The following is a 55,475-nucleotide window of genomic DNA, read 5'->3' as shown; positions in this document are numbered from 1 at the left end:
GGCTGCTGTGTGCGCCGAGCCCGGGTGACGTCCTCATCACCATCCGCTCCCGTTGCCGCTCGGTGGGCCTGCGGCTGCCGCCCGTGCAGGACGTCGCCGATCTGCTGGTGACCCGTGACGGCATCGATCCCGTCACGGCTGAAGCGGCCGCGCGGGCCGCCCAGAGCCACATCGGTGTCGCGAAGCGCCTGGCCACGGACGAGGGCGCCCGGGAGCGGCGCAACCAGATCGTCCGGCTCCCGCTGACGCTGCGCTCCGTGGCCGGCGCCATGCGCGCCGCGGCCGATTTGGTGAAGCTGGCCGAGGCCGAGGCGCAGAGCTCCTTCGAGCAGCGCGACGCCGAGGAGCGGGCCGCCCTGCTCGCCACGCTCGGTGCCCCCGAGACGGGCACCATGCCGCCGTCCATGCGGGCGCAGATCAGGCGCCTCGAGGAGGACCAGACGCGCCGCGCGAAGCGCTCGAAGAACGACTACTTCGACCGCGCCCTGACCGACCTCATCTCCTTCTACCGCGACGTCCTCATGCTGCAGGCCGACGCGGACCAGCCGCTCGTGAACGAACCGCTGCGCCCGGAGCTCGAGGAGTTCGCCCAGCGCGAGAGCGCCGAGGACACCCTGCTGCGCCTCGAGGCGATCAACGAGGTCCGCACGCGGCTCGTCAGCACCAATGTGTCACCCCTGCTCGCGATCGAAGCGATGACCGTCAGCCTGCTGTCCCGGAAGGACCTCGACCGATGACCCCTGGAACGCCCCCCGCACGGGCGCCCCGCCGTCGTGCCCTGACCGTGCTCGCGGCGTCCGCCGCCGCGATGCTGGGCCTGTCCGGCTGCACGCTCTTCTCCCCCGGCCAGGCGGACCGTCCCGTGTCGGGGGTGGAGACCGCCGATCCGGCAGCCATCGGTGAAGTGCCCGGGGACCTCACCGGCTTCTACACCCAGGAGGTGCGGTGGGAGGAGTGCGAGGGTTCGTTCTCCTGCGCCACGATTGAGGTGCCGCTGGACTACAGCGACCCGGGCCGCGGCAGCATCGACATCGCGGCCATCCGTTCCGACGCCACGGGCGAGGAGCAGGGGACCATCCTCGTGAACCCCGGCGGCCCCGGGGGCTCCGGCGTCAACATCGTCAAGGAGTCCCTCGACTACGTGACGAGCGAGCGATTGCGCGAGGACTACGACATCCTCGGGTTCGACCCGCGCGGGGTCAACCGGTCCAGTGCTGTGAAGTGCTACACCGACGCCGAGCAGGACGAGGCGCGGCAGGAGGCCTACCCCGTCGACGCCTCCGAGGACGAGCTGCTGGCGCTCATGACCGCGGACGCGCAGGAGTACGCGGACGTGTGCGCCGAGCGCACGGGCGAGCTGCTCGGCTTCGTGGACACCGAGTCGGCGGCACGCGACATGGACATCCTGCGCGCGGTGGTCAGCGACGAGAAGCTCAACTACCTCGGCTTCTCCTACGGGACCCAGCTCGGCGCGGCCTACGCGGACCTCTTCCCCGGACGGGTGGGCCGCCTGGTGCTCGACGGCGCGATCGACCCGTCGCTGAGCAGCGAGGACATCACACTCGGGCAGGCGGGCGGCTTCGAGCGGGCGGTTCGCGCGTACGTGGCCGCCTGCCAGCAGGGCTCCGAGTGCCCGTACACGGGAACCGTGGACGACGGCGTCCGCCAGATCCAGGACCTGTTCGCTGCCGTCGAGCGGGAACCCACGACGGCGGCGGACGGCCGGCTCGTCCCGGTCTCGACGTTCGTGCAGGGTTTCATCCTCCCGCTCTACGACAACGGCAACTGGCCCACGCTCACGGACGCGGTCCGGGCGGCCCTGGCCGGGGACCCGACCAGCATGCTCTTCCTCGCGGACCTGTCCGCCGAACGCCAGCCGGACGGCCGATACGTCGGCAACGCGACCGCCGCCTTTCTGGCCGTGAACTGCCTCGACTACCCCATGACGAGCGATCCCGCGCAGATGCGCGCCGACGAGGAGGAACTCGTCGGGGCGTCGCCCACCTTCGGGCGGTTCCTCGCCTACGGCGGCATCACCTGCGCGCCGTGGAAGTATCCGTCGACCGGCGAGCCGGCGCCGCGGCAGGCGGCGGGGGCGGCCCCGATCGTCGTCATCGGCACCACGGGGGACCCCGCCACGCCCTACGAGTGGTCCACGGCCCTGGCAGGGCAGCTCGAGTCCGGCGTGCACGTGACCTGGGAGGGCGAGGGGCACACCGCCTACGGCCGGTCCGACGACTGCATCCTGGACCTCGTCGACTCCTACTTCATCGACGGGACGGTCCCGGCGGACGGGACGCGCTGCTGATCCCCGACCGGCGTGGGGCCGAGCCACTGCGGCAGGTGGCACATGGACGGCAGGACGGCGTCGGCTCCCGCGAGCCGCAGCTCGGCCTCCGAGTGCGCTCCCGTCAGGACCCCGATCACGGCGCCCGCTCCGGCGCGCTGCCCGGCGACGACGTCCGACGTGGTGTCCCCCGCCACCAGGACGGAGCGCACGTCCTCGATGTCGAGGGCGAGGACCGCGGTCAGGATGATGTCGGGATACGGGCGGCCGCGTCCCGCGTCGGAGGGGCAGAGGCTGAGGTCCGCGAGCCCCATCCAGCCGAGGGACTCCAGGATCATGTTCTGCGTGTGGCGGCCGAAGCCGGTGGCCAGGCAGATCTTCAGACCCCTTTCCCGTAGCGCGAGGATCGCGTCCTCCGCGCCCGGGATCGGTTCGACACCGTGGCGGGCCAGCAGGGTGTCGTACGCAGCCTCGAACGTCCGGTTCACGTCCACGGCCGTCGCGACGTCGTCGAAGAGGCTGCGGAAGACGAGCTCCTTGGACGTGCCCATGGTGCGTCGCGCATACGCCGTCATGGCGCCGAAGCTGCCGGAGCCCTCATGGACCCCGTGCGAGGCCAGTGCTCGCGCGAAGGCCTCTTCCTGCAGGGCGCCCTCGTCCACGGTGGTCCCGGCCATGTCGATCACGGCGAGCGAGAATGAGCGGTCCTGCGTCATGGCGTCCCCTTTGCCGGCCAGACCCGTTCCCATGCCGGACGCGGGTGGACCTCAGGATCCGGCGCCCTGCTGACCGAAGGACGTACTGGAGGCGGCAACGGGGTGAACCGCGGGCGAATTCTCGTCCCGCTTCCCCATTTTGACCGCGGGCCGGACCCTCCTATAAAGTTGGAGCTTGTGGATCGGCCCCGGGTGCAACCCGGATCCGGGAAGCATTGCCTCCTTAGCTCAGTCGGTAGAGCGTCTCACTCGTAATGAGAAGGTCGCCAGTTCGACTCTGGCAGGAGGCTCCACCAAGACCCCGGACGGTTCGCCGCCGGGGTCTCTCCATGTCCAGGAGGCATGCGGTTGTGGCGGGTCCGTTCGGAGTCCTGGGCCATGACCTGCTCGAAGAAGTCCGCGATGTCGTGACGGCCCGTACGTGCGGGCGTCCCGCGCGTACCGGCCGTCGTCGTGCCCGGCCTTCGGCGAGTGGCACGGCAGCGGGATGAGGTCGAACGGGACGTCGTCGAATCCGGCTCCTCCAGTAGCCACGAGGCACCTCCGTGTGGGTCTGAACAGGTGGCGCCAGGCTGGAACCCATGGATGTCCGGCGGCAACGGCCGATCGTCCTCCCGGGAAGTCCTCGCCCCTGCGCGAGGACTCTGTTACCTGTCCGGGTGCCCGTCCGCAGCGGCCTCGGTGGACACCACCGCACCCGACTGCAGCAGTGCCTTCAGTGCGTCGGCGCCCGCCGCATCGGCGGCGGCGGCGGCGAGATTGGCTTCCGTGACGGCGCGGAGGACCTCCTCGCGCTGGATCTTCACGCCCCGTGGCGCATCGATACCGATGCGGATGCCGTCACCGCGGGAATCGAGCACCGTGATGACGATGTCGTCGCCGATCAGGATCTGCTCGCCGACCTTTCGCGTGAGTACCAGCATCGTGTCACTCTATCCCGGTCGGCTCGGCTCGACGGCGACCGGCGGCTCTCGTGCGTCCGGCGGGGCCGTCCTGCCAGCCGACCGGCAGACCCAGGTCGTGCACGGTGTCCGGGGTGGACGTGGCCGCCCGCCCGACGACGGCGAGCCCTGCCGGTTCGAGTCCGGCGCGCTCCATGCTCCTGCGAAGTGCGCCCACCCACGCCGCGGTGTCGGCCTCCTTCCGTCCGGCATCGACGGCGAGCCACACCTGGTCCGGGCGCAGGGCGAGCAGCAGCCGGCTGTCCGTGACCGGATCCCCGGACGCCACCGCGAGGAACACCGGGTGCCCGCCGTCCACCCCGGCGGCACGGGCGGCGTTCGCGTCGAGGTGGTCCTCGATCCTGCGGGCATCCGGCCGGAGCCAGCCGCTGACGCCCCCGGCGACGGCGACCGCGGACGGGACGCCCCCGCGGAACCCGGCCGCCATCGCCTGCACCACCTCCCAGGCAGCAGCGGGCGAACCCACGACGGTCACGAGGTCGCCGGGCGCGCCGAGGACTGCTGGTGCGCCCGCCGGTGCCGCAGGCTCCCGGACGACGTGTCCTGCGAGGTCCGGCAGCTCCGCCGGGTCGTGGGCGGCCACGGCGAGGGGCGGGACGACGGCGTCGGGGGCGGAGGGCTGGACGTGAGGTCCGGGCACGACGGCGGCGGGGGTGACGACAGTGCCGGGGACCACGACGGGCTGCACGGGTGCGCTCGGAACGACGACCGGCGGGGCCGGCGCCGTCGGACCCGGGGCAGGCCTGACCGGGGCAGGCGCGACCGGGGCAGGCGCGACCGGGGCCTGGTCCGTCGCGAACGTGAGGTTGTCCATGAGGGCCGCGAAGAGGCCCGAGTCGGTGGAGACGGCGGCCGGCACCGGTTCCTCCCGGCGTCCGGCGCCGGTCGGACGCGGCGCCGTGGCGCGGGCCGGACCCTGCCCTGGCCCGGCGCCGCCCGGACCCGCGGGAGTGCTTCCGGCGAGGCGCACCTCGTCGAGCTCGGCCTGCTGCAGCAGGGCGTCGATGCCCGACGCCTGGGGAACAGCGCTGCGCCGCCCGCGCGGGCGTACGCCGGCGGGACGTGCGTCGTCCGGGACCTCGACCACGATCTCGTAGTGCCTGCGCGCGAAGACGCCGCGGATGCCGCCGACCGTGACGATCTCCGCGGACACGATGAGCGCCCGCGGACCGTGGAGGGCGGCCGCCTGTGCCTTCAGCTCCTCGAGGGAGGCACCCTCAAGATGAAACAGCTGCGGTGCCACGGACCACCCCTACGGTCTCGATGGCGACATTGGCGCTGGTGACCTCCTGGTACGAGAGCACCGGGAGTCCTGCCACCTGGGGTCCGACGAGCCTCTTGAGCGCGGGCCGCAGCGCCGGCGCGCACACCAGCACCGCGTTGTGCCCCGAGGCCTCGATGTCGGCGGTCGTGGACCGGACCGACGCGAGGACGGCCTCGGTCCGGGAGGGGTCGAGCAGGATCTGCGTGCCCTGGTCGGAGGGGCGCAGTCCCTCGAGCATCGACTGCTCGAGCAGCGGATCGATCATGATCACCCGCAGCAGTGTGCCGTCGAGATACTGCTGCGTCACCGCCGGTCCGAGGGCGAGCCGTGCCGCCTCGACGAGGCCTTCAGGGTCCGACGACGACTTCGCCTTCAGCGTCAGGGCCTCGTAGATGCGGGCGAGGTCGTTGATGGGCACCTGCTCGGACAGCAGCCCCTGAAGGACGCGCTGCACCTCGGCGAGGGACAGCAGCCCGGGCACCAGTTCCTCGACGGCGGACGGGTTGACCTGCCGGACGCCGTCGGTCAGGACCCGGACGTCCTCGCGGGTCAGCAGGCGTGCGGCGTTGGTCGTGATCACCGAGGACAGGTGCGTCACGAGGACCGACACGCGGTCGATCACCGTGGCGCCGGAGAGCTCCGCGTTGTGGCGCAGTTCCGAGGGCACCCACTTGCCCGCGAGCCCGAACACGGGTTCGACGACGGCGGTGCCGGGAAGGTGCGCGAGGTGGTCGCCCAGTGCCAGGACCTTGCCGCGCGGGGCCTCTCCGCGGCCGGCCTCGACGCCGGCGATCCTGATGACGTAGGTGGCCGGCGGCAGGTCGATGCTGTCGCGCGTGCGGACCGGCGGCACCACGACGCCGAGCTCCAGGGCGATCTTGCGGCGCAGGGCACGGACCCGCCCGAGGAGGTCGTCCGGGGCCCCGGTGACCACGTCCACGAGGTCCGGGGCCAGCAGCACCTCGAGGGCGTGGACGCGCATCTGCTCGAGGAGGTCGTCCGTGCTGTCGGCCGTCGGCACGGACGCCTCCGCCTCGAGGGCCGCGGCCGCGGTGCGGGCCTCCGCCTCGGACCTCCTGAGCCGCTGCGCGATGACGATGAGCCCGGCGCCCACCACGATGAACGGCAGCTTCGGCATGCCGGGGATGAGCGCCATGACGATCGCCGCGGCCCCTGCGATGCGCAGGGCGTTCTGCGACTGACCGAGCTGCTGCGCCGCCGTCGAGCCCATGTCAGCGTCGGCGTTGGAGCGCGTGACGATCATGCCGGTGGACACGGCCATGAGCAGCGCCGGGATCTGCGTCACGAGGCCGTCGCCGATGGTGAGGAGCCCGTAGGTGCTGAGCGCCTCGGCGACGGGCAGGCCGTCCTGCAGCATGCCGATCGCGACACCGCCGACGAGGTTGATGACTATGATGATGATCCCGGCGATGGCATCGCCCTTCACGAACTTCGACGCACCGTCCATGGCGCCGTAGAAATCGGCCTCCGCCGAGACCTCGGCGCGCCGCTCGCGGGCCTGCGTGTCCGTGATCAGCCCGGCGTTGAGGTCTGCGTCGATGGCCATCTGCTTGCCCGGCATGGCGTCCAGCGTGAAGCGTGCACCCACCTCCGCCACCCGCTCGGCGCCCTTGGTGACCACGACGAACTGGATGACCACGAGGATCAGGAAGACGACGGCGCCGATGATGATCGACCCGCCGATGGCGACGTGCCCGAAGGCCTCGATGACCTCCCCCGCGTACCCGTCCCCTAGGACGAGGCGGGTGGATGCGACGTTCAGGCCCAGGCGGAACAGCGTCGCGACGAGCAGCAGGGACGGGAACACCGAGAAGTCCAGCGGCTTGCGCACGAACATGGTGTTCAGCAGGATCACCAGCGCCAGCAGGATGTTGATGATGATCAGCACGTCCAGCAGCGGTGACGGCACCGGCACCACGAGGAGCAGGACGATCCCCACGACACCGACGGGCACCAGGAACTTGGGCAGGGAAGAGCGCATTATCGGGGGCCTCCGGCGGCTGCGGGTCGGACGGGCAGGGTGTGGACGCCGCGGGCGGCACCCCGGGTCCTCAGGGACATGACGAACGCCAGGATGCGGGCCACCTGGTCGTAGTTCTCGAACGGGATCTCCTCGCCGAGCTCGCACGCCGCGTGCAGGGCGCGCGCGAGCGGGACGTCGGAGACCATCGGGACGTGCTTCTTCTCCGCCTCCTCGCGGATCCTCGCCGCGATCACGCCCGCGCCCTTCGCGACGACGCGCGGAGCCGACCGTCCCGGCTCGTACGTGAGCGCGACGGCGACGTGCGTGGGGTTCACGAGGACGACGTCGGCGCCACCCACGGCTGCGATCATACGGTTGCGGCTCATGGCGAGCTGGCGGGAGCGTCGCTGGGACCTGATGAGGGGGTCGCCCTCGGAGTTCTTGTTCTCGTCCTTGACCTCCTTCTTGGTCATGCGGGTCTTCTTGCGGTTGCGGCGCGTCACCACGAGGACGTCCAGCGCGGCGAGGGCGAGCCCTGCGACGACGGCGGCCTGCAGGAGCGCAGCGGTCCCGTCCCCGGCGGTGTTCAGGAGCGAGGCGACGGAGAGTCCCCCGGCCGCCATCAGTACGGGCATGAGGCCCTGGATGACGACGACGAGCACCAGCGCGACGACGGCGGTCTTCAGGAGCGCCTTCGCGCCCTGCCACAGGGCCTGGCCGCCGAGGATCCGCTTGAGTCCGGTGACCACGTTGAACTGCTCGAACCTGCCCGAGAACTTCTTCACGTGGATGCCGCCCTGCAGGGCGGCCGTGCCGAGCACGGCGACGAGCAGCACGCCGAGGAACGGCCCCAGGATCGCCGTCAGGGACGCACCGCCGTCGGCGAGGGCCTCGAGGGCGACGGCGGGGTCGGGATCCGCGATGCTGTCGGCGACGCGGACGAGCTGCTCCGTGGCGGCGTCACCCGCGCGGGCGATGAGGGAGGGCAGCAGGAGCGCCGCGGCGCCCACACCGATCCACGCCGTGAAGTCCTCGGACTTGGCGAGCTGGCCCTTGGAGCGGACGTCCTTCATCCGCTTGTCGGTGGCCTGCTCGGTCCGTTCGCCGGAATCCTCCGCCATGTCAGCCCACCCCCATCAGGAGGGCCGCGGCGTCGTCGGCGAGGGTGGAGACGACCCGGGGGAGGGCCACGAACACCACCCCGCCGAGGCTGAGGGTGATGAAGATCTTGAGTGGGAAGCCGAGCGCGAAGGCGTTCAGCGCGGGTGCCACGCGCGTCAGCAGCCCGAGTCCGACGTCGGCCAGGAACAGGACCACGATGAGCGGTCCGGCGATCTGGACGGAGGCGAGGAACAATCCCGTGACGGCGCCGGTGAGCGCCTCGACGGGTTCCGCCAGGTCCAGTCCGCCGCCGAGGGGCAGGGCGCTGAACGTCCGGACGAGGCCGCCGATGATGAGCTGGTAGCCGTCGGAGGTGAAGAGCAGCGTCAGCGCGGTCAGCTGGAACAGGCGGGCGAACTGGGCGCCGTTGACCATCGACTGCGGGTCGAAACCCTGCGCGAGGGAGAAGCCGCCGAAGAGGTCGATGAGGCTGCCGGCGGACTGGATGGCGGAGAAGACCACGAGCACGAGGAAGCCCAGGGCTGCGCCGACCACGAGCTCGAGGACCAGGGCGCCGATGTAGGCCCCGGTGCCGCCGGTCTCGTAGCCGTCCGCTACCTGCGGGGACACCGCGAGCGCGAGGCCGATGGCGAGCATCGCCTTGATGCGTGCAGGGATGCCGCGGTACGAGAAGGGCGGGGCGATCACGAGGAACGCGACGATCCGCACGCCCGCGAGCATCATGGCCTCGATCCGGCCCTGGTCGAGCGCGATCTCCATGTCAGCCGCCCCCGAGGAGGCCCGGGATGCGCTCGAACATCTCGTTGGTGAACGAGACCATCTCCGCGATCATCCAGTGGCCGCAGATCAGCAGGGCGAGGCACACGGCGGCAGCCTTCGGCACGAAGGAGAGCGTGACCTCCTGGATCTGGGTGATGGACTGCAGCAGCGAGATGGCGAAGCCCACCACGAGGGCGGTCAGCAGCACGGGCGCGGACAGTTTCGCGGCGACCCAGATTCCCGCGAGGCCGATGTCCAGGACGGCGTTGGCATCCATGTCAGCCGCCCTGGTAGCTGTTGACGAGCGACGTGATGATCAGTCCCCACCCGTCCACGAGGACGAACAGCAGGATCTTGAACGGCAGCGAGATCATGACGGGCGGGAGCATCATCATGCCCATCGACATGAGTGCGGCGGACACCACGAGGTCGATCACGAGGAACGGCACGAAGATCACGAACCCGATGATGAACGCGGCGCGCAGCTCCGAGATCATGAACGCCGGGATGAGGGTGGTCAGCGGGACGCTCGCGGCGTCCTCGGGGTTCGGCTGCCCGGCCGCGCGCGTCATGAGCGCGAGATCCTCCTCGCGGGTGTGCGCCATCATGAACGTCTGCAGGGGGCCGGCGCCCTGCTCGAGGGCCTCGGTGAACGTCGTGGCGCCGGTGAGGTAGGGCTGGACGGCGAGCTCGTTGATCTCGGTGAGGACCGGAGCCATGATGAACAGCGACAGGAACAGGGCCAGCCCCGCCAGCACCTGGTTGGGCGGGATGGACGGCAGCGAGAGCGCGTTCCGGGTCATGGCGAGCACCACGAAGATCTTGGTGAAGGACGTCATCATCAGCAGCAGGGCGGGTGCCACCGAGAGCAGCGTGATGCCGATCAGGGTCAGGACGGCGGAGCTCGGTTCTCCGTTCACGCCGTTGATCTCCACGGACAGGCCGTCCCCGGTGCCCGGCGCGGTGGGGGCCGCGGGGTCGGCGGGAGCGGACGGTGCCGTGGGTGCCGGGACGGCCGGGTCGAGCCCGCCGGCGTGACCTGCTGCGGCCCCCAGGAGGAGGGCGACGACGGCGAGCAGGAGCGCGGCGACGATGGCCGGTGCACGGAAGCGAAGGGCAGGGCCTGTGGGACGTGCCGGTGGGACGGCAGGGGAAATCGCCGTCGTCACCCCGCCCGTCCCTGGCGCAGGAAGGCCGCGGTCTGCTTCCACGTGGCGGGCGAGAGGATCGACCCCTGCAGCGGCGCTGCGGGAGGTGCGGCTTCCGCGGTTCGGGCCGCACGTGCTGCACGGCGGCTGACCGGACCGGCGCCCGGAGTCGGCGTCGAGCCGGTATCCGACCCGGCGAGCCGCAGGGAGGCAGCGAAACGGGCGTCGGCGGGTTCCGCCATCGTGTCTGCTGCGGGGCCCACGGAAGGGCCCGCACCATAGCCCGGGACCGGACCCGTGACCGGGCCGTGGGCAGGGCGTGCCGGGACGGACCCCGCATCGGGGGCGACGCCGTCGGACCCGGGAACGGCCTGCAGCGCACGCGGCGCGGCCGAGGAGTGAAGGACCGACACCGACTGCTCGGTGACGCCGAGATAGAAGCGGGTGCCCTCGGCGTCGAGCACGACCACCGAGGCCTTCGCGCCGATGCCCTGCCGCGCCACGACGGACACGAGGCCCGCTCCGGCGCGGTTGCCGTTGATCTTCGAGACCTTCCGGTGCAGCACGAAGAGCAGCGCGAGGACCACGCCGAGGGACAGGAGTACCCGCAGCGCCAGCACCACCACGTCCACTAGAGGGTGCCGTCCGCGACGTCGAGGATCTGCGTGATGCGCACGGCGTAGTCCTGGTCCACGACCACCACCTCGCCGTGTGCGACGAGGCGACCGTTGAGCAGGACGTCGGCGGGCGCGCCGGCGGACCGGTCGAGTTCGATGACGGCGCCGGGCTCGAGGTCCAGCACGTCGCGGACGGACATGCGCGTGCGTCCGATCTCGACGGTCATGGCCATCTCGACGTTGCTGATGCGGCCGAGGTTCGCGGCGCCCGCGGGGGCCGCGGAGCGGCGGGGAGCCGCACCCGGGCGTGCTCCGCGCAGGCGCACGGCGAACCAGCCGACGGGACCAGAGGCGCCCGCGAGGCGGAACACCGAGGTCTCGGCGTCGCGGAAGAGCGGCAGCGCGTCCTGCACGGCGGGGGCGCCGAGCACGCCGTCGCCCAGTGCACGGGACGCCGCCTCGAGGGCCGGTACGAGCACGTCGGCCGGTGAGACGAGGGGTGACGGCGTCCCTGCGGCGACGGCGAGGGGCTGGGCATCGATCAGGACGACGGCGAGGTCCGCGGAGGAGGCCCCCACGAAGGACGCGACGACGGCGGTCGAGGCGCTGGCGGAGGGGACCTCGGAGGCGCTGCAGGGCTCGGCGGTGAGCGGACCGGGAAGCGGCAGTCGTGCTGCGAGGGACGCGGCGGCCTCGTGCTCGGCGGTGGTGGTGTTCATGGTGCGGTGTTCTCCTCGGTGGTCACTACTACGCAGGCCAGGCGTGAGCCGTTCTGGCCCAGGGCTGCCTCGCCGAGCCGCTGTCCGCTGACGGCGAGCTCGAAGGGGCGGTGCTGCGGATGGGGCAGCTTCAGGACGTCCCCCAGGGCGAGGTCGAGGATGCGTGACGGCAGGACCGGCAGCGCGGCGAGCTGTACCGCGACGTCGACGGGCACGTGCGCGACCTGCTGCTCGATCAGCTCCCGGGCGTCCTCGCCGGTCGCGGTGGGGTTCGTGTCCCCGAGCTGTGCCAGCAGGAGCTGCGCAGGGATGGCGACCGTCGCCGGGCAGGACCGCTCCCCGACGCGGATCTCGAAGGTGCCCACGATCATGAGTTCCGTGGTCGAGGCGGCCTGCGCGAACTGCGAGTTGTACTGGAGGGAGTCGATGCCGAGCTGGTGCGTCAGGACCGAGCCGAGCGAGTAGTGGAGCCCCTCGAGGGCATCGTCCATCAGCCGCCGGATCAGGGCCTGCTCGATCTGGGTGAACTTGCGCTCACCCGGAGGCACGGTCCCGTGGCCGCCGAGCATCGAATCCACCCAGAACAGGCCCGCGGAGGCGGGGAACTGGATCACGGCCTTGCTCGAATGGTCAGGGATGGAGCACAGGACCATCGCCGTCGTCGCGGGCAGCGACGCCGCGTACTCGTTGTAGGTCTGCATGAGGACCTGCTCGCTGGTCACCTGCGAGATCACGCGGACCTTCGCGGTGAGCTGGGTACCCCACTGGCGTGCGAAGGTCTCGAAGGCGAGTTCGAGCACGCGGGAGTGCTCGCGGGCGAGCGTCGTGGGCCGGCGGAAGTCATAGACATCCACCGCCCTGGGCGTCGCCGAGGGCACGCCAAAGGAGAGTTGTTCCTGGACCGTCACACCACCGACTATCGGACGGCGACGGCGGGGTGTTAGCGATTCAGTCGCCCGCGGTGATCCCCGGGATGAGGGCGCGCACGCTCTCGGGCTCGTCGGAGTGCACCACGATGTCCACGCGGCGGTTCAGTTCGAGCTCCGCCTCCGTGGTGCCCGGTGCCAGCGGCCGCGACTCGCCGTAGCCGATGGCCGCCAGTCGGGGTGCGGGGACCCCGCCGGTGTCGACGAGGTTCCGCACCACGTTGACGGACCGCTGGGTGGACAGCTCCCAGTCGAGGGGCCTCGGCACCGAGTCGGGCAGGCGCGCGGTGTGCCCCTCGACCCCCACCTCGTTGGGGATGGTCGCCAGGATCGGTCCCACGCTCTCGAGTACGCGCTGCGTCTGCTCCGTGAGCTGTGCGCTGTCGGGGAGGAAGAAGGTCTCGGACCCGACGAGCCGGATGGTGAGGCCCCGCTCGTCGATCACGTAGCGGACGGACGCGGCGAGGTTGCGCTCGCGGAGTCCGGCGTCGATCCGCTCCTGCAGCGCCCGGAGACTCTCGACCTCTGCGGCGGCACGCTCACGGTCCGTCGTCGGCTCCGCCGCGTCCCCACCGGCGGACGGCGAGGGCGACGGCGACGGCGACGCGACCTCCGCGGCTCCGCCGTCCGAGGGCAGCGGCGACGGCGTGGGCGCGGAGACGTCCGCGGCACCTGCTTGGTCCTTCTGCGCCTCCGGATTCACGTCCGCGAGCGCCGCTCCCCCGGTGAAGGATTCGCCGTCGGCGTTCGCGTACTCGGCGGGCACCACGGTGCCTTCGGCGGTGTCCACCGTCGCCGTCTCCACGGTGCCGAAGCCCGTGGCGAGTGAGGCGCGCAACTGCTCGAACTTCTGCTGGTCCACCGAGGACATCGCGTACAGCACGATGAACATGCACATCAGCACGGTGACCATGTCCATGTAGGACGCCATCCAGCGCTCGTCGGGGTGCTCCTCGCCGTGGTCCTCGCCGCGCCGCTTCCGGTGGGGGCGCCTGCTCACGCGGCGGCCTTGCCCTGGGCGGTGATCTTCCCGCCCGGGCCCTTGACGTCCTTCTCCGCGTCCTTGCCGCCCTTGCCGCCCCTGCCCTGCGCGTGCGGTGGCACCATGGCCTTCAGCCGTTCACCGAGCAGGCGGGGCTGGCTGCCGGCCTGCACCGCGAGGACACCCTCCATGAGCAGCGTCATCCGGGCGGTCTCCATCTCACCGAGGCGCTTGATGCGCGTGCCGATGGGCAGCCACAGGAAGTTCGCGGACAGCAGGCCCCAGAGCGTCGCGACGAAGGCGGCGGCGATCATGGGGCCGAGCTTGTCGGGGCTCGAGAGGTTCTCCAGCACGTGGGTGAGGGACACCACGGTCCCGATGATGCCGACCGTCGGTGCGTACCCGCCGAGGCTGGCGAAGAACTTCGAGGCGGTGCGGTGTGTCTGGGAGGCGGAGTCGATCTCGTCCTCGAGCATCTCGCGCAGTTCCTCGCCGTCGGTGCCGTCGGCGATGTTCTGGAGAGCGCCTCGGAGGAACGGGTCCGTGGCGGCGTTGGCCTCCTCCTCGAGGGCCAGCAACCCCTCGCTGCGGGCCTTCTCGGCGAGGACCACGACGCTGTCGATCGTGTCCTGGGGCTGGGTGGTCTTGCCCATGAGCGCTGCGGGGACGGCCTTCACCGCGACCAGGAAGTCCTTGAGGGTGCCTCCGGCGATGCCGATGGCGAGGGTGGCGCCGAACACGAGGATCATCGGTGCAGGCAGGAGGAGCGCCTCGACGCTTGCGTGCTCCAGGGTGATCATCGCGTACAGCGCACCGAAGGCGAGGAGAATGCCGACGAGTGTTGCGGGATCCATTAGGTGTTCCTTGGTCGGAGCGGGACGGGAGCGGCTGCGCCGTCCTGTGGCGTGGCGGGGTGAGGGGTCGCGGGGTGTGGGGTCGCGGCCGGAGCGCGGTGCGCCCCGGGGTCGCGGACGAGCCCGAGCGGCCGCTGGCCTGGGTGGTCCTCGGGCACTCCCTCGGCCGGGGCGAAGCGTGCGAGGGAGATGATGCGGGCCCGGTAGGCCGCGATCAGGTCGATGACCTCGGCCAGGGACTCGGTGACGATGTACTTGGCGCCGTCGACCATCACGAGCGTGGTGTCCGGGTTCTCGTGGATACGCTCGATGAGGTCAGGGTTCACCGCGAACTGGCTCTCGTTGAGCCGGGTCACCACGATCATCGGACATCCTGGAGTCGGGACGCCCCGGCGGGGCCTCTCTCCCCCACTGTCGGCACGCGCGCACGCTTCGTAAGCGCCGGAGGCACCGGCGGACCTCGTTCAGGTCCCCTGTCCTCGGGCCGCGGAGACCATCCGCCGGGTTCCAGGCCCTCATGGGCGCGCGCCGAGCTCCCTCCGCCCTCATCCTGTGCTTCGATGGATCATGATCTCGATCGAGGTGGTGCAGGCGGAGGACCTCGCCCTCGACGACGTCCTCGCGCTCTACGGCGCGGTGCAATGGACGGCCTACACGCGCGATCCCGGGAACCTCACTCGCGCCCTGAAGGGCTCGTCCACGATTGTCGCCGCCCGCGACGGACTGGTACTCGCCGGCCTCGCCCGGGTCATCTCCGACGATGCGTCGATCTGCTACCTCCAGGACGTCCTCGTCCTGCCGTCGCACCAGGGACGGGGGATCGGCAGGGCCCTCGTGGAACGCGCGCTCGAACCCTACCCGCACGTGCGCCAGAAGGTCCTCATCACCGACGACGAGCCGCGGCAGACGGCGTTCTACGAAGCCCTCGGCTATGCCCGGGCGGACGAGTTCCGCGGTGGTGCCGTGCGGGCGTTCGTCAGATTCGACTGAAGACCTCCGCGTCGCACCCGCGCCGCCGTGGCGGGGACCGCCGGCTCCGACGCCGCTGTCCGGACGGGGACGGTTCCGGGAAGCCGGGCACGCCGGCATCGAAGGCTCCTACCGACCGAGCAGGGTCCGCGTGCTCATCACGGTCGCGAACTCCTCGTGCAGATTCGTCGCCGTGATGGTGGAGAGCGTCGCCGCGGCGACGGGCACGCCGTCGGGCGTGGTCCGGTCGAAGGTGTGCGTGGCGTCGAGCGCGAAGTACGTGTCGTAACCGAGGTTCCCGGCCATCCGGGCCGTGGTCTCGCAGCAGTGATTGGTGGTGATGCCGCAGATGACCACCTCGGTGATGCCCTCCCCCTGCAGCCAGTCATGCAGGTCAGGAGTTCCGTAGAAGCTCGAGTTCACCGCCTTGCGCACGAGCAGGTCGGGCGTCCCCGTGATGACGTCCTTGAACGCATGTCCGGGGCCGGTCGGCGCCAGGGGCGAAGCAGGGTGGACGGAGTCGTGCTGGACGAAGACGACCGGCCACGTCCTGCTCCGCCAGTACCGGAGCAGAGCGGCGATGTTGTCCTCGCACGCCGGGTTGTCCCGCTCGCCCCAGAACCCGGCATCATCGAAGCCCTTCTGCACGTCGACCACGATCAATGCAGGTCGATCAAGGGAGGATGCGGTGGCTGTCATGGACGATTCTCCACTCTCCTGGGCAGGGCGCCTACGAGGCCAGCTGCCGGCGTGCACCGGATGCGGGATCCACGGCTTCGGCGCCGTCGTCGGTCCGGTTCATCTCGGCCCACACGTCATCGAGGGAGAGGCCGACGACGTCGGCGATCGCAGCGATGGTGGGGAAGGCCGGCGTCGCGACCCGGCCCGACTCGATCTTGCGGAGGGTCTCGGGTGAGACTCCTGCATCCAGGGCGGTCTCCAGCATCGATCGCTCTCCCCTGGCCCGACGCAGGAGGATCCCGAGGCGCTGTCCGCGCTCGACGTCGGCCGGGGTGAGTGGCAGTCTGACCATGACCCCGAGTCTAGTCCTGGGATAGTATTACCGGGATAGTTATTGGTACTCATGGAAGCAGGCACCGCATGATCGAGATCCTCAGTCCCGCCGAGGTGGGCCGCGCGAGAGCCACAGGCGCCCTGGTAGCCGACATCCTGCAGGATCTCAGGAGCCGCGCCACCGTGGGCACGAACCTGCTGGACATCGACCGCTGGGCCCGGACAATGATCACCGAGGCGGGCGCACAGTCCTGCTACGTCGACTACGCGCCGTCCTTCGGCCGCGGTCCGTTCGGGCACTACATCTGCACCTCCGTCAACGACGCCGTGCTGCACGGACTGCCGTTCGACTACGCCCTCGCCGACGCCGACCTGCTGTCCCTCGACCTCGCCGTGTCCCTGGACGGGGTGGTCGCCGACTCCGCGATCAGCTTCGTGGTGGGCGGCTCCGCGGACGAGGGAACTGCCGCGATGATCAGCGCGACGGAACGCGCGCTCGCGGCAGGGATCGCCGCCGCGCGCCCAGGCGCTCGCATCGGCGACCTCTCGCATGCCATCGGCTCGGTCCTCCACGAGGCGGGGTATCCGATCAACACCGACTTCGGCGGACACGGCGTCGGGTCCACCATGCACCAGGACCCACACATCCCGAACACCGGACGTCCCGGGCGCGGCTACGAGCTGCGTCCCGGGCTGCTGCTGGCGCTGGAACCGTGGGTGATGGCGGACACCGCGTCGCTCATCACGGACGCCGACGGGTGGACACTCCGCAGCGCCACGGGCTGCCGGACGGCGCACACGGAGCACACCATCGCGATCACCGACGACGGCGCCGAGATCCTCACCCTGCCCACCCGGTGATGCGCGACGCGTCCTGGCCGGGCCCGCGCATGCCCGCCTGCAGGTGCGAGTTCCCGCTGACGGGCCAGGGCCGGCCGGTGCCCGGGCCGGTCTAGCGCTTCAGGTTCGCGAGTTCCTGCAGCACCTCGTCGGAGGTGGTGATGATGCGGGCGTTCGCCTGGAATCCGCGCTGCGCCACGATGAGGTTGGTGAACTCCTGTGAGAGGTCCACGTTGGACATCTCGAGCGTCCCGGCGTCGAGCGACCCGAGACCATTGGCGCCGGCGGCGCCGATCTCGGCGGCGCCCGAGTTCGCCGTCGCACGGTAGGAGGAGCCGCCCGCCTTCTCCAGGCCTGTCGGGTTCACGAAACCGGCGAGCGCCACGCGTCCGAGGGGCTGCCGGCTGCCGTTGCTGAAGGCGCCCACGAGCGTGCCGTCGGCCGCGACGGTGAAGGACTCGAGGGTACCGGCCGCGCGTCCGTCGCCCTCCGAGATGGAGACGGTCTTGAGCTGGGCGAAGCCCGTGACGCCCGAGAGGTCGACGGCGATGCCACCCACCGCCACCGAGGAGCCCGCAGCGGCCTGGCCGTTGGGTAGCAGGAGCTCGGTGGCACCTGCCGCACCGTTGGCGTCCTGGCCCGCGACGGTCCAGCCCGTGGCCGAGCGCGTGAAGGTCAGGGTGAGGTCGCGGGCCGTGCCGTCCGCGCCGTACACCACCCTCTCCTGCAGGATCTGCGTGCCGACTGCGGCGTCCGCGGGGAGGTTGCCGGTGACGCGGGCCGTCGTCGTCGCCTGTCCCGGCGAGACGGCACCCTTCGGCATCCGCAGGTCTCCCACCGCGCCGCCCTCCTGGACGACGCCGTTGACGGCGGGCCAGCCCTGCACGAGGGAGCCGTCGGGCGTGACGAGCCGACCGTCGGCGTCGGGCGTGAACGCGCCCGCTCGGGTGTAGAGGGTCTCGCCACCGAGGCGCGTGATGAAGAAGCCGTCACCGGAGATCATCATGTCCGTGGCGCGGCCGGTGGCCTGGGCCGACCCCTGCGAGAAGTTGGTGACGATGCCTGCGACCTGCACGCCGAGACCCACCTGGGCAGGGTTGGTGCCGCCGAGGACCTCCTGCGGTGCGCCCGCGCCCTGGGTCAGCTGGGACAGCGTGTCCTGGAACTGGGTGGCGGAGGCCTTGAAGCCCGTGGTGTTGACGTTGGCGATGTTGTTGCCGGTGACATCGAGCATGGTCTGGTGGGAGCGGAGCCCCGAGATGCCGGAGTAGAGCGAGCGAAGCATGATGGTGCCTTTCGGTGCGGAGTGCGGAGCGGGAGGGTCTGGTGAGGTTCGGAGGTCAGGGTGCGGCCGGGGCGGGCAGGGCGCCGACACCGGACACGAGGTCGAGGGCGATGCTCTTGCCACCGATGGTGACCGTGGGGACAGGGCCGCTGTAGGAGACCGCGGTCGCAAGACCGCGGGCCTCGACGCCGTCCAGCCCCGTATAGGAGACCTCGTTGCCGATGAGTGCGGCGGCCGAGGACCGCATCTGGAGGTGGAAGTTCTCCTCGCTCAGACCGGTCATCCGGGTGATCTTCTCCATCATGGCCAGCTGAGTGGTTTGGGAGATCATCTGGTTGGTGTCCATCGGCGCGCTGGGGTCCTGGTTGCGCAGCTGGCTCACGAGCAGGGACATGAACACCTCGGAGTCCATGGCCTGCTGACGGGTGCCGGCGGCGGGAGTCACGGTGGGGGCGAAGGTCGCGGACGCGACCGGATCTATGGGCATGGGTGTCCTTCCGGGTCAGGCGAAGAGGTCGAGGGTCGAGGTGCCCGGGATCGGGCGGCCCGTCCAGGGGGTGGCGGTCGGGGTCCGGTTCTCCGCGGCCGGAGAGCGCCGTCCGGTGTCCTCCCGCGCCCGGTCCCTGCCGTCATCCGGCGTGCCGGTGCCGAGGTCCAGCGATGCGGACAGGCCCGACGACGACGCCTCCCGCCGCAGGTCCGGCAGCGCCTGCTTGAGCGCCTCGCGGCCGCCGTCCGTCGCGGAGAAGAACTCGATCCGCGCTCCGTCCGGGGAGAGGCTGGCGCGGATGGTGATGGGGCCGAGGTCCTCCGGCGCCACGGTGACGGTGATGGTGCTCGTCCCGCCCGGCGTGTCCGCCGCCGCCTGGGCGAGCGCGAAAGCGGGACCGCCGAGTTGCTGCGGCAAGGGAGCGGCGGATTGCCGTCCGGGCGCGTGAGCGTCGGCGGCACCGACGACGGCGGACGGGACCTGCTGCACGGGCAGGTCGGCCCGGGCCGCCGGAGGCAGCTGGACGGGGTCCGTGTGCCCGACGGTTTCGGCAAGTGGAGCGGCGGAGGTCGACGAGCTGGCAGCCGGCGTCCCTCCGGGTGCGGATTGGTGCGGCTCGCCCTGCCCTGTCGCCGCGTCGCCGGCGACCACCTCACCCGCTGCCGATGGGGCGTGCGCGCCGGACGTGCCGGGCGCTCCGCCCGTCGGTAGGGCCACGGCAGCGGCACCCGCTCCGGCCACCTCGAGCGGGGCCGCCGTCATCCCCGCCTGCTCACCTGCCCCGGGGATCCCCCGAGTGTCGGGAATCTGCGTCGTTGCGGAGGCAAGGGCCTGCCGGCCCGCCGGGGCTGCCGCAGGTCCCGGGGACGTCGGGACCGCCGTGGCCTCCGTGCCCGCCGTCTCGGCCACGGAGCTCACCGTGCCTGGCGCTCCCACCGATACCACCGGGCCGGCCGACGGCGGACCGTCCCGGCGTGCGGGTCCCTGCCCGGGCGTCGACGGGACGACGCCGGAGGCTTCCGACGACGCCGCGGTCGGGGCGCCGGAAGCCTCCGACGAGCCCGTTAGGGCCGGTGCTGACCCCTGCGGTGCGGCCGGTGCGGCCTGCGCGGTCTGCGCGGTCTGCGCGTCGATGGACGGCGTGAACGCACCGGTGGATCCGAGAGCGCTGCCCGGGGGGCCTGATTTCGTAGGGATCCCGGGCTGTGCCGTCGCCACTGCGCCGGACGCGGAGGCAGCCGACGACGCGGCGGCAGCGGCAGGATCACCCTGCGCTCCACCGGCTGCCTCAGCGGCATCGGACGAACGGTCCGGACGCTCCGCGTGCCTGCGGAAGGCATCACCGAACGACGCCGCTGGGGACCCGCCGTCGCGGCCTCCAGCTGCCGGACGGATGGAACGGATCGCGTCGCGGGGAGCGGCCGCGATCGGCTGACCCTGAACCGGGCTCATCGTGCCATGCTCGCGAGGAAGGCGGCCTGCGCGGCGTACGCCTCATCGGCGGGACCCGTGGCGGCCGGGGGCGTGACGGCTGCCGGCACCATGGACGCCGAACCTGCGGGAGCCTCCGGCAGGATGCGGCGGATGGTGGTGATGTTCGCGTCCGTCTCCCACATGTCGCGCACGGCGACGGTCTGGCCCGGCTGCGGGGCGTCGATGGCCTTGCCGCCCCCGAGGTACATGGACACGTGCCCGCCGTCGTGGCTGAACAGCAGGTCTCCGGGCTGTGCCTGGGCGAGGGACGGGACGTGCACGCCGGCGTTCATCTGGTCCCACGTCACGCGGGGCAGCTGGATGCCGATGTCCGCGTAGGCACGCTGCACGAAGCCGGAGCAGTCGAGGCCCGATGCCGGGTCGGTACCGCCCCAGACATACGGGATGCCCTCGTACGACCGGGCTGCCTCGATGAGACGCGCTGCGTCGCCCGAGGCCGGCAGGGGCAGGGGCACGGGCGTCGGGCTCGGGGCTGCGACGGGAGCGGCGACCGGGGTGCTCGGTGCGAGGCCGGCATCGGCGACGCCGGCGAGCGCCTCGGCGAAGAGGTCCGCCGTCGCCCCCGGCGCGGCGGTGGGGCTGCCTGCAGAGGTGCCTGTCGTGGCGGTACCCGCCGGGGTCGTGGAGGCGCTGCCGGCCGCGGCACGTGCCGCCGGTGCGGCGAGCAGGGTGAGGGTGGACTGGATCTGCTGGATGCGGCCTACCGCGTCGGTGATGGTCATGCCCTGTCTTTCCCTGTGTGCTGGAGTCTGCCGGCGGAGGCGATCTCGTCGAGGACCAGTTGCTCGGCGCCGAGCAGCGCGGTCGCCTCGACCTCGCTGTGCCGCGCCTCCAGCTTCTCGAGGCCCATCGTCGCGGCCCGGGCTCCCCGGTAGGTGGTCTGCGCGTGTTCCTGCTCCGTGAGCAGCCGGGCCTCGAGCGCCTGCAGATCGGCGAGCATGCTGCGGGCCGATGCGCGGGCTGCCGCCACCGCGTGCAGCGATGCCGCTCCGGCCGGATCGAGGTCCGTGCCGCCGAGGGCGCCGCTGACGCCCTCGGTGCGGGTCCGCGAGGCACGCAGTCGCTCGTTCGCCGCGGCGAGCGAGCCGGCGGCCTCGTCCTCGCGCAGCTGCCGGAGCCGGAGCAGGCCGGCCAGGGGGAACTGTCGTGCCATCAGATGACTCCCATCGACGCGGTCAGGTGGGCGAGGCGGTTCCACGCCTCACCGAACGGGGTCTGCTCGTCCATGCGCTGCTGCAGGAAGGCGTTCACGGCGGCCTCGTGGTCCACCGCGGCGTCCACGAGCGGGTTGGAACCGCGATGGTAGGCGCCGACGTCGATGAGGTCCTGGGCGGCCTTGCGTGCGGCCAGGGCCCGGCGCAGCACCGAGGCGGTCCCCGCCTGCTCCCGGGTCGTGACGCGGGAGGCCACCCGGGAGATCGAGGCGAGCGGGTCGATGGACGGGAAATGCCCGGCGACCGCCAGCTTGCGGTCGAGCACCACGTGGCCGTCGAGGATGGAGCGTGCGGCGTCGGCCACCGGCTCGTTGTGGTCGTCGCCATCCACGAGCACCGTGTACATGCCGGTCACGGAACCCGTGGCCCCCGTCCCTGCCCGTTCGAGGAGCTGGGCGAGCAGCGAGAAGGTCGACGGCGGGTAGCCGCGTGTCGCGGGAGGCTCGCCGACGCTGAGGCCGATCTCGCGCTGGGCCATGGCCACGCGTGTCAGCGAGTCCATCATCAGCATGACGTCGGAGCCCTCGTCGCGGAACGCCTCGGCGATCCGGGTGGCCACGAAGGCCGCGCGCAGGCGCAGGAGCGCGGGCTCGTCCGACGTCGAGACCACCACGATGGATCGGGCCAGGCCTTCCGGGCCGAGATCGTCCTCGAGGAACTCGCGGACCTCGCGGCCCCGCTCCCCCACGAGCGCGATCACGGAGACGGCGGCGTCGGTCCCGCGCGCGATCATCGACAGCAGCGAGGACTTGCCGACGCCGGACCCCGCGAACAGGCCCATGCGCTGCCCGCGCCCCACGGTGGTGAGCGTGTCCATCACGCGGACGCCGAGCTGCAGGGGCTCGGTGATGCGGGTGCGTTGCAGCGCGGGGGGCGGGGTGTTGCCGAGGGACACCCACGTCACGTCGGTGAGGGGCCCCCGCCCGTCGATGGGGCGGCCGACGCCGTCGAGCACGCGGCCGAGCAGTCCCCGACCCACCGGCACCCGCAGGGGCCTCCCCTGGGCGCGCACGGGAGCGCCGGCCTGGATGCCTGCGAGGTGGGCGTAGGGCATGCAGCGCAGCCCCGTCAGCGAGGCGGCCACCACCTCGGCGTCCACGGGGGTGTCGTCGCCGATGGTCACGAGGTCGCCGATGGCGCAGTCGAGGCCCACGACGTCCACCCCGAGGCCGACGACGGACGCCACGCGGCCCACACGCTGGGGCACTGCGGCGGTCCGGGCGAGCCGGAGCACTTCGTCGAGCGCGAGCGTCACGCCGTGGCCCCGGACAGGGCGGAGCGGACCCGTGCGAGGGCCGTCCCGAGGCGCGCGTCGATCGAGCCGTCGGGGCACTCCGCGACGGCGTCCCCCCGCTGCAGCGCGGCATCGGGGACGAGGTCGACACCCGTGGGCACGATGCCGGGTCCGAGCAGGTCGATATCGGCGGGGTGCAGCCGGACGGCGCGCACCTCCTCCCCGTCCGCGGCCGCGAGGGCACGCTCGACGGCGGCGCGGGCGGAGGACGGACCGTCCTGCAGCGCATGCCCGAGCAGTGCCTCGGTGATGCCGAGGGCGGCGTCGAGGATGCGCGTCCGGGCGTGGTCCAGCACCGGCGCGGTCCGCGCGTCGAGCGCCCGTGCGGCGGCGTCGAGGACGCGGAGCCGCTGCGCGAGGAGCGCGTCCGCGTGCGCGCGGGCGGCGGCATGCTCGGCGTCGAGCCGTGCCCGGTGCTCCGCGAGTTCGGCGCGGGCGAGGACCAGCCCGTCGGCGTAGCCCGCGGCGTGCCCCTGCGTGACGGCGGCGTGGTGCGCCGCCTGGCCCGAGCCGGGCCCGAGCCGCGGGAAGGCGACGGGGGTCAGTGCGTCAGTCGACATACTCGTCCTCGTCCCCGCGCTGGATCGTGATGGTCCCCTGCGCCTCGAGATCGCGGATGGCACGCACCACCTCGGCGCGGGCCTCCTCGACCTGCGACATGCGGACCGGCCCGACGGCGCGGATCTCGTCGTCGAGGACCTCCCGGTTGCGCTCGGAGACATTGGTACGGATCACGGTCACCACGGCCTCGGCGGCACCCTTCATCGCCAGGGCGAGCACCGCGGAGTCGATGCCGCGCAGTACCTGCTGCACGTCGCGGCGCTCCAGGTTGACGATGTCGGCGAAGGTCAGCATGCGGGCGCGGACCTCCTCGGCGAGCGCCGGGTCGCGGTGCTCGAGGCCGTCGAGCAGTGCGCGTTCGGTGCCGATGTCGGCGCGGTTGATGATGTCCACGAGGGGCTGGATGCCGCCGATCGCCGACACGCCCTGGCGCGGCGCGGCGACGGCGCCTGCCCTGATCTTGATGCTGTCGGCCACGATGGACACGGCTTCGGGTGTCGCGGAACCCATGGTGGCGATGCACTGGGCGACGTCGGTGCCGGTGTCCTGGTTCAGCCCGGCGAGGACGGTCGATGCGCGTTCGGGTCGGAGGTGCGCGAGGACCAGGGCGATGGTCTGCGGCAGTTCGCCCTCGAGGACGGTCTGGATCTGGCCGGGTTCCACGCTGTCGAGGAACTCGAAGGACTTGCCGGCCGCGGTCGAGGCCAGGCGCCCCACCACGCCTGCCGCGCGCTCCGCGCCGAACGAGGTCTCGAGGAGACCGATCGCCACGTCCATGCCGCCGCGGGTCCGGCGTCGGCCGCTGGTGCTGAGTTCGTGGAACTCGGCGAGCGCTTCCTCGGCAGCAGCGGGTTCCACCCGGCGCAGGCGCACGATCTCCGCGACGATCTCCTCGGCCTCGGCCTCGGACATCTGCTTGAGGACCTCCGCGGCGCGAGCCTGGTCCAGCTGCATGAGCACCATGGCGGCCTTCTGCGTCCCGGTCGCGGCGGTCCGCGCGAGGGTGCTCATACGCTCTGCCTGTCATCCATCATGCTGCGCAGGAACTCGGCCGTCTTCGCCGGATCCTGTGTTGCGAGGGCGTCGACCTCTGCACGCATGCGCTCGAGGTCGGACTCCGCCGATCCGGCCAGCAGGGCGTTCTGCACCGCGGCGACGTCGATCGTGGTGGTGTTCGGGGCGGGCTCCAGGGGGGTGAGGAGCGCGACGGCCGGATCGAGGGCGGGCGTGCCGGGACCGGGCAGGGCCGGGTACACGCCCTGCAGCTCGCCGAGGTCCAGCGGTTCGCGCCGCTGCCTGCGTGACCGGCGGGCGTAGACGATGAGCGCCACGATGGCGACGAGGAGGATGGCCGCCACGATGGACAGGGTGCGGATGAGCTCCGCGCGCTGCTGTTCCGCCCGCGCCGCCTCGGCCTCGGCGAGGGCATCCGCCGCGGCGTCGGCACCCGCCTCGTTGAAGGGCAGTTCCTCGACCGTCACCACGTCCCCGCGAGCGGCGTCGATCCCCGCGGCACCGGAGACGAGGGCCGTCAGCGCGGCCACGTCCATGTTGGCCGTGGCGCCCTGGTTGACGGCCACGGAGACGGTCTGCCGGTTGATGCCTCCGGCGGGCACGGTGGTGGACTCGGTGGTCTTGTTCACGGCGTTGTTACGCGTGCTGGTCTCGGAATTGAAGGTGCCGTCACCGTTCGCGCCGCCTTCGGGCACCGCGATGTTGTCCGGTCCGAGGATGCCGGCATTGCCTCCGCCGGCGCCCTCGTACGCCTCGGTGGTGGTGGACTCGTTGAGGGCGGGCGCGTTGTCCGGCGTCGTGAAGCTCTCCTCGACGCGCTCGGCGCTCTCGAGCTTCATGTCTGCTGCCACGGCCACCGTCGCGTTGCCGACGCCGACCACGCGGTCCAGCATCGCCTGCACCGACGCACTGATGCGCTGCTCGTAGTCGGAGGCCTGCTGGTCGCTGCCGCCGGTCGCGCCGACGCCCACGGCGGAGAGCACGCGGCCCTCGGCGTCGATCACGGCGACGTCGGCGGCGTCCATGCGGTCGATCGAGGCGGAGGTGAGGTGGGTGATGGCCTGCACCTGGTCGCTCGAGAGCGTGGCGCCGGGGCTGGTCTCGACGAAGACCGACGCCGTCGGCTTGCCCTGCTCCGCGACGAAGACGGTGTCCTCGGGGATGGCGAGGCGCACGGTGGCGGTCTTGACGCCGTCGATCGCGGAGACGGTGGCGGCGAGTTCTCCCTCGAGGGCGCGCTTGTACGTGGTGGACTGCTGGAACTCGGAGGACGTGACGCCCATGTCGTCGAGCAGGGAGTAGCCGCCGGTGGACAACGACGGGAGGCCTGCCGAGGCCGCCTTGATCCGCTGGTCGTACACCGACTCCTCGGGCACGAGGATGGTGCCGCCGCCCTCGGTCAGCTCGTACGGCACGCCGTCGGTCTGCAGCTGGTCGACGATGGTGCTGGCGTCCTCCCCGCCGAGCCCTGAGAACAGCGGCGTGTAGGAGGGCTTGGACAGCCAGGACGTGAGTGCGATCCCGCCGAGCACGAGCACCGCGACGCCGATGATGGCGATGGTGCGCTGGGCGATGGTGAAGCTCTTCGCGGCATCCCCGAGACGGGTGGCGGCGGTGGACAGCGGCGTGGGCATCAGGCCTGCATCCTCATGATCTCGTTGAAGGCGTCAACGCCCTTGTTCCGGACGGCGGCGACGAGCTCGAGCGTCACCTGGGCACGCGTGGAGGCGAGCGTGGCGTTGTGGATGTCGGTCAGGTCGCCGGTGACGGCCTGCACGGCGAGTCCGTTCGACACCGACTGCAGGCCCTGCAGGTTGTCCACGGCGGAGGTGAGCGAGGTGGCGAACCCCTCGCCACCGGCATCGGACACGGCACCGACGGACGGCAGGTAGGAGGTGGCGGCGGGCTGGACCGCGCCGATCGCGGGAACGGGCATCAGGAACGTCCAATCTGAAGGGCGGCCTCGTAGGTGGCCTTGGCGCGGTCGACGACGGCGGCGTTCGCCTGGTAGCCGCGCTGCGCCATGATGAGCTGGCCCATCTGGGCGCTCATGTCGATGTCGGGGTAGCGGACGTAGCCGTCCTCGTCCGCGAGGGGGTGGTCGGGCTGGTGGACCAGTCGGCCCTCGGCGCTGCCGAACTCGGCCCCGGCCACGTAGGCGCCCTGGCCGTTCTCGTCCGCGCGTGCCGTGATGTAACGCTGCTGGAAGGCCGTGCCGTCGGTGGAGGTGACGGTGTTGGCGTTGGCCATGTTGTCCGAGACGGCGTCGAGCCATTTGCGGTGCAGGGTGAGGCCGGTGCCGGAGATCCCGATCGCGTCGAAGGTCATCAGGAGGTCCTCAGGGCCGTGCGGATGCTGGTGAAGGGGCCCTCGACGGCGCGCGCCGCGAACTGGAAGCGCAGAACGGTGTCGATGTTGGAGAGGGTCTCGGTGTCCAGGTTGACGTTGCTGCCGTTCAGCCGGGTCGGTTCGAGGGAGACGTCCGTGGTGGCCTGCACGCTGCCGCCGCCCATCGCGACCGAGCGCGCGAGGGAGTCCTCGAAGCTGACGCGCTGGGCCTGGAAGCCGGGGGTGTTGACGTTCGCGATGTTGTTCGCTGTGACGCGCTGGCGCAGGGCGAGCCCATCGAGGGCGCTCCGCAGGGCGAGCGAGGACACGGAATCGAGCACGACGGCAGAACCTCTTCTGAACAAGGTCGAGCGGCCGATCCATGGCCTGGGGGTGAGCGATCCGTGCTCACCGGCAACTATCGGATGGCGCTCGGCCACCCGTTAGGAGCCCGTGGGGAGAAGTTTCAGCCCGTCACATCGAGGTAGACGGCGGACTGCCGCGGAGCTGTCGCGGCCCGGACCGAGCCGAGCGCGGTCCGGTGGCGGCGCAGCGTGTCGGCGTCCGCGGCGAGGCGGGACAGGACGGCCACCTGGCGTTCGCGGATGCGCCGCGCCCGTGCCAGGAGGGCGTCGGGGATCGGACTCTCGAGGCGCGGCGGCGCCCAGCTCCCGGCGACGGCGTGCCGGGCGAGGGCGGGAGCCACGCGACTCGGGACTGGATCGTGGGCTCGATCCGCAGCCGCCGCCTCGTCGATCGCCGTTCCGAGCGCCGGCTCGTCCGTCATCCCGTCGATGGTCTTGTTCGTGGCGGAATCGAGGGCTGCCTCCAGGTCATCGAGTACGCCGGTCCAGGCCTTCAGGGCGGCGTCGCGCTCCATCCCCTCGAGGGCTCCCACTGTGGTGCTCGGGGCCTCGTCAACCAACGCCGAGGACTCCGAGGGCCCGCGGGGCGCCCTGGTCCTGGGCGACGGCGGCCGGCCGGCCGGCCCACGCGGCCTCGTGCCACGCCTGCCGCAACGGCTCGAGGATCTCGGCGCACTCCGCCGTCTTTGCGCAGTCCCGCCGGGTATTGGCTTCCATCAGGGTCTGCCGCACATAGGTGTAAAGGGACATCAGCCCTGCAGCCCCGTCCCAGACGTCCGTGCGCAGCGAGGACATCAACTCGCCGACGATGTCCTGGGCGTGCAGCAGATTCTGGGACGCGACATTCCAGTCCCCCGCCTCCTGGGCTGCCCCGGCGCGCGCCAGGTCGAGCAGCAGCCGGTCGTAGAGCATGGTCAGCAGCCCGGCGGGGGTCGCCGAGAGGACGGCGTCCTGCACGTACTGCGACCGCTTGGCCTGGTACCCGTTCATCTGCAGCATCTAGAGCCCGCTTCCGGTGGGGAGGCCTGCCAGCTGGGATGACAGCCAGTCCCCCTGTGATTGGAGTTGTGAGAGTTGGACCTCGAGCGCGGAGTAGGTGCGCTCGAGCGCGCTCCGGCGCTTCTCGAGCCGCTGGTCCCAGCCGGACACCTGGTCGTTGAGGTTACGTACCGTCGATTCCTGGCTCTTGATCCGGCTTGTCAGCTCGCCGTCGTACTTGTCCGAGGCCGCCTTGCCTGCCTCCGCGACGCGCGTCGACAGCTGGGTGAGGGCGTCCTTCACGGCGGCCGGGTCCTTGGCGAGCGCGGCGGCGAACTTCTCGGCGTCGAACTCGACGGTCCCGGAGCGCGTCAGTGTGATGCCGAGCTCCGACGTCGACCTGCCGTTGATGGGCGCCGTCGCCGCCGTGAGCATCGACTGGGTGATCCCGCGGACGGCGCTGTCGCCGGTGAACCTGCCCGCCGTCGGCGCAGCGCTGGCCGTCGCGCCTGGCGTGACCTTCGTGTTGGCCTCCACGAAGGAGAAGACACCCCGCAAGGCGTCCACGAGCTCCTTCGCCTTGGTGGAGGTGGCCTCGGCATCACGGGAAACTGTGACGGACACCGGGTCGGTGGTGGTCTTGGCGACGGTGACGGAGACGCCGGGGAGGATGTCCGCGAACGTGTTCGATGACGACGTGAGGGTCTGCTCGGCGGCGGTACCGCCCCAGAGGACCACCTCGGCGTCCTGTGCTGCGCGGACGGTGGCCGCTCCGGACTCGGAGAAGAGAGCGGTCGCGGTGCCGGCGGTGATATCGGCCGCGGTTCCGCGGAACACATCGAAGCGATGCTCGGCACCGGGCTCCTGCGCGGTGAACTGGAGCCGGTACTGCTGCACGCCGCCGAGGGTCCCGGCGCTGACCTTCGTGGCGGTGATGCCGACCTCGGCCTTGTTCACCTGGGCGATGACGTCGTCGAGTGTTCCGGTGGTGGCGATCTCGGTGGTGGTCCCGTCCTTCGCCCGCAGGGTGAGCGTGGAGGCCTCCGCGGAAAAGGCCGTCATGGCCGCCGTGACGGAGGACTGGGAGGAGGCGAGCTGCTTGACGGTGAAGTCGAGGGTGCCGGCGCCGGCGGAGGACGTCGCGGTGGCGGTGGCGGCGTCGGAGCTGCTGGCCACCTTGTAGAGGTCGAGGGCCAGGGGTTTGGCGGTCTTGGTCGCGAGCTCGGTCAGGGAACTCAAGCGGGTGTTCAGCTGCTGCAGGGCGGTGACGAAACCCTGTGTCGAGGTGGCCTTCGCCTTGAGGAGCGTCTGCGGGCGGGCTTCCAGCTGCATGAGCTGGTTGATCATGGTCGTGGTGTCCAGCCCGCTGGCGATGCCGTCGATGGAGAACGCCATGGGTTACCTCTCGGGTGGGACGGGATCTTCCGGGGTTTCGATTGCGGGTTCATCCGACTACTTCGCGGCGAATGCGCGGTGGCGGGACCTCTCGGTCCAGGATCAGTCCCGCCACCGTGCACCTTTCGCCTACGAGCTCACCGTCTAGCGGAGGAGCTGAAGGACACCCTGGTTCATCTGGTTGGCCTGGGCCAGCATCGCGGTACCGGCCTGCGAGAGGATGTTCGAGCGCGTGAAGCTCGCCATTTCCTTCGCCATGTCGGTGTCGCGGATGCGGGACTCGGCCGCGGAGAGGTTCTCCTGCGAGACGTTGATGCTGTTGATCGCGGACTCGAAGCGGTTCTGCACGGCACCGAGCTCGGAACGTGAGGTGGACACGGCCTTGATCTGCGTGTCCAGCGCAGCGATCGACGTGAGCGCCTCAGCTGCAGTGCTGAACTTCAAACCCTTGACGGCGGTTGCCACAGCCTCGACGTCGGCCGTCTTCACCGTGATTTGATCGTTCGCTGCGGTCGAGCCTGCACCGACCTGGAAGGTCAGGTCAGCTGCTGCAGCAGTGAGCAGGTCGGTGCCGTTGAAGTTGGTGCTGCCGGCGATGCGCGTGAGCTCATCACCAAGGGCAGTGACCTCGGTCTGGATCGCCGTACGTGCGTCGGCGTTGTTCGAGTCGTTGCCCGACTGCACTGCCAGGTCACGGACACGCTGCAGGATGCTGTGGACCTCGGTCAGTGCACCTTCCGCGGTCTGGACAACGCTGATGCCGTCCTGGGCGTTGCGGGCTGCAACCCCGAGACCGTTGACCTGCGAGCGCAGGCCCTCGGCGATGGACAGGCCGGCGGCGTCGTCGGCTGCGCGGTTGATGCGGAGACCGCTGGACAGCTTCTCCAGCGACTTGGACATATCGCCCTGGGTACTGGAGAGGTTGCGGTATGCGGTGTTGGCCGCGGTGTTGGTGTTGATCTGGAAACCCATGATGTATTCCTCCGTGAAAGGGTTGCTATCGCCGGCCCATCCATGGGCCGGCACCAGTAGCTATCGGAGGTCCTGCAGCCGATGTTAGGACTCGGAGCAACTTTCTTTCCCGGCCTGCCCGAAACGGTGCGAACACACGCAAGGTAGCCCAAGGTTTCGTCGTGGGTTGAGGTGCAGCAGGGCGGATCGGGGATGGGGCCCGTGCAGCCGCCCTAGGCTTTTTCCCTGGTCAGGGTCCTGATCTTTCGAGGGAAGGAAGTGCAGGGTGCCTGCTGTTACCCGTAATGCCAGTGGTGATGGCTCAGCTCCCGTGCGAGCGCGGGTCGATGCCTCCCGCGTCCTCGTCGTCGGAACGGTCGTCGCCTTGCTGGCCTACCTGGTCGCCGTCCTGTTCGGCGACCTGTTCGGCGACCGGGTCCGGTCCGACCTGCTCGGCGCGTGGCTGGGCATCGTCGTGGAACTCGCTGCCGTGGCCGTGTGCGTCGGCGCGGTGTACAGGACGCGACGCCGGTGGCAGATCCTGCTCGGCACGGCGGCCGTCGTCGTCTACACCGCAGGGGATCTCGTCTACCTCGCGTCGCTGGACGGACAGCAGGCCCTCGCCGTGGTGTCGGTCGCGGATGTGGCGTATCTCGCCTTCTACCCCTTGATGCTCGGGACGCTCGCGATGACGGTGCGCAAACTGAAGGGCGTGGCCTGGCCGTTGCTGCTGGACAGCGTGGTGGGTGCATTCGCCGCCGCCGCCGTCATGGCTCTGGTCCTCGCGCCGCTCCTGCGTTCCGGGGCAGGGGGCGGCACGACGTTCGAAGTAGTCGTCGCTGTGGTCTACCCGCTCCTGGATCTCCTGCTGATCACGGCCGTCGGTGGCCTGCTGGCCTCCCGCGGGCTCGATCTCGGGCCGCGTTGGCCACTGCTGATCATCGGCCTGATCCTCTTCTCCGCCGCGGACGTCGCCTTCGCCCTGGGGATGCAGGACTACGCTGTCGGGTCGGTCGTCGACGCCGGCTGGATCATCGGGGTCGTCGGCATCGCCCTCTGGATCGACGGCGTCGCACGAGCCGGCACGGACTCCCGCCAGCGTGACCGCGGGCTGCCCACCCATACCATCCTGATGGTGTCCACCCTGTCGGCGCTCGCAGTCCTGATCATCGGGTGCCAGGTCCCCATCCCGCTCCTCGCCCAGATCCTCGCCGCTCTCACCCTGCTCCTGGCAGCGGTACCTCTCGTCTTCCGGAACCGCGTGCTGGGGATCCTCGCCACCACGGACGACCTCACAGGGCTCCCGAACCGCCGGGGGCTGGTCGCCGACCTTCCTGGACGGGTGGGCGGGGACCGCTTCGGTGCCCTGCTCTTCCTGGACCTCGACCGCTTCAAGGATGTCAACGATGCGCTGGGACACGACGTCGGGGACGCCCTCCTCGTCCTGGTCGGCGAACGCTTCGCCCGGCAGGTGCGACCCGGCGACCTCTTCGCCCGCCTGGGCGGTGACGAGTTCGCGGTGTTCCTCGACAGCGTGTCCCGGGAGGAAGCCCTCGCCGTGGCCCGCCGACTGGAAGCGGAGCTCGACCAGCCGATCCAGGTCGGCACGGCCTCGCTGAAGGTCAGCGTCAGTATCGGTATCGCGCTCACCCCGGACAACGGCACCGACATCACCCTGCTGATGCGCAAGGCGGATATCGCCATGTTCCGGGCCAAGTCGGACCGCAGCGGGCACCACCTCTACAGCTCCGTGGACGACGACGGCGGCGCGCGGAAGCTGAGGACCCTGCAGGAGCTGCGACTGGGACTCGCCGAGGGCCAGTTCGAGTTGCACTACCAGCCGAAGGTGCACCTGACGGACGGCTCCGTGACCAGCGTCGAGGCCCTGATCCGGTGGAACCATCCCCTCCTCGGGCAACTTCCGCCGACGTCGTTCCTGCCCCTCGCGGAAGAAGCGGGCCTGATGCCCGCGATCTCCGCGCTCGTGCTCGAGGAGGCGGTGGCGCAGGTGGCCCGGTGGCGTGCCGACGGGATGGCGATCAGCGTTGCCGTGAACCTGTCCGGATCCTGCATCCAGGAAGGGCTGCCCCGGCAGATCCGCATCCTCCTCGAACAGCACGGCCTCCCACCGGAGTGCCTCGTGCTGGAGATCACGGAGGACATGCTCATGCGGAACCCGACCGATGCGGCGAAGATCTTCGCGCGGCTCCGCGCGAAGGGCATCCAGATCTCGATCGACGACTTCGGCACCGGATACAGCTCCCTGGCGTACCTGCGCGAGCTCCCTGCCGACGAACTCAAACTGGACCGATCCTTCATCACCGCCATGCGCTCGGATCGTCGCGCCCATGGCCTCGTGGGCTCGATCATCGACCTGGCACACAGCCTGGACCTCCGGGTGGTCGCCGAAGGAGTGGACAACGGGGAGACTCAGGTGGAATTGCGGGCCCTGGGGTGTGATGTCGCCCAGGGCTTTCACTTCTCCAGACCACTGCCGGCGGCTGCGGTGATGCCGTGGATCATCGCTTACCCCGCGGCCACGAGCAAGGAACAGGGGCCCGCCGGCCAGGTACTGCAGCTGCCGGTCTGACCCGCACGGTCGGGTCGGCTGCTGCAGCGCCCGAATGCAAGGGCCGCCGCACCCGGGCAGATCCCGGGTCTCCCCGTCGGCGGAATGTCCCGCCGTATACTTCGACCATGCCGAATCCGCGCCCCGACCGTTGGGTCCACGCTCTGAAGTCCGCTCCCGCACAGCTCGGAGGCGAGCTGTGAGCGGCGGCCTCGTCGCCCTGCTCGACGACGTCGCAGCCATCGCCCGTATAGCTGCCGCCTCGGCGGACGACGTCGCTGCCGGGGCCGCGAGGGCGGGGGTCAAGGCTGCCGGTGTGGTGATCGACGACGCCGCCGTCACCCCGCAGTACGTCTCCGGGGCGGATCCGTCCCGCGAACTGCCGATGATCAAGCGAATCTTCTGGGGCTCGCTGCGCAACAAGCTGCTGATCATCCTGCCGGCGCTGCTGCTCATCAGCGCCTTCGTCCCGGGCATCATCCCGTTCATCCTCATGCTGGGCGGTACCTACCTGTGCTACGAGGGTGCCGAGAAGGTGTGGCACAAGCTCCGCGGCCACCACGCGGCCGAGAAGGCCCCGGCGGTCGAACGCGGACCGGAGGCCGAGGCGAAGGTCACCAAGGGTGCCATCACCACCGACTTCATCCTCTCCTGCGAGATCATGGTCATCTCGATGAACGAGGTGGCCGACGAGTCCCTGTGGGCCAAGGCCCTCATCCTGGTCGTCGTCGCACTGGCGATCACGGTGCTCGTGTACGGCGCCGTCGGACTGATCGTCAAGATGGACGACATCGGTCTGCACCTGACCACCAAGGACTCCGCCGGCGCGCAGCGCCTCGGCGGGCTGCTCGTGCGGGGAATGCCTTCCGTGCTGACCGTGATCACCGTCGTCGGCACGGTCGCCATGCTGTGGGTCGGTGGCCACATCATGCTGCAGGGCGTCTACGACCTGGGGTGGCATGCGCCGTACGACCTCGTCCATGTCCTCGAGCACCCCTTCGCCGGCGTCGCGGTGGTGGGCGGCTTCCTGGCCTGGCTCGTGAACACCCTGTGCTCCGCGATCCTCGGCTTCGCCTGGGGCTCCGTCGTCATGGCCGTGGTGCACCCGCTGCTGAAGGCGCTCCCGTTCGGGAAGAAGGGAGAGCACGAGGGAGGCGATATCCGCGCTGCGGTCGCCGGACACCGGCCGGGGAAGGACCACGCGGACCCGGCTTCCCACTGATCCGCGCGCAGGTTCTCCCGCGACGCCTCCTGGTCGACGCGCGGCCCGCATCCGGGCTGCGGTGCGAGCGATCGAGCCGACGCGCTCAGGGACATCGCTAACGCCACAGCGGCCGATGCCGATAGTTCTTCCTGTTCCACAAGTCTGTGACACCGGGAAGGAGGTGGGACGGTGAGTCCCCAGGATCTGTCCGCCCTGCTGTGGCAGGAACGTGAACTGCTCGAACTCCTCGTCTTCAAGCTCGAGGAGGAGCAGCTGCTGCTCACTTCCGGCAAGACCCGCTGGCTGCAGCACGCCACCCGCGAGGTGGAGCAGGTGCTCGAGCGCCTGCGCGACATCGGGCTGGCCCGGGCGGTGCACGCCTCCGGCGTCGCCGCCGCGTGGGGCCTCGATGACGGCGCGACACTCCGCGAACTGGCCGCGGTGGCCCCCGAGGGACCCTGGCAGGAACTGCTCTCCGCGCACCTGCAGGCCATGACCGTCCTGGTCGCCCAGATCGGCGCGCTGCGCGACACCAACCAGCAGTTCCTGAGGGCGGCCAGCCGGTCCACCCAGGAGACCCTCGCCGGGATCGGCACCGGGACGGGCACGTACGCCGCCGACGGCGCCGCCCTGCAGGGAGCCGGACAACCCACCCTCCTCGACAAGGATCTGTGACGGGACGATGAGCACATTCAGCGGACTGACCACGGCCTACTCAGGGCTCGCCGCCGCCCGCGCCGGCCTCGACGTCACCGGGCAGAACATCGCCAACGCGACCACGCAGGGGTACACGCGCCAGCGCCTCGAGACCTCCGCCGCCGCGCCGGTGCGTCCGACACTCTTCAGCACCGGCACGCGCTCGGGCGAGGGCGTGCTCGTCCAGGGCATCGCCCGCCTCGGTGATGCGCACCTCGAAGCACGTGTCCGCATCACCGCCGGGGCCGCCGGTTACACGAGCGTGCGCGCCCAGGCCTACTCCGCGCTCGAGGACGGCCTGAAGGAGCCCGGCACCACCGGTGTGTCAGACTCCCTGCAGAAGTTCTGGGCGGGCTGGCAGGGCGTCTCCAACCAGCCCGAGAAGGACGCCCCGGCGTCGGCGCTCCTCGCGGCGGCAGGGCAGCTCACCTCCCGGATCGCCGCGGGCTACCGCGAGGTCGAGCAGCAGTGGGCGACGGTCCGCTCCTCGGCGACCGGCCTCGTCGCGGAGGTCAACGACGCTGCTGCCCAGGTCGCCGACCTGAACCGGCAGATCCGCTCCAGCGTCGCCGCCGGCGCCCCGGCCAACGAGCTCGTGGACCGCCGCACCACCCTGACGGCGACGCTCGCCGGACTGACCGGGGCCACGGTCCGTGACAATCCCGACGGCACAGCCGACGTCCTGCTGGCCGGCAACCCGCTCGTCGCGGGCACCACCGCGCGCGCCCTGCAGGTCACCGGGCCCATCCAGCTCGGCGGTGCCGGCGCCGTCCAGGTGGAATGGACCCACCGGCCCGGCGCCCCGGCTGGCGTGGAGAGCGGCGAACTCGCGGCCACGCTCTCGCTCCTCGCCCCCGCCGAGGCGGGCGGCGCCCTTGCCCAGGCGGCCGACGGGTACGACGCCTTCGCGGCGACACTCGCCGACCAGGTGAACGCCCTCCACAGCGGCACGGGCAAGGGCCCGTTCTTCGCCCACCAGCCGGGCCGCCCCGCGGCCTCGCTCACCGTCCTGCCGACCCGCCGCGAGGACCTCGCCGCGGGCGCTCCCGGATCGGGCGCCCATGACGGCTCGGTGGCCGACGCGATCTCGGGGATCGGCACCGGGGCGGGATCGCCCGACGCCGTCTGGTCCGCCTTCGTCACGGGTCTCGGCGCCGCCGCGCGCGCCGAACTGCAGGGAAACGCCCTCGCCGAGGTGTCCGCGACCACCGCACTGCAGCAGCAGCTCGGCGCCACATCGGTCAGCATGGACGAGGAGCAGGTCAACCTGCTGCAGTACCAGCACGCATACCAGGGCGCAGCACGCGTGATGACGGCCGTCGACGAGATGCTCGACGTCCTCATCAACCGCATGGGAATCGTAGGACGGTAGAAGAGCCATCATGATCACACGTGTCACCAACCAGACCATGCTCCACGGGGCGCAGCGTTCCCTGCAGGCGAACCTCGCGCGTCTTGCGGACCTGCAGGAGAAGGCGTCCAGCCAGAAGGCCATCGCCCGCCCGTCGGATGATCCTGCCGCGGCCGCCGAGGCCCTGCGCGTCCGCGCCGAGATGAGCGCCACCACCCAGTACGGCCGCAACATCTCCAACGGCGAAGGCTGGCTGACCCAACTCGAGAATGCCATGACGACGTCGAAGCGGGCGCTGGACCGCGTGAACGACCTCACGCTGCAGGGCTCCAACTCCTCCCTGCCACCCGCCGCGCGCGAGGCCCTCGCCCTCGAGGTCGAGTCGCTGCGCTCCGAGCTCACCACGCAGGCCAACGCGACCTACGCGGGCCGTTTCCTCTTCGCGGGGAACGCCGACACTGCCGCCGCCCTCGCGCCGGACCTCACGTTCGCGACCGGAGGGACGGTCGGGCGCAGGGTAGGACCCCATGAGACCGTCCGCGTCGACGCGGACGGGGCGGCCGTCTTCGGCAGCGGCAGCGCCTCGGCCTTCGCCCTGCTGGACGGCATCGCCGCGGACCTGCGCGCCGGCAAGGACGTGTCGGTCCACCTCGCGCCGCTGCAGCAGCGCATCCAGGACCTCACAGCCCACCACAGCGAGATCGGCACACGGCACGCGCGCCTGCTCGAGGCGAAGGACGCCGTCGCCGACGCATCGCTGGCACTCGAAGGAGAACGCGCCGCCGTGGAAGACGTAGACCTCGCGTCCATCATCCTGGACCTCAGGCTGCAGGAGACCGCCTACCAGGGTGCGCTCGCCGTCTCGGCCCGCGTGCTGCAGCCCTCCCTCATGGACTTCCTGCGATGAGGGCCGCGTTCGTCACGCCCCCACCGGGCCTCGCACCGCTCACGGACTTCAACCTCGAGGAGGTCCCGGGCGCCCAAGGACTCTTCACCCTCACCGCCGCCGAGGAGCCTGCCGTGCGTCTGTTCCTCCTCGACGCCGCGACGTACGTGCCCCACTACAGTCCGCGCCTGTCCGAGGCTCAGCGCGAGGTCCTCGGACCCGACGTGCCCGAGGCCCATCTGTTCGTCGTCGCCAATCCCGGTCCGGGCGGCACCAGCGTGAACCTGGCTGCGCCGATCGTCGTCGACCTCGGGACGGGACGCTGCGCCCAGCTGATCCTCGAAGGGACCGACTACCCCCTCCGGGCTGCGCTGGCCCAGGCCGCCTGAGGCCCGGCACCACCACGAGAAGAGCCGCCCGGCAGTGCCGGGCGGCTCTTCTGGTCGATGACGCGTATCCACGCACCCGCCGCAAGCACCCATGGGGCGCGAGCGGGCCGGGAATGGTTAGGCGAAGTCCGACGTGGCGGGATCGGCACCGATACGGCCGGCAGCACCCTTGTCCAGGCCGTTGATCGCCTCGACGTCCTCGTCCTCGAGCTGCACGTCGAGCGATTCCCAGTTCTCGATGATGCGCGACTCCGTGACGGACTTCGGGATGACCACGTTGCCGAGCGCGAGGTGCCAGGCGAGGACCACCTGGGCGGGGGTGGCGTTGCGCTTGCCGGCGATGTCCTGCAGCACGGCGTCGTCGAGCAGTCCCTTACCGGACCCGAGGGGCGACCACGACTCGTGCAGGATGCCCTTCTCCGCCTCGAAGGCGCGCAGTTCGGCCTGGTTCAGGTAGGGGTGGGTCTCCACCTGGTTGATGACCGGAACCACGCCGGTCTCGTCGATGATCTCCTTGAGCGCTTCGGTGGTGAAGTTCGAGACGCCGATGCTCCTCACGCGCCCCTGCTTCTGCAGCTCGATGAACGCCTTCCACGTGTCCACGTACTTGCCCTGCTTGGGCTGGAGCCAGTGGATGAGGTAGAGGTCGAGCGTCTCCAGTCCGAGGCGCTCCATGGACTCGTCGAACGCCTTGAGCGTGCTCTCGTAGCCCTGGTCCGCGTTCCACAGCTTGGTGGTGATGAACATCTCGTCACGGCTCAGGCCCGACGACGCGATCGCGCGTCCCACGCCCGCTTCGTTCCCGTAGATCTTGGCGGTGTCGATGTGGCGGTAGCCGGCCTTGAAGGCCTTGCCCACGACGTCCTCGGCGACATTGTCCTCAACCTGCCACACGCCGTACCCGAGCTGGGGGATCGTGAGGCCGTCAGTGAACGTAAGGTTTGGTGATGTAGTCATATAGGCGGGAACTAACGGGGAGACCTGTTTATTTCTGTTTCCGCCGACAACTATCAGCCCGCGAGGTATTCGCTCCGGGAGCGGACCCCACGGACCAGCCTGCGATGACGGAGGTGTGGGATGGGCGCGATGGACGAACCGGTGCGGGTCGCCCTGCACGACGACGCCTACCTCTACGCCTTCCGGCGCTCGAGGTCCGCACGGCTCGCCGTGGACGTGGCGGTCGACGCGGTCGAAGCCGTCGAAGCAGTCGCCCCTCGGGCCACCCCTGCTGCCGTGCGCATCCTCCTCGTCACCGAGGCCCGGGCGTCCCTGCAACGATTCCTGCCGCCGTCGCTCCCTCCCCGCGTCGAGGGCAACAGGGACCTGCAGGCCGCCCTCGCCGCCCTCTCGCCCGGGGAGAGGGAGTTCCTCCTGCTGCGTCACTGGGACGGCCTCGACACCGAGGCCGCGGCGAGGGCGTCGGGGCAGGATCCCGGCCGCCTCACCGCGGTCGAGGCCATGTGCGGGCACCTGTCGGCAGGACCGGGACAGGCCACCCTCGCCGCCGTCCTGACCGCCGCCGATCCCGCCCGCTCCGTCACCGAGGACGACCTCGGACGCAGCCGCCGTGCACTGCGCGCCCTGCCGGATGCTCCTGCAGCATCGGGCGCCGATCCCCCGGACGGGACCTTCGATCACATCTCCGAGGGCCCGCCTCCCAACGCCCCGCCGAACGCCCGGGCACCATCCGGCGCCGAGCCGCCGGACAGCCCCTCCACTCCGGCACCCGTCCCGGCGCGGATGATCACCGGGACCCCGGCCGACGACGTCGGTGCCGCTCCGAACCGGAGGGCCCGGACGATCATCGGCTCCACCTGCCTCCTGCTGATCGCGGCGGTCGTCGCAGCCTTCCTCGCACGCCAGGCGACCGGTCCCACGAGCGGGACGGCCCACCTGTTCGAGTCGGCCGACGTCGTCGCCGTCGTGGCCGCCGCAGAGATCCGGGCATCGGTGATCGACGGCGAGGTGCGGATCCTGCGGAACGCCTCCGTGGTGCAGACGCTGAAGGGCGAATCGGCGGAGCGGGTGCTCACCGTCGATGTCACGGGCCGGAGCACCCTCGAGCGCCCGTACAGCAGGACCTTCCATCCGCCCAACCAGCTCATGTTCCTCGTTCACGGCGAGCACGGCGTCCTCACGCCGATCGAGGGCGAGGGCTCCGTGCTCACTCTCGTGAACCGGCGGGCACCGGAGGCGGCCACGCCCGCCGGCGAGCCAGTGCCCCTGCCGGAGGATCTGCGCAACACCATCCGGGCCATGCCGCCGGGTGAACTCGTGCTCGACACGAGCGGGGAACCTCCCGGGGCGCTGGACCCCGCGGTGGTCGTCGGCGTGCGCCCCGACCGGGACCGCGACGCATCGGATCAGCCGGAGAACCTCCAGGGGACGTTCCGCATGGGCGTCAAGGGCACGAGGGCCTGCGTGATGTTCACGTACGACGGCCGCCTGGTCCTCCTGCGCTGGCCGGAGGGCTTCTCCGCCTACGAACGCGAGCAGGTGGGCACCTCCACGGACGGCGATCCGCCCGTCCGTCACCGCATCCTGACCGTCCTCAACGAACGCGGCTACCCCTATGTGGACGACGACCGGTCCACGCCGTTTATCCGGGGGGTGCCGACCGGTGGACGCGGTGAGTGCGGCGGGCAGGAACTCGAGGTCTGGGACATCGCCGTGGACCCGGGGAGCACCCTGCTGTTCTACTGAGTCCGCTCCCCGGCGCCCGGCATGGACCGTTCGGCTTCCTCGATGTCCTCCGCCACCAGCTGGGCGCGGCGCCGCACGTTGTCGAGCCCGGAGGACGCGATGCCCCACCGCTCGCCGTCGAGCCGGGTCATCGCGGCCGCCTCGGCCGTCGTCGCCAGCGTGTTGCCTGCACGGGACAGCGCACGGTGCACCTGCAGGAGCGCCCCGGGGATGTCGAGGCCCGTGCTCGGTGACGAGGCCTGGGCACGGACGCAGATCGCGCGGACCCGCGGGAGCATGGCGCCCAGGTCGTCGGCGACCTGCACGAGTTCGTTGTAGACGTCGTCGTCCTCGATGCCTTCGAGGATCTGGTGATAGCGGTCGAGTCCGCGGCGGAAGCGGTCGTGCGCACGCCGCCACACCCCGGTGCCCAGCTCGGCGTCGTCCTTCCGCCCCTGCCGCGCCGCAGCGAAGAATGCCACCTACGCTCTCAGAGGTACTGGCCGGGTCCGTGGCTGTCCGCGGGGGACGCCTGGGCCTGCCGCACGGGCGGGGTGCGCCGGGGTTCGCCGTCCTCGCCGATGACGACGCCGGGCGCGATCACCGTGCCGGGCGGCAGCTCACGGAGTTGAAGCCGGGCCGCGAGCTGCTGGTTGGCCATCTGCTGCGCGGCGAGCGCGGCCTGGATGCCGTGGAAGAGGCCCTCGAGCCAGCCCACGAGCTGGGCCTGGGCCACACGCAGCTCCGCGTCGGTGGGCACCGTGTCGTCGTCGAAGGGCAGGTTGATGCGGTGCAGTTCCTCGACGAGCTCGGGGGCGAGGCCGTCCTCGAGCTCCTGGACGGAGCGCTCGTGGATGGAGGCGAGGCGCGTGCGGCCGGCGTCGTCGAGCGGCGCGGACCGGACCTCCTCCAGCAGTTGCTTGAGCATGGTCCCGATCCGCATGACCTTCGCGGGCTCGTCCACGAGCTCGGCGAGCGTCGCGGGACGGTTGTCCGCCTGCCCGGGGACGGCGGGTGCGCCGCCCTGCGGGGTCTCGGGGGTGCCGGGAGCGGGGACCACGGGACCGGCAGGCTGCTGTTCAGTCATGACGCAATGCTCCCACACCCCCTGAGGGCCGGGCACGTCAGATCCAGCCTTGTTCCCACGCCCTCGCGGCGGCGTCGTGGCGTGACGGTGCGCCGAGCTTCGCCATCGCCGAGGACACGTAGTTCCGGACCGTCCCCGGCGCCAGGTGCAGTTCACGGGCGATCGCCTGGACGCTGGCGCCCTGCCGGCCATGGCGCAGGACATCCAGTTCCCGGGCCGTCAGGGGGCAGGACTCGCCGGTCAGCGCGCTCGCGGCGATGTCCGGGTCCACGTACCGGCGCCCGGCGGCGACGTCCCGGATGACGTTCGCGAGCTGGTCGGCGGGGGTCGACTTGGGCACGAATCCGGCGACCCTGCTTGCCAGCGCGCGGCGGAGCACGCCCGGCCGGGCGTGCCGCGTGACGATCACCACGCGCGTCGCGACGCTCCGGAGGATCTCCTCCGCGGCATAGATGCCGTCCGTGGGGGGCATCTCGAGATCCAGGACGCAGACATCCGGTACGTGCTCCTTCGCGAGGCGCACGGCGTCCGTCCCGTTGTCGGTGCTGGCCACGATCTCGAGGTCGGGTTCGAGCCCCAGCAGGGCTTCGAGGGCTCCTCGGATCAGGTGTTCGTCGTCGGCGAGGACCAGGCGGATCATGACCGTCCTCCCCGCGGGTGCGCCGCATCCACCCGCGAGCGGCCAGCGGTGGCAGGAGGAGATCCCGGGGCCGCCCGCCCATGGTCGATGCCCGTCGAAGGATCAGGGGTCCCGGGGGCGGAGGCCGTGAGGACGAACCGGCCGTCGGCGATGCCCGCCCCGACAGCTCCGCCGACGGCCTCGAACCTCTGGCGCAGGCCGTCGATGCCCGATCCGCCGCTTTCCGGCGCGGTGCCGCCGACGCCGTCGTTCGAGACCGCCAGGATCCATCCCGGGCCGGAGCGTGCCAGCTGGAAGGTCACGGTGGTGGCGTCGCTGTGGCGGAGGATGTTGGTGGTGGCCTCCCGGATGACGAGACCGAACAAAGTCCTCTCCTCCGGTGGCAGCCCCTCCGCTTCCATCTCCACGGAGGTACCGATACCGGCGGCCCGCAGGACCTCGGCCGCATTGGCGGCCTCGGCGGTGAGGGAGACCGTGCGGTAGCCGTGCACCAGGGCTCGTGTCTCCTCCAGCGCCGTGCGCGCCAGTTGCTGGGCCTCGCCGATCTGGATCCGTGCGGCTTCCGGATCGGCGTCGAGCAGGCGCCCCGCGAGTTCGGTCTTGAGTGCGATGACCTGCAGGTGGTGGCCCTGGATGTCGTGGAGGTCCGCGGCGAAGCGCAGCCGCTCCTGCGCCACGGCGAGTTCGCCGGAGGTGCGGCGGCTGTCGTCGAGGCGCACCACGATCTCCCACCACCAGATACTGGCCACGAAGAGCAGGGGCGTCATAACCGCCCACAGGCCCATGGCGAAGAAACTCCCGTCGTCCGCGAAGCCGCCCACGCCGGTGCCGAGCAGGGCCCCGAGCAGCCCGTGCAGGACGAGGGCGGCGAGCGCTGCGGCCAGGACGTACCAGCGGGCGCGGCGGCCCACGACGACGGCGAGGGCGTTCGCCGCGAACCACAGCGGCATGCCGGCGACCCAGAGGGTGTGGGGCTGGGCGAGTCCCAGGAACCAGAGCCCGGCCGGTGGAAGCAGGAGCCACAGCGTGTATTTCCGCTCCGGCAGGCCGCCGCCGAGTCCGCCGCGGAAGAACCAGCAGTACCGGGTCAGGGCGGCGACCGAGGCGACGGCGAGCGCGATGATGACGATGTCCAGGGCCTGCAGGCCGTAGTCGCCCCCGCCGAGCATGAAGAGCGTGCCCATGATGCTGATGAAGATGCTGTAGAAGACGATCGACCCGACGGTGTACCGCCAGGTCGCGCGGACGCCGCGGCCGGTCTCGGCACCCGGTGCCGCGTCGGCCGCCGTCGCCGCCCTCTCCCGGGACAGGGCAGGAGCCTTGAAGAACGCCATGGCTCCCATCGTAGGACCATGACATATGTCATGGTCCCGGCGTGGGAACGGACACGGGAAGAGGTGACGCCCCGCCACTGATGCGCCCCGGTGATCCTCGGGAGGATGGACCCATGACCAGCTCACCCAGCACCCCGACCACCCTGCACCCCGCCGGCCGCTCCGACGAGCCCGCGGACACCATCGCCGTCGCCGCACGGGACCTGCGGTGCTCGTACGGCTCCTACGAGGCCGTGCGCGGCATCGACCTGACCATCCGCAACGGAGAGTTCTTCGCCCTGCTCGGCACCAACGGGGCAGGCAAGACCACCACGATGGAGACCCTCGAGGGTCACCGGGCAGCGACGTCGGGCACGGTGTCCGTGCTCGGCGGCAACCCCTACCGGGACAAGTCCTCGATCCGCCCCCGCCTCGGCATCATGCTGCAGGAGGCCGGGTTCGCCGACGACCTCACGGTCGCGGAGACCTGCCGTCTCTGGCTCCGGCTCTCCTCACCGGACCCGCGGTCCAGGTCCCGCGAGGACGTCATCGGGACGGGGCTGGAGACGCTGGACCTCGCAGGGAAGGCATCGACCCGCGTCAAGATGCTCTCCGGCGGGCAGCGCCGCCGCCTCGATCTCCTCCTCGCCACCGCCAACGAACCGGACCTCCTCTTCCTCGACGAACCGACCACGGGCCTCGACCCCGAATCGCGCGAGCGCACCTGGGACCTGGTGCGTGGACTGAACGACGCCGGCACCACGGTGGTCCTCACCACCCACTACCTCGAGGAGGCGGAGGCCTACGCGGACCGGCTCGCGATCATGCACGACGGCGTCATCGCCGTCGAAGGCACCCTCCCGGACGTCCTGGGGCGTGAACCGTCGGCCATCTCCTTCGAGGTGGACGCCGCCGTCGACGTCCTGCAGCTCACGCGCCTCGGCCTCTCCCCGGACTTCACTCCGACGCCGGCCAGCACGCGGGTGGCCGTGCCGTCCCTGGACCTGCAGCAGGACCTGTGGAAGGTGCTGTCCTGGGCCGACGAGCACCGGATCCGACTCGACCGGCTGTCCGCGTCCGAGGCCTCCCTCGCCGCCGTGTTCCGCCGGGTCAGCCTCGCCGCCTAGTCCCCGACCTTGCACCCCTGAACCGGAGAGAACCATGACAACCCTGACCAAGACCCCCTCGGACGCCCTGCACGGCCCCTCGTCCGCGAGCCGCATCCTCGCCATCGCGCTCATGGAACTGCGGATCATCTTCCGCAACAAGACGGTGCTCACCGGCGCCGTGCTCATGCCCGTCGCCATGGCCGTCTACATGTACTACGTCGGCGCGGACCAGATGACCGGCCCCTCCGGCGTCGCCGTCCTGGTGGGCCTGACCCTCATGGTGGTGGCCCTGCTCGGCGTCTACCTTACCGCCACGACCACCCTCGCGACACGGCGGCAGGAGCTGTTCCTCAAGCGGCTCCGCAGCGGGGAGTCATCGGACACCGTGATCTGGCTCGGGATGCTCACACCCATCGTGGCGCTCGTCGCCGCGCAGCTGGCCCTCGTGGGCGTCGGCTTCGCGGTCGCGGGTGTGGAGGCCCCCACCCGGCCGCTGGTGGTGCTCGGCGCGGTCTTCGGCTTCCTCGCCCTGTGCGCGACCGCCGGCATGCTGACCAGTGTCTTCACCCCCTCAGCCGCTGCGGCCCAGATCACCACGCTCCCGTTCTTCTTCGTGGTCATCGGCACCTTCTTCTGGACCGCGTTCGACGACGGCTTCGAGATGCTCTCCCGCCTGACCCCGGGCGGGGCACTGCAGAACCTCCTCATGGCGGGCTGGGGCGCCGGGACCCTCGACGCCTCCGTGGCCGGGGCCGCCGTCGTGATCCTGGCCTGGATCGTGCTGCCCTACCTGGTCGCCGCCAGGCGCTTCCGGTGGGAGAAGCGCTGACGGTACGGAACGGATCCGCCCGAGCGGGCGCAGCTCGAACACGAGGAAGCCGGGCACTCCGTACGGAGTGCCCGGCTTCCTCGCTGGGAGCCCGCTAGCAGCAGCGGCCCTCGGGGTTCGCGTCCTGGCGGTCGGTTTTGTCCCGCCAGAACTCGCGTTCCGTCATCGGGAGCTCGCCCGCGTGGGTGCGCTCGTGGTGGTCCAGGTACGCCTGGTACGCGTTCTCCCCCATGACCCCCTTGAAGAGCCACGCGAGTTCACGCGCGGTGTCGCGTGCGCGGGAGAGGACCTGCGGCACGGTCATCAGTGCCCCGTCCTCGCGGGCCGCCTGCCCGGCTCCAGAGCCGCCCACTGCGTCTCCAGTTCCTTCTCGGCCGGTGACGCGATGAGGCCGGCTGGTGCGAAGATGCGTGAGGCCACCGGGGCGTCCTCGGTCTCCTCGCCGCCGCCGTGCCGGTAGGCCCGGATGGTGGCGAGGATCGCCGTCAGGATGACGATGATGGAGAGCACCACGAAGATGATCGACAGCGTGCCCTGGATGAAGGTGTTACGCACCACCGCCTCCATGGCGGCGACCGTCTTGGCCGTGCCGAAGCTCTCCTCACCGGCGGCCAGGGCGTTCCTGAACGCCGTGTGCTGCGCCCAGTAACCGATGGCCGGGACGGGCGAGAAGATCTTCAGGAACGACGCCGTGATGGTCACCACCGCGGCGAAGGCGAGCGGCAGGGCCGGGATCCACAGGAAGCGGAACAGGCCCCGCTTGGCGCAGATCGCCATGCACACCGCGAGCGCGATGGCCGCCAGCAGCTGATTGGCGATACCGAACAGCGGGAACAGCGTGTTGATACCGCCGAGGGGGTCGGTGACGCCCATGATGAGGATCGCTCCCCAGCCGGCCACCATGATCGCGGTGCAGATCCACGCCCCGGCACGCCAGGAGGTGTCGCGGAAGCGGGGCACGAAGTTGCCGATGCTGTCCTGCAGCATGAACCGGGCAACCCGGGTTCCGGCGTCGACCGCGGTGAGTATGAACAGCGCCTCGAACATGATGGCGAAGTGGTACCAGAAAGCCATCATGCCCGCGCCGCCGAACACACCCTGCATGATCTGCGCGATACCGACGGCAAGGGTAGGAGCGCCACCCGTACGGGAGACGATCGATTCCTCGCCCACGTTCGAGGCCATCGTGCTCAGGGCCTCCTGGGTGAGGTTCACACCGGTGAGGCCGAGGCCGTTGACGAAGGTCACCGCGCCCTCGATGGTGCCGCCGGTCGCCGCCGCGGAGGAGTTCATCGCGAAGTAGATCCCGCGGTCGATCGAGAGGGCTGCAACGAGCGCCATGATGGCCACGAAGGACTCCATGAGCATCCCGCCGTAGCCGATGAAGCGGGTCTGGCGTTCCTTCTCGATCATCTTCGGCGTGGTGCCCGAGGAGATCAGGGCGTGGAACCCGGAGAGCGCACCGCAGGCGATGGTCACGAAGAGGAACGGGAACAGTGTGCCTGCGACGACGGGGCCGGTCCCGGAGGTCGCGAAGGGCGTGATGGCGGGGACGCTGATCTCCGGGCGCGTGATGACGATCGCGACCGCGAGCATGATGATCGTGCCGATCTTCATGAACGTGGACAGGTAGTCGCGGGGTGCCAGCAGGAGCCAGACGGGCAGCACGGCGGCGATGAAACCGTAGATGATGATGCCCCAGGCGATCGTGATGCGGTCGAGGGTGAAGATCTCGACGCCCCAGGCCGTCTCGGAGATCCAGCCGCCACCGACGATGGCGAGCAGCAGCAGCGCGAAGCCGATGAGGGACACCTCGGTGACCTTGCCGGGTCGGAGGTAGCGCAGGTAGACGCCCATGAAGAGTGCGATCGGGATGGTCATGGAGACGGAGAAGACGCCCCAGGGGCTCTCTCCGAGCGCGTTCACGACCACGAGCGCGAGGATGGCCACGATGATGATCATGATGGTCAGGGTGGCGATGAGGGCCGCGGTCCCGCCGATGACCCCGAGCTCCTCGCGCGCCATCTGGCCGAGGGAACGGCCGCCGCGGCGCATCGAGAAGAACATGACGAGGTAGTCCTGGACAGCACCCGCGAAGATGACGCCGATGATGATCCAGAGCGTGCCGGGAAGGTAGCCCATCTGTGCTGCGAGGACCGGACCCACCAGCGGGCCGGCTCCGGCGATGGCGGCGAAGTGGTGGCCGTAGAGGACCCTGCGGTCGGTGGCGGCGTAGTCCTTGCCGTCCGCCTTGTACTCCGCGGGGGTGGCGCGCCGGTCGTCGGGCTTGAGCAGGTTGCGCTCGATGAACTTCGAGTAGAACCGGTAGGCGATGAGGTAGGTGCAGACGGCCGCGAAGACGAACCAGATGGCATTGACGGTCTCACCGCGGACGATGGCGAGCATCGTCCACGCGATACCGCCGAGGAGTGCGATGCCCACCCAGAGGGCGATCTTCGCCGGCGTCCACCGGCGGTCTTCTGCTTCGGCCTGCTGCGGGTCGACGGCGACCGGCGGCAGGTCCGGATCCGTCACCAGCACGTCGGCGTGCCGGTGGGATCCGTTCTGCTTCTTACTCATGATGCTCCTCGAGTGCGAGAGTGTGGTGCACACGAAGGTAGCAACCTAGTGAGGTCTGCGTCACAGGACAAGCAGGGCAACCTGCGCATTGCGCCGAACACACCTCCCGGTGCGGCGAGCGACCGCCTTCCTGCCGGCGGCGTTACGCCCGCGCCGGCATCCCTGTCCCCGCGGACCGTGCCCGGCCGGCGGTGTCGGGACGAGCTCGGCGCGAGCGGCGTCAGGAGGAGCCGCGTGGGGCCCGTCAGGACGAGCCGCGCGAGCCCCCGTCGGGTCCGTCATCGAGCACGGCGGGCGGCTCGTCGTCGTCGTTCGCGTTCATGCCCTCGCTGATGCTCGAGTGCGTCCTGGTGCGGTCGTCCGCGGCGCCGTCCGCGCGATCCTCCGGTCCGTTGTCCGCGCCATCGGGTACCTGGTCACCGAGGTTCTCGGCGAAGCTGTCGGCTGCCTGCGAGAGGCCGCCCTCGTCGTCGTGATGCGTGCTGCCCACGGTGGTGCTCCTTCCGGTTGCTGTCCTGCCAGCCTCGCACAGCCTCCGGACATCCGAAAGCATGCTGACGGTCCCGGAACGGCGGTGCGCGGCACGGTGACGGGAGTAGTGTTGATCGGTGGCATTCCGCCACTCGATGCCAGCGGCGCCGTCGATCCCTCCGACCGGAAGCCAGCAGTCCGTGCCCCTCCTCCGTGACCTCGTACACATGGCACCGCCCTCCTCCGACCACCATCCCGCCCTCCGGTGCGCCATCGGTGTGGGCGTCCCCCTGTTCGCGCTCCTGCTGCTCGGCCGGCTCGATCTGGCCGTGTTCGCGACCTTCGGGGCCTTCGCGGGTATCTACGGCCGCAACGAACCCCACCGTCCGCGCCTCGCCACCCAGCTGCGAGGCGGCGGTCTCATGCTCGCGGTGATCCTCGCGGCGGCGCTGACCGCACGCGCCGACGTCGGCGCGTGGGGCCTGATCCTGCTCACCAGTGCGGTCGCCGGGCTCGGGACCTTCTGCGCGGGCCTGTTCCGACTCCGTCCGGGGGGATCGCTGTTCCACATCTTCGCGTTCGCGGCCATCGCGTCCGTGCCGGCACAGCCGCCGCTGGAGCAGGGGCTCGCCACGGCTGCGGCCACCGTCGCCTTCGCCGTACTCCTGGGGCTGGCGGGCACCCTCTGGCCCAGCCACCGCACGCCCTGGCGCCGGGCACCGGCGGACCGGCCGACGGCGCGCCATCTGGCGGGCCTCGCGCGGGAGTCGGTCCTGTACGTGGTGGCGGCGCTGCTGGCGGGCGGCGCGGCGACGCTGCTCGGGATCGGCCACACCTACTGGGCCATGGTCGCGGCGACCGTCCCGCTGGTCGGTCAGACCGCTCGGGCCCGCGTGACCCGTGGCCTCCAGCGAGTCCTCGGCACGGTCGCCGGGCTCGCCCTGACCGCGCTCATCCTGCTGCCGGGGCTGCCGGCGTGGCAGCTCGTCCTCGTGATCGCCGTCGCCCAGTTCGCCGCGGAGATGTTCATCCTGCGCCAGTACGCCCTCGCGCAGGCCTTCGTCACGCCCCTCGCCCTGGTCTCGACCCAACTGGCACACCCCGCCGACCCGTCGGGGCTGCTCGTGGACCGGGCCGTCGAGACGGCGATCGGGGCGTTCGTCGGGATCGCCCTGGTGCTGGCGCTGCACCTGCGCCGGTGCATGCGAACTCCTGCCCGGACGGCCTAGTCCATGACCAGCAGGATCTTGCCGGTGTGCTCCCCGGCGTCGAAGTAGGTGTGGGCCTCGGCCACCTGTGCGAGCGGGTAGGTCCGGCCGACGAACGGCTTCACGGCCCCCGAGGCGACGAGCGGCCAGACGTGGTCGCGGACCGCCGCCATGATGGCCGTCTTCTCCCCGACGGGCCTGGCCCGCAGCGTGGTCCCGGCGACGCTCGCCCGCTTGCCCATGAGCATCCCGAGGTCGAGTTCCGCCGTCGCACCACCCTGCAGGCCGATGACCACGAGCCGTCCGCCGGGAGCGAGGGATTCGACGTTCCGCGCGAGGTACTTCGCGCCGACGACGTCGAGGATGACGTCCATGCCCCGGCCACCCGTGGCAGACCTGAGTTCCTCGACGAAGTCCTGCTCGCGATAGTTGATGAGGGTCCGCACCCCGAGGGACCGGGCAATCCCCAACTTCGCCGTCGATCCCGCGGTCACGTGGGGTACCGCGCCGAGGGCGAGGCTCACCTGCACGGCCATCACGCCGATGCCGCCGGACGCCCCGTGGATCAGGACGTCCTCGCCCGTGGCCAGACCGGCCTGCAGCACGAGGTTCGACCACACGGTCGCCGCCGTCTCGGGAAGACCCGCGGCCTCCACGAGATCCACGCCGTCGGGCGCACGGACCACCTGCCCGGCCGGCACGGCGACCTTCTCGGCGTACCCGCCGCCGGCCAGGAGGGCGACGACGGCGTCTCCCACCGCGAACGCGGAGTCGCCGGCGTCCGCGATCCGGCCGGACACCTCCAGGCCCGGCAGGGACGACGCACCCTCGGGCGGCGGGTAGAGACCGCGACGCTGCTGCACGTCGGCCCGGTTCAGCCCGGCGGCGACCACGTCGATGAGCACCTCGCCCGGTCGCACCACGGGTTCGGGGACGTCCCGCACCGCGAGGACGTCCGGCCCGCCGGCACCCTCGATCACCACTGCACGCATGCCTGCCTCCACTCCCGGGTATTTGGGCGCCGCCCGCCCTTCGTGAAACACTAGCGGCGGAAGGTTGTCCGAGCGGCCGAAGGAGCTGGTCTTGAAAACCAGTGGGCGGTCACCCCGTCTCAAGGGTTCGAATCCCTTACCTTCCGCTTCCAGGGAGGCCCCGCACCGCGGGGCCTCCCTTCCTGCTTCCGGCTGACCCGCTCCCCCGCCCGTGGTGCCCCGCGCCGTCCGTGCGGTACTGTCCCGAGGAGCAACAGCCGCGCCACGCTCACCGTGGCCGACGACAGGGTCTCGATGCGCACTGGGCACCACAGCAGGATCCGGCGGGTGATCTCCGCCGCGGCGGCGACGGGCGCACTCGCCCTGGTGGCGGGCTGCACCGCCTTCCCGCCTACCGGCCCCGACCGGAACGCCGACGGTGCCGTGACCGCCGAGGCCCGCACGGACGCCTTCTCCATCGAGGTGGGCGACTGCATCGACGACCCCGGTACGGAGAAGACCTCCGACATCACGGTGCTGCCATGCGGTGAGCCGCACGTCTTCGAGGCGTTCGCCCGTACCGAGATGCCCGGCGGGGACTACCCAGGGGTGCCTGCCGCCAGCACCGCCGCCGGCGATTTCTGCGCCCAGGAGTTCGCCGCGTACGTCGGACTCGAGTACGACGCCTCGGTCCTGGAACTGCTCTACTTCTATCCCGTCGAGGAGAGCTGGAACGCGGCGGACGACCGCGAGATCCTCTGCTTCGTCGCGGACCAGGGCGAGGAATCCGTGACCGGAACGCTCCGAAACGCCCGTCGATAATGCGGGTCGTCCACGAATAACGGTCAGGAGTCCCGGATCTTCCGGAACCACTGGTGTTTTGGTTACCCAATGTTAATGATGATCTGGTTGGCTTCTCCCCGGGGATGGAATGTCACCTGCGTCACATACGGTGCTCATGCCAACGCGCCCACCCATCGACGGGTCGGCGGGCTTCACTCACGGCCGCTCGACGGCCATCGTCAAGGAGAAGAAAGAACGAATGATCAATTCGTCATGGAAGGGAGCGCTCGGTGCGGCGCTGTCGGTAGGGCTGCTCGCCTCGCCGATGATCGCACTACCGGCCGCCGCGGTGGAGACACCACCGGCGACGGCGTCCGTCACAGGAGACGGCGTCATCATCAACGAGGCTTTCATCTCGGGCGGTTCGGCAGGGACCCCCTTCACCAACAAGTACGTGGAGCTCTACAACCCCACCGATGCGCCGGTCAGCCTGGACGGCTGGTCACTGCAGTACCGGGCGCCGGGTTCGACGTCCGCGCCGACCCCGACCGCGCTCCGCGGGACCATCCCGGCCAAGGGCTACTTCCTGATCCAGGGCGGTAGCAACGGCACCGCCGGATCCGCGCTGCCCACCCCGGACCTCGCCACGGGCTTCAACCCGGGTGCCGGGGGCGGCGTGATCGTGCTGTCCAGCCAGTCCGCCAGCGTCGGCGCGCTGCCCGTCGGCAGCATCGTCGGCACGCCTGCCGTCGTGGACGCCCTGGGCTATGGCACCGCCAACGCGTTCGAGGGCACTGTAGCCACCACCCCCGGCGCCGGAAGCACGAAGTCCGCCAACCGCACGGACTTCGCCGACACCGATGACAACGGTGCGGACTTCAGCCTGCAGGACACGACGCCGACGAACGCCACGGCGACGCCCGGCGGGCCCACGCCGACCCCCACACCGACGCCGACCCCGCCGGCTCCGACGCCGGGGGTGGTCGTCCCCATCCGCGACATCCAGGGAACGGGCGCGGCGACGCCGCTGTCCGGCCAGACGGTCACCACGCGGGGCAAGGTCACGGCGGCCTACCCCACGGGCGGCTTCGCGGGCTTCTACCTCCAGACCCCGGGGAGCTCGGCGGCAGCCGACCAGACCGCCTCGGACGCCATCTTCGTCTACTCCCCCGACACGGTCGCATCCGTGGCCGTGGGCGACTACGTGGAGGTCACCGGTACCGCCGGTGAGTTCTTCAACCTGACGCAGCTCACCGTCGCCGCCGGTGGCACCACGAAGCTCACCGAGGCAGCCGAGGAGCCCAAGGCCTCCGCGATCGCACTGCCCGCCACGGAGGCCGCCCGTGAAGCGACCGAGGGCATGCTCTTCCAGCCCTCCGGCGCCTTCACCGTCGCCGACAACTACGCCCTGAACCAGTACGGCGAGGTCACCCTGGCCGCCGGGACCGGGCGTCTCCTCCAGCCGACCGACGTCGCCCGCCCCGGCACCGCCGAGAACGCCGCGGTCATCGCCGACAACGCGGCCCGCACCATCCGCCTGGACGACGGCGCGTCGACCAATTTCGCCTCGCAGCCCAACCGCGGCAAGGTTCTCCCGTACCTCACGCCGTCCCAGCCCGTCCGGGTCGGTTACAGCGCGGCGTTCACCTCCCCGGTGGTCCTCGACTACCGCAACAGCACCTGGAAGTTCCAGCCGCTCGCCGAACTCAACGGCGCGAACCCGGCGGGCGTGCAGCCCGTGCAGTTCGCCGGCGAGCGTCCCGCAGCCCCCGAAGAGGTCGGCGGAAACCTCAAGATCGCGTCCTTCAACGTGCTGAACTACTTCCCCACCACCGGTGAGGACCTCGTCGGCTGCAGGTACTTCACGGACCGCGCGGGCAACCCGATCACCGTCGACGGTGGCTGCGACTCCCGCGGTGCCGCGAACAAGGAGAACTTCGAGCGCCAGGAAGCAAAGATCGTGGCCGCGATCAACGGCCTCGACGCCGACGTCGTCACCCTCATGGAGGTCGAGAACTCCGTCCGCTTCGGCAAGGACCGCGACGCCGCACTCGCCACCCTCGTCGAGGCGCTGAACGAGAAGGCTCCCGGCACCTGGGACTACGTCCGCTCCCCCGCGGCCGTCCCGGCTCCCGCCGACGAGGACTTCATCCGCACCGCCCTGATCTACAAGAAGGCCGTGGCCGAGCCCGTGGGCGAGTCCGTGATCCTCAACGACAAGGTGGCGTTCTCCAACGCCCGCAAGCCCCTCGCACAGGCGTTCAAGCCGGTGGGCGGCACGGAGTCGGAGACCTTCCTCGCGATCGTCAACCACTTCAAGTCCAAGGGTTCCGGTCCCAGCTCGGGCGGCAACGCCGATACGGGCGACGGCCAGGGCGCCTGGAACGCCGCGCGCGTCACGCAGGCCCAGGCCCTCGTAGCCTTCGCCGACTCCCTGAAAGCGACGGCGAAGACCGACAAGGTCTTCCTGACCGGCGACTTCAACTCGTACACGCACGAGGACCCCATGGAGGTCATGTACGAGGCCGGGTACGTCAACCAGGGCGAGAAGGACGGCGACTACTCGTACGTCTTCTCCGGCCTGAGCGGCTCGCTCGACCACATCCTGGCCTCGCCTGCGGCGGACGCCACCGTGACCGGCGTGGACACGTGGAACATCAACTCCGTCGAGTCGGTGGCCTTCGAGTACAGCCGCTACAACAACAACGTCACCGACTACTACGCGGCGGACCAGTACCGCGCCAGCGACCACGACCCCGTGATCGTGGGCCTCGACCTGATGCCCGCCGACACGACCGCGGAACTCAACCTGCTCAACATCAACGACTTCCACGGCCGGATCGACGCCAACACGGTGCGTTTCGCCGGGACCGTCGAGAAGCTGCGGGCCGAGTTCGGCGAGGACAGGACAGCGTTCCTGTCCGCCGGCGACAACATCGGCGCGTCCCTCTTCGCGTCCTCGCTGCAGGACGACAAGCCGACCCTGGACGTCCTCGACGCCCTGGGCCTCCAGGCCTCCGCCGTGGGCAACCACGAGTTCGACAAGGGCCTCACGGACCTGACCGGTCGCGTCGCGGACGAGGCGGACTTCCCGTACCTCGGCGCCAACGTCTACACCAAGGGCACCACCGAGCCCGCGCTCGAGGAGTACTCCATCATCGAGGTCGACGGCGTCGACGTCGCCGTGATCGGCGTCGTCACCGAGGAGACGGCGACGCTCGTCAGCCCCGGTGGCATCGCGAACGTCGACTTCGGCGATCCCGTCGACGCCGTCAACCGCGTCGCGAAGGAGATCGAGGACCAGGACCTCGCCGACGTCATCGTCGCCGAGTACCACGAGGGCGCCGGCGACGGCGTCGTCGAGAAGTCCACGATCGAGCAGGAGGTCGCCGCGGGTGGCACGTTCGCGCGCATCGTCACCGAGACCACGCCCCTCGTGGACGCGATCTTCACCGGCCACACGCACAAGCAGTACGCGTGGGACGCCCCCGTCCCGGGTGCCGCAGGCAAGACCCGGCCGATCCTCCAGACCGGGTCCTACGGCGAGTTCGTCGGCCAGATCACACTGACCGTCGACACCGCCACCGGCGACGTCGCGTCCTACACGGCACGCAACGTCGCCCGCACCACGGACGCCGACGCCACCCTGGTCAGCACCTTCCCGCGGGTCGCCCAGGTCAAGACCATCGTCGATGCGGCGCTCGCGCAGGCGGCGGTCATCGGCAACCAGCCGGTCGGGTCGGTCACGCAGGACATCACCACGGCCTTCATCGGCACAGCGCGTGATGACCGCGCCTCGGAGTCGACGCTGGGCAACCTCGTGGCCGACTCCCTGCGCACCAGCCTCTCCTCCGCGGAGCGCGGCGGAGCCCAGATCGGCGTCGTCAACCCGGGCGGGCTCCGCAACGAGCTCTACTACGGTCCCGACGGCGTCATCACCTTCGCCGAGGCCAACGCGGTGCTGCCCTTCGTGAACGATCTCTGGACCACCACCCTGACCGGTGCGCAGTTCAAGGCCGTCCTCGAGCAGCAGTGGCAGCCCGAGGGCAGCTCACGGTCCTTCCTGGCCCTCGGCCTCTCGGACAACGTGAGCGTCACCTACGATCCCGCCCTCGCGCGGGGTTCGAGGATCACCTCCGTCATGATCGATGGCGCACCGCTGGATCCGGCGAAGG

General features: G+C 70.8%; 57 protein-coding genes and 2 tRNA genes (2 of these 59 only partly in view). 18 read left to right on the top strand and 41 right to left on the bottom strand.

The genetic code is table 11. The features are described from left to right. Both CI785_RS13760 and CI785_RS13755 read left to right on the top strand, forming a co-directional pair. Positions 1-737 carry the 3' portion of a DNA polymerase III subunit delta' gene (locus tag CI785_RS13760; protein ID WP_240615197.1) on the top strand. Its footprint begins 469 nt before the window's first position, so 737 of the gene's 1,206 nt are visible here — the last part of the coding sequence; its start codon lies off the left edge, out of view; it ends in the stop codon at positions 735-737. After that, positions 734-2,308 (top strand): alpha/beta hydrolase, encoded by a 1,575-nt coding sequence (locus CI785_RS13755; protein WP_105032622.1) that lies wholly within the window; start codon positions 734-736, stop codon positions 2,306-2,308. The genes CI785_RS13760 and CI785_RS13755 overlap by 4 nt, the downstream gene beginning before the upstream one ends. On the opposite strand, the gene CI785_RS13750 is transcribed toward CI785_RS13755, so the two are convergent. Continuing rightward, on the bottom strand, positions 2,263-3,003 hold the full coding sequence (locus CI785_RS13750; protein ID WP_105032703.1) for an HAD family hydrolase: 741 nt from the start codon (positions 3,001-3,003) through the stop codon (positions 2,263-2,265). The genes CI785_RS13755 and CI785_RS13750 overlap by 46 nt on opposite strands. 217 nt (positions 3,004-3,220) lie before the next feature. Between CI785_RS13750 and CI785_RS13745 the strand changes: the two genes are divergently transcribed. Continuing rightward, a tRNA-Thr gene (locus CI785_RS13745) sits at positions 3,221-3,296 on the top strand. A 354-nt stretch (positions 3,297-3,650) separates the two neighbouring features. Here the strand turns inward: CI785_RS13745 and csrA are convergent. The 13 genes from csrA to CI785_RS13675 are packed head-to-tail and all read right to left on the bottom strand — an operon-like array spanning position 3,651 to position 14,705. Beyond that, positions 3,651-3,926 carry a carbon storage regulator CsrA gene (gene csrA / locus CI785_RS13735; RefSeq protein ID WP_105032621.1) on the bottom strand — a complete coding sequence of 92 codons (276 nt, stop codon included), beginning with the start codon at positions 3,924-3,926 and terminating at the stop codon, positions 3,651-3,653. A gap of 4 nt (positions 3,927-3,930) precedes the next feature. Further along, positions 3,931-5,208: a hypothetical protein gene (locus CI785_RS13730; protein WP_105032620.1), complete on the bottom strand. Its 1,278-nt coding sequence runs from the start codon at positions 5,206-5,208 to the stop codon at positions 3,931-3,933. After that, positions 5,183-7,231: a flagellar biosynthesis protein FlhA gene (locus CI785_RS13725; protein ID WP_105032619.1), complete on the bottom strand. Its 2,049-nt coding sequence runs from the start codon at positions 7,229-7,231 to the stop codon at positions 5,183-5,185. Before CI785_RS13725 ends, CI785_RS13730 begins: the two co-directional genes overlap by 26 nt. Beyond that, positions 7,231-8,334 (bottom strand): EscU/YscU/HrcU family type III secretion system export apparatus switch protein, encoded by a 1,104-nt coding sequence (locus CI785_RS13720; RefSeq protein WP_105032618.1) that lies wholly within the window; start codon positions 8,332-8,334, stop codon positions 7,231-7,233. Before CI785_RS13720 ends, CI785_RS13725 begins: the two co-directional genes overlap by 1 nt. Before the next feature lies 1 nt (position 8,335). After that, entirely contained in the window at positions 8,336-9,094 is a 759-nt protein-coding gene (locus CI785_RS13715) for a flagellar biosynthetic protein FliR (protein WP_105032617.1), read from the bottom strand. 1 nt (position 9,095) lies between these two features. Next, the gene (fliQ, locus tag CI785_RS13710) at positions 9,096-9,371 is read right to left on the bottom strand and encodes a flagellar biosynthesis protein FliQ (RefSeq protein ID WP_105032616.1); all 276 of its coding nucleotides are present in this window, start codon (positions 9,369-9,371) and stop codon (positions 9,096-9,098) included. Between the two features lies 1 nt (position 9,372). Next, a complete protein-coding gene (fliP, locus tag CI785_RS13705; protein WP_420808243.1) occupies positions 9,373-10,263 on the bottom strand; it encodes a flagellar type III secretion system pore protein FliP in 891 nt (296 codons plus the stop codon). Beyond that, a complete protein-coding gene (locus CI785_RS13700) occupies positions 10,260-10,874 on the bottom strand; it encodes a FliO/MopB family protein (RefSeq protein WP_105032615.1) in 615 nt (204 codons plus the stop codon). Before CI785_RS13700 ends, fliP begins: the two co-directional genes overlap by 4 nt. After that, entirely contained in the window at positions 10,874-11,578 is a 705-nt protein-coding gene (fliN, locus tag CI785_RS13695) for a flagellar motor switch protein FliN (protein WP_105032614.1), read from the bottom strand. Before fliN ends, CI785_RS13700 begins: the two co-directional genes overlap by 1 nt. Then, a complete protein-coding gene (locus CI785_RS13690; protein ID WP_240615196.1) occupies positions 11,575-12,486 on the bottom strand; it encodes a flagellar motor switch protein FliM in 912 nt (303 codons plus the stop codon). The genes fliN and CI785_RS13690 overlap by 4 nt, the downstream gene beginning before the upstream one ends. A gap of 40 nt (positions 12,487-12,526) precedes the next feature. Continuing rightward, complete coding sequence (locus CI785_RS13685) at positions 12,527-13,504, bottom strand: OmpA/MotB family protein (RefSeq protein ID WP_105032612.1); 978 nt, start codon at positions 13,502-13,504, stop codon at positions 12,527-12,529. Next, positions 13,501-14,340: a motility protein A gene (locus tag CI785_RS13680; protein ID WP_105032611.1), complete on the bottom strand. Its 840-nt coding sequence runs from the start codon at positions 14,338-14,340 to the stop codon at positions 13,501-13,503. The genes CI785_RS13685 and CI785_RS13680 overlap by 4 nt, the downstream gene beginning before the upstream one ends. Then, entirely contained in the window at positions 14,340-14,705 is a 366-nt protein-coding gene (locus tag CI785_RS13675; RefSeq protein WP_105032610.1) for a flagellar FlbD family protein, read from the bottom strand. Before CI785_RS13675 ends, CI785_RS13680 begins: the two co-directional genes overlap by 1 nt. Before the next feature lie 202 nt (positions 14,706-14,907). Between CI785_RS13675 and CI785_RS13670 the strand changes: the two genes are divergently transcribed. Next, the gene (locus CI785_RS13670; protein WP_105032609.1) at positions 14,908-15,330 is read left to right on the top strand and encodes a GNAT family N-acetyltransferase; all 423 of its coding nucleotides are present in this window, start codon (positions 14,908-14,910) and stop codon (positions 15,328-15,330) included. A 108-nt stretch (positions 15,331-15,438) separates the two neighbouring features. On the opposite strand, the gene CI785_RS13665 is transcribed toward CI785_RS13670, so the two are convergent. Together CI785_RS13665 and CI785_RS13660 are read right to left on the bottom strand one after the other, a co-directional pair. Continuing rightward, positions 15,439-16,008 (bottom strand): cysteine hydrolase family protein, encoded by a 570-nt coding sequence (locus CI785_RS13665; RefSeq protein WP_105032608.1) that lies wholly within the window; start codon positions 16,006-16,008, stop codon positions 15,439-15,441. Positions 16,009-16,039: 31 nt separating this feature from the next. After that, positions 16,040-16,342: a helix-turn-helix transcriptional regulator gene (locus CI785_RS13660; protein ID WP_105032607.1), complete on the bottom strand. Its 303-nt coding sequence runs from the start codon at positions 16,340-16,342 to the stop codon at positions 16,040-16,042. Positions 16,343-16,410: 68 nt separating this feature from the next. Here CI785_RS13660 and map point away from each other — a divergent pair, with 68 nt between their 5' ends. After that, positions 16,411-17,184 (top strand): type I methionyl aminopeptidase, encoded by a 774-nt coding sequence (gene map, locus CI785_RS13655; RefSeq protein ID WP_105032606.1) that lies wholly within the window; start codon positions 16,411-16,413, stop codon positions 17,182-17,184. 91 nt (positions 17,185-17,275) lie between these two features. On the opposite strand, the gene CI785_RS13650 is transcribed toward map, so the two are convergent. The 16 genes from CI785_RS13650 to CI785_RS13575 all read right to left on the bottom strand — a co-directional run bounded on the left by CI785_RS13650 (position 17,276) and on the right by CI785_RS13575 (position 30,553). After that, complete coding sequence (locus CI785_RS13650; RefSeq protein ID WP_105032605.1) at positions 17,276-18,448, bottom strand: flagellar hook protein FlgE; 1,173 nt, start codon at positions 18,446-18,448, stop codon at positions 17,276-17,278. Positions 18,449-18,503: 55 nt separating this feature from the next. Continuing rightward, positions 18,504-18,935: a flagellar hook assembly protein FlgD gene (locus CI785_RS13645; RefSeq protein WP_105032604.1), complete on the bottom strand. Its 432-nt coding sequence runs from the start codon at positions 18,933-18,935 to the stop codon at positions 18,504-18,506. Between the two features lie 15 nt (positions 18,936-18,950). After that, a complete protein-coding gene (locus CI785_RS13640; RefSeq protein WP_105032603.1) occupies positions 18,951-20,390 on the bottom strand; it encodes a flagellar hook-length control protein FliK in 1,440 nt (479 codons plus the stop codon). Further along, the gene (locus CI785_RS13635; protein WP_105032602.1) at positions 20,387-21,154 is read right to left on the bottom strand and encodes a C40 family peptidase; all 768 of its coding nucleotides are present in this window, start codon (positions 21,152-21,154) and stop codon (positions 20,387-20,389) included. The genes CI785_RS13640 and CI785_RS13635 overlap by 4 nt, the downstream gene beginning before the upstream one ends. Continuing rightward, entirely contained in the window at positions 21,151-21,585 is a 435-nt protein-coding gene (locus tag CI785_RS13630; protein ID WP_105032601.1) for a flagellar FliJ family protein, read from the bottom strand. The genes CI785_RS13635 and CI785_RS13630 overlap by 4 nt, the downstream gene beginning before the upstream one ends. After that, complete coding sequence (locus tag CI785_RS13625) at positions 21,585-22,901, bottom strand: FliI/YscN family ATPase (protein ID WP_105032600.1); 1,317 nt, start codon at positions 22,899-22,901, stop codon at positions 21,585-21,587. Before CI785_RS13625 ends, CI785_RS13630 begins: the two co-directional genes overlap by 1 nt. After that, positions 22,898-23,500 (bottom strand): FliH/SctL family protein, encoded by a 603-nt coding sequence (locus tag CI785_RS13620; protein ID WP_105032599.1) that lies wholly within the window; start codon positions 23,498-23,500, stop codon positions 22,898-22,900. Before CI785_RS13620 ends, CI785_RS13625 begins: the two co-directional genes overlap by 4 nt. Continuing rightward, entirely contained in the window at positions 23,490-24,512 is a 1,023-nt protein-coding gene (gene fliG, locus CI785_RS13615; protein WP_105032598.1) for a flagellar motor switch protein FliG, read from the bottom strand. The genes CI785_RS13620 and fliG overlap by 11 nt, the downstream gene beginning before the upstream one ends. Next, the gene (gene fliF, locus CI785_RS13610; protein WP_105032597.1) at positions 24,509-26,149 is read right to left on the bottom strand and encodes a flagellar basal-body MS-ring/collar protein FliF; all 1,641 of its coding nucleotides are present in this window, start codon (positions 26,147-26,149) and stop codon (positions 24,509-24,511) included. Before fliF ends, fliG begins: the two co-directional genes overlap by 4 nt. Beyond that, entirely contained in the window at positions 26,149-26,451 is a 303-nt protein-coding gene (fliE, locus tag CI785_RS13605) for a flagellar hook-basal body complex protein FliE (RefSeq protein ID WP_105032596.1), read from the bottom strand. The genes fliF and fliE overlap by 1 nt, the downstream gene beginning before the upstream one ends. After that, positions 26,451-26,843 (bottom strand): flagellar basal body rod protein FlgC, encoded by a 393-nt coding sequence (locus CI785_RS13600; protein ID WP_105032595.1) that lies wholly within the window; start codon positions 26,841-26,843, stop codon positions 26,451-26,453. Before CI785_RS13600 ends, fliE begins: the two co-directional genes overlap by 1 nt. Then, entirely contained in the window at positions 26,843-27,184 is a 342-nt protein-coding gene (locus CI785_RS13595) for a flagellar basal body rod protein FlgB (protein ID WP_105032594.1), read from the bottom strand. The genes CI785_RS13600 and CI785_RS13595 overlap by 1 nt, the downstream gene beginning before the upstream one ends. 125 nt (positions 27,185-27,309) lie before the next feature. Beyond that, positions 27,310-27,768, bottom strand: a complete 459-nt coding sequence (locus CI785_RS13590; RefSeq protein WP_157940276.1) for a hypothetical protein — start codon at positions 27,766-27,768, stop codon at positions 27,310-27,312. Then, positions 27,761-28,207: a flagellar export chaperone FliS gene (gene fliS, locus CI785_RS13585; protein WP_105032592.1), complete on the bottom strand. Its 447-nt coding sequence runs from the start codon at positions 28,205-28,207 to the stop codon at positions 27,761-27,763. Before fliS ends, CI785_RS13590 begins: the two co-directional genes overlap by 8 nt. Beyond that, positions 28,208-29,581 carry a flagellar filament capping protein FliD gene (fliD, locus tag CI785_RS13580; RefSeq protein WP_105032591.1) on the bottom strand — a complete coding sequence of 458 codons (1,374 nt, stop codon included), beginning with the start codon at positions 29,579-29,581 and terminating at the stop codon, positions 28,208-28,210. A gap of 144 nt (positions 29,582-29,725) precedes the next feature. Next, positions 29,726-30,553, bottom strand: a complete 828-nt coding sequence (locus CI785_RS13575; protein WP_105032590.1) for a flagellin N-terminal helical domain-containing protein — start codon at positions 30,551-30,553, stop codon at positions 29,726-29,728. A gap of 265 nt (positions 30,554-30,818) precedes the next feature. Here CI785_RS13575 and CI785_RS13570 point away from each other — a divergent pair, with 265 nt between their 5' ends. The 6 genes from CI785_RS13570 (at position 30,819) to CI785_RS13545 (ending at position 37,627) form a co-directional block, all read left to right on the top strand. Then, on the top strand, positions 30,819-33,122 hold the full coding sequence (locus tag CI785_RS13570; protein WP_170068238.1) for a putative bifunctional diguanylate cyclase/phosphodiesterase: 2,304 nt from the start codon (positions 30,819-30,821) through the stop codon (positions 33,120-33,122). Positions 33,123-33,300: 178 nt separating this feature from the next. Next, the gene (locus tag CI785_RS13565; protein ID WP_105032588.1) at positions 33,301-34,323 is read left to right on the top strand and encodes a DUF808 domain-containing protein; all 1,023 of its coding nucleotides are present in this window, start codon (positions 33,301-33,303) and stop codon (positions 34,321-34,323) included. A gap of 171 nt (positions 34,324-34,494) precedes the next feature. After that, a complete protein-coding gene (locus tag CI785_RS13560; RefSeq protein ID WP_105032587.1) occupies positions 34,495-34,980 on the top strand; it encodes a flagellar protein FlgN in 486 nt (161 codons plus the stop codon). Between the two features lie 7 nt (positions 34,981-34,987). Further along, on the top strand, positions 34,988-36,373 hold the full coding sequence (flgK, locus tag CI785_RS13555) for a flagellar hook-associated protein FlgK (protein WP_105032586.1): 1,386 nt from the start codon (positions 34,988-34,990) through the stop codon (positions 36,371-36,373). A gap of 10 nt (positions 36,374-36,383) precedes the next feature. Then, positions 36,384-37,259: a flagellar hook-associated protein FlgL gene (gene flgL, locus CI785_RS13550; RefSeq protein ID WP_105032585.1), complete on the top strand. Its 876-nt coding sequence runs from the start codon at positions 36,384-36,386 to the stop codon at positions 37,257-37,259. Further along, the gene (locus tag CI785_RS13545) at positions 37,256-37,627 is read left to right on the top strand and encodes a flagellar assembly protein FliW (RefSeq protein WP_105032584.1); all 372 of its coding nucleotides are present in this window, start codon (positions 37,256-37,258) and stop codon (positions 37,625-37,627) included. The genes flgL and CI785_RS13545 overlap by 4 nt, the downstream gene beginning before the upstream one ends. Positions 37,628-37,744: 117 nt before the next feature. Here the strand turns inward: CI785_RS13545 and CI785_RS13540 are convergent, their stop codons facing one another. Further along, complete coding sequence (locus CI785_RS13540) at positions 37,745-38,584, bottom strand: aldo/keto reductase (protein ID WP_105032583.1); 840 nt, start codon at positions 38,582-38,584, stop codon at positions 37,745-37,747. 120 nt (positions 38,585-38,704) lie between these two features. On the opposite strand from CI785_RS13540, the gene CI785_RS13535 reads away from it, so the two are divergent. Next, on the top strand, positions 38,705-40,330 hold the full coding sequence (locus CI785_RS13535) for a hypothetical protein (protein WP_105032582.1): 1,626 nt from the start codon (positions 38,705-38,707) through the stop codon (positions 40,328-40,330). On the opposite strand, the gene CI785_RS13530 is transcribed toward CI785_RS13535, so the two are convergent. From CI785_RS13530 to CI785_RS13515, 4 genes are read right to left on the bottom strand one after another with little or no spacing between them, the layout of a single operon-like run. After that, entirely contained in the window at positions 40,324-40,791 is a 468-nt protein-coding gene (locus tag CI785_RS13530; protein WP_105032581.1) for a hypothetical protein, read from the bottom strand. The two genes, CI785_RS13535 and CI785_RS13530, sit on opposite strands and share 7 nt — an antisense overlap. A gap of 8 nt (positions 40,792-40,799) precedes the next feature. Beyond that, the gene (locus CI785_RS13525) at positions 40,800-41,396 is read right to left on the bottom strand and encodes a bacterial proteasome activator family protein (RefSeq protein WP_105032580.1); all 597 of its coding nucleotides are present in this window, start codon (positions 41,394-41,396) and stop codon (positions 40,800-40,802) included. 37 nt (positions 41,397-41,433) lie between these two features. Continuing rightward, entirely contained in the window at positions 41,434-42,036 is a 603-nt protein-coding gene (locus CI785_RS13520) for a response regulator transcription factor (RefSeq protein ID WP_105032579.1), read from the bottom strand. Further along, positions 42,033-43,370 (bottom strand): sensor histidine kinase, encoded by a 1,338-nt coding sequence (locus CI785_RS13515; RefSeq protein ID WP_157940274.1) that lies wholly within the window; start codon positions 43,368-43,370, stop codon positions 42,033-42,035. The genes CI785_RS13520 and CI785_RS13515 overlap by 4 nt, the downstream gene beginning before the upstream one ends. A 113-nt stretch (positions 43,371-43,483) precedes the next feature. Here CI785_RS13515 and CI785_RS13510 point away from each other — a divergent pair, with 113 nt between their 5' ends. Together CI785_RS13510 and CI785_RS13505 are read left to right on the top strand one after the other, a co-directional pair. Then, positions 43,484-44,476, top strand: a complete 993-nt coding sequence (locus tag CI785_RS13510) for an ABC transporter ATP-binding protein (protein WP_105032577.1) — start codon at positions 43,484-43,486, stop codon at positions 44,474-44,476. A gap of 34 nt (positions 44,477-44,510) precedes the next feature. After that, entirely contained in the window at positions 44,511-45,287 is a 777-nt protein-coding gene (locus CI785_RS13505) for a hypothetical protein (protein WP_105032576.1), read from the top strand. A gap of 94 nt (positions 45,288-45,381) precedes the next feature. Here the strand turns inward: CI785_RS13505 and CI785_RS13500 are convergent, their stop codons facing one another. The 3 genes from CI785_RS13500 to CI785_RS13490 form a co-directional block, all read right to left on the bottom strand. Beyond that, entirely contained in the window at positions 45,382-45,591 is a 210-nt protein-coding gene (locus CI785_RS13500; RefSeq protein ID WP_105032701.1) for a YbdD/YjiX family protein, read from the bottom strand. Continuing rightward, positions 45,591-47,867 (bottom strand): carbon starvation CstA family protein, encoded by a 2,277-nt coding sequence (locus CI785_RS13495; protein WP_105032575.1) that lies wholly within the window; start codon positions 47,865-47,867, stop codon positions 45,591-45,593. The genes CI785_RS13500 and CI785_RS13495 overlap by 1 nt, the downstream gene beginning before the upstream one ends. Before the next feature lie 244 nt (positions 47,868-48,111). Continuing rightward, positions 48,112-48,357: a hypothetical protein gene (locus CI785_RS13490; RefSeq protein WP_105032574.1), complete on the bottom strand. Its 246-nt coding sequence runs from the start codon at positions 48,355-48,357 to the stop codon at positions 48,112-48,114. A 118-nt stretch (positions 48,358-48,475) separates the two neighbouring features. On the opposite strand from CI785_RS13490, the gene CI785_RS13485 reads away from it, so the two are divergent. Further along, on the top strand, positions 48,476-49,567 hold the full coding sequence (locus tag CI785_RS13485) for an FUSC family protein (protein WP_338064914.1): 1,092 nt from the start codon (positions 48,476-48,478) through the stop codon (positions 49,565-49,567). Here CI785_RS13485 and CI785_RS13480 read toward each other — a convergent pair. Continuing rightward, positions 49,564-50,538, bottom strand: coding sequence for an NAD(P)H-quinone oxidoreductase (locus CI785_RS13480; RefSeq protein WP_105032572.1), 975 nt, complete (start codon positions 50,536-50,538; stop codon positions 49,564-49,566). The genes CI785_RS13485 and CI785_RS13480 overlap by 4 nt on opposite strands. Before the next feature lie 58 nt (positions 50,539-50,596). On the opposite strand from CI785_RS13480, the gene CI785_RS13475 reads away from it, so the two are divergent. From CI785_RS13475 to CI785_RS13465, 3 genes are all read left to right on the top strand, one after another. Beyond that, positions 50,597-50,684, top strand: a tRNA-Ser gene (locus CI785_RS13475). Positions 50,685-50,865: 181 nt separating this feature from the next. Then, positions 50,866-51,339 (top strand): septum formation family protein, encoded by a 474-nt coding sequence (locus CI785_RS13470; protein WP_157940273.1) that lies wholly within the window; start codon positions 50,866-50,868, stop codon positions 51,337-51,339. Positions 51,340-51,559: 220 nt separating this feature from the next. Next, a protein-coding gene (locus CI785_RS13465; RefSeq protein ID WP_105032570.1) for an ExeM/NucH family extracellular endonuclease crosses the window boundary here: on the top strand, positions 51,560-55,475 show its 5' portion. It continues 653 nt past the right edge of the window; 3,916 of the gene's 4,569 nt are visible here — the first part of the coding sequence; its start codon is at positions 51,560-51,562; its stop codon lies beyond the right edge, outside the window.

Source organism: Arthrobacter ruber (assembly GCF_002954225.1).
Classification (GTDB): Bacteria; Actinomycetota; Actinomycetes; order Actinomycetales; family Micrococcaceae; genus Arthrobacter_D; species Arthrobacter_D ruber.
The sequence above is the reverse complement of the archived record's forward strand: the minus strand, read 5'-3'. Positions and strand labels throughout refer to the sequence as shown.

Bases quoted from the DNA above. Each gene is read 5' to 3' on its own strand.
- CI785_RS13755 (WP_105032622.1), top strand. From the start codon at position 734: ATGACCCCTGGAACGCCCCCCGCACGGGCGCCCCGCCGTCGTGCCCTG.
- CI785_RS13620 (WP_105032599.1), bottom strand. From the start codon at position 23,500: ATGTCGACTGACGCACTGACCCCCGTCGCCTTCCCGCGGCTCGGGCCC.
- CI785_RS13535 (WP_105032582.1), top strand. From the start codon at position 38,705: ATGGGCGCGATGGACGAACCGGTGCGGGTCGCCCTGCACGACGACGCC.
- CI785_RS13520 (WP_105032579.1), bottom strand. From the start codon at position 42,036: ATGATCCGCCTGGTCCTCGCCGACGACGAACACCTGATCCGAGGAGCC.
- fliD (WP_105032591.1), bottom strand. From the start codon at position 29,581: ATGGCGTTCTCCATCGACGGCATCGCCAGCGGGCTGGACACCACGACC.
- CI785_RS13665 (WP_105032608.1), bottom strand. From the start codon at position 16,008: ATGACAGCCACCGCATCCTCCCTTGATCGACCTGCATTGATCGTGGTC.
- CI785_RS13715 (WP_105032617.1), bottom strand. From the start codon at position 9,094: ATGGAGATCGCGCTCGACCAGGGCCGGATCGAGGCCATGATGCTCGCG.
- fliF (WP_105032597.1), bottom strand. From the start codon at position 26,149: ATGCCCACGCCGCTGTCCACCGCCGCCACCCGTCTCGGGGATGCCGCG.
- map (WP_105032606.1), top strand. From the start codon at position 16,411: ATGATCGAGATCCTCAGTCCCGCCGAGGTGGGCCGCGCGAGAGCCACA.
- CI785_RS13675 (WP_105032610.1), bottom strand. From the start codon at position 14,705: ATGATCGTGGTGACCCGGCTCAACGAGAGCCAGTTCGCGGTGAACCCT.
- CI785_RS13635 (WP_105032602.1), bottom strand. From the start codon at position 21,154: ATGACCATCACCGACGCGGTAGGCCGCATCCAGCAGATCCAGTCCACC.
- CI785_RS13750 (WP_105032703.1), bottom strand. From the start codon at position 3,003: ATGACGCAGGACCGCTCATTCTCGCTCGCCGTGATCGACATGGCCGGG.
- flgL (WP_105032585.1), top strand. From the start codon at position 36,384: ATGATCACACGTGTCACCAACCAGACCATGCTCCACGGGGCGCAGCGT.
- csrA (WP_105032621.1), bottom strand. From the start codon at position 3,926: ATGCTGGTACTCACGCGAAAGGTCGGCGAGCAGATCCTGATCGGCGAC.
- CI785_RS13480 (WP_105032572.1), bottom strand. From the start codon at position 50,538: ATGCGTGCAGTGGTGATCGAGGGTGCCGGCGGGCCGGACGTCCTCGCG.
- CI785_RS13510 (WP_105032577.1), top strand. From the start codon at position 43,484: ATGACCAGCTCACCCAGCACCCCGACCACCCTGCACCCCGCCGGCCGC.
- fliS (WP_105032592.1), bottom strand. From the start codon at position 28,207: ATGCTGCAGATGAACGGGTACCAGGCCAAGCGGTCGCAGTACGTGCAG.
- CI785_RS13505 (WP_105032576.1), top strand. From the start codon at position 44,511: ATGACAACCCTGACCAAGACCCCCTCGGACGCCCTGCACGGCCCCTCG.
- CI785_RS13525 (WP_105032580.1), bottom strand. From the start codon at position 41,396: ATGACTGAACAGCAGCCTGCCGGTCCCGTGGTCCCCGCTCCCGGCACC.
- CI785_RS13500 (WP_105032701.1), bottom strand. From the start codon at position 45,591: ATGACCGTGCCGCAGGTCCTCTCCCGCGCACGCGACACCGCGCGTGAA.
- CI785_RS13650 (WP_105032605.1), bottom strand. From the start codon at position 18,448: ATGCTTCGCTCGCTCTACTCCGGCATCTCGGGGCTCCGCTCCCACCAG.
- flgK (WP_105032586.1), top strand. From the start codon at position 34,988: ATGAGCACATTCAGCGGACTGACCACGGCCTACTCAGGGCTCGCCGCC.
- CI785_RS13660 (WP_105032607.1), bottom strand. From the start codon at position 16,342: ATGGTCAGACTGCCACTCACCCCGGCCGACGTCGAGCGCGGACAGCGC.
- CI785_RS13720 (WP_105032618.1), bottom strand. From the start codon at position 8,334: ATGGCGGAGGATTCCGGCGAACGGACCGAGCAGGCCACCGACAAGCGG.
- fliG (WP_105032598.1), bottom strand. From the start codon at position 24,512: ATGAGCACCCTCGCGCGGACCGCCGCGACCGGGACGCAGAAGGCCGCC.
- fliN (WP_105032614.1), bottom strand. From the start codon at position 11,578: ATGAACACCACCACCGCCGAGCACGAGGCCGCCGCGTCCCTCGCAGCA.
- CI785_RS13725 (WP_105032619.1), bottom strand. From the start codon at position 7,231: ATGCGCTCTTCCCTGCCCAAGTTCCTGGTGCCCGTCGGTGTCGTGGGG.
- fliE (WP_105032596.1), bottom strand. From the start codon at position 26,451: ATGCCCGTTCCCGCGATCGGCGCGGTCCAGCCCGCCGCCACCTCCTAC.
- fliQ (WP_105032616.1), bottom strand. From the start codon at position 9,371: ATGGATGCCAACGCCGTCCTGGACATCGGCCTCGCGGGAATCTGGGTC.
- CI785_RS13680 (WP_105032611.1), bottom strand. From the start codon at position 14,340: ATGGATCCCGCAACACTCGTCGGCATTCTCCTCGCCTTCGGTGCGCTG.
- CI785_RS13600 (WP_105032595.1), bottom strand. From the start codon at position 26,843: ATGACCTTCGACGCGATCGGGATCTCCGGCACCGGCCTCACCCTGCAC.
- CI785_RS13515 (WP_157940274.1), bottom strand. From the start codon at position 43,370: ATGGCGTTCTTCAAGGCTCCTGCCCTGTCCCGGGAGAGGGCGGCGACG.
- CI785_RS13640 (WP_105032603.1), bottom strand. From the start codon at position 20,390: ATGAGCCCGGTTCAGGGTCAGCCGATCGCGGCCGCTCCCCGCGACGCG.
- CI785_RS13545 (WP_105032584.1), top strand. From the start codon at position 37,256: ATGAGGGCCGCGTTCGTCACGCCCCCACCGGGCCTCGCACCGCTCACG.
- CI785_RS13575 (WP_105032590.1), bottom strand. From the start codon at position 30,553: ATGGGTTTCCAGATCAACACCAACACCGCGGCCAACACCGCATACCGC.
- CI785_RS13495 (WP_105032575.1), bottom strand. From the start codon at position 47,867: ATGAGTAAGAAGCAGAACGGATCCCACCGGCACGCCGACGTGCTGGTG.
- CI785_RS13630 (WP_105032601.1), bottom strand. From the start codon at position 21,585: ATGGCACGACAGTTCCCCCTGGCCGGCCTGCTCCGGCTCCGGCAGCTG.
- CI785_RS13670 (WP_105032609.1), top strand. From the start codon at position 14,908: ATGATCTCGATCGAGGTGGTGCAGGCGGAGGACCTCGCCCTCGACGAC.
- CI785_RS13540 (WP_105032583.1), bottom strand. From the start codon at position 38,584: ATGACTACATCACCAAACCTTACGTTCACTGACGGCCTCACGATCCCC.
- CI785_RS13645 (WP_105032604.1), bottom strand. From the start codon at position 18,935: ATGCCCATAGATCCGGTCGCGTCCGCGACCTTCGCCCCCACCGTGACT.